The sequence below is a fragment of the Ruegeria arenilitoris genome (assembly GCF_013031355.1).
Taxonomy (GTDB): domain Bacteria; phylum Pseudomonadota; class Alphaproteobacteria; order Rhodobacterales; family Rhodobacteraceae; genus Ruegeria; species Ruegeria arenilitoris_C.
In genome coordinates, this window is the sequence record NZ_WPZO01000001.1 from 112,121 (window position 1) to 168,153 (window position 56,033).

The following is a 56,033-nucleotide window of genomic DNA, read 5'->3' on the forward strand; positions in this document are numbered from 1 at the left end:
CGGTGGATTGATCCGGCTGTGGTGTCGGCTCGACCGGTGGAGTTACCGCGCTTTGGCCTTGAGAGCTTGAACCAACGGGCCAGAATTGCTGAGCCAGAGAATTCGAGAACGCGATGTAGCTGTCAGCGGGGATCTGCCCCTCGGCCCGGTAAACGCGCAGAACCTGCTCAGCATCGTTGCGCAAATATGGCCCGATAACAATGGCATACCAGCCAGAGTTCAGGCGGTACCCGTTCACGTCGGGCAGAACGTTCGCATAGGCCTGCGCGCGTTCCTGCGCCTGGCGCAGCGTCGGGCGGGCTTCGACCTGCACCCAAACGCCTGCCTCCTGCTGTGCAAAAACGGCGCGCGCGCCGAAGAGAAATAGAAACAAAATTGCAGTGATTACTCGTGTCATAGTCTGCCCGTGTCCGCGGTGTTTTAGCTTTGCCGCAGATTACGCGAATAGCAGCAGGGAAAGCCATGCCCGGAATACGGGGAATTTCCAGTGTGGCGGTGCAGTGACAGCAGCGTGGGCATTGGCCCGTTGACGCCCCTTGGCCCCTTGCATAGGAAGGACAAAACCGACCGGAACCGGGCGCGGATGTGCCCAAAGGGAATGTCATGACCGAACCGTCCAGCGCACCACGTTCATTTCAGGAAATTATCCTGCGCCTTCAGACCTATTGGGCCTCGAAGGGCTGCGCCATCCTGCAGCCTTACGACATGGAAGTTGGGGCAGGGACGTTCCACCCGGCGACCACTTTGCGCGCTTTGGGGTCAAAGGCATGGGCTGCGGCCTATGTTCAGCCGTCGCGTCGTCCGACCGATGGGCGGTATGGTGAGAACCCGAACCGGTTGCAGCACTATTATCAGTATCAGGTGCTGATCAAACCCAGCCCGCCGGACCTGCAGGACCTGTATCTGGGTAGCCTCGAGGCTATCGGTATCGACATGAACCTGCATGACATCCGGTTTGTCGAGGATGACTGGGAAAGCCCAACGCTGGGCGCCTGGGGCCTGGGCTGGGAGGTCTGGTGTGACGGTATGGAAGTCAGCCAGTTCACCTATTTCCAGCAGGTCGGCGGCCATGACTGCGCGCCGGTTTCGGGCGAGTTGACCTATGGCCTGGAACGGTTGGCCATGTATGTGCTGGGCATCGACCACGTGATGGATATGCCGTTCAACGATCCTCAGTCACCCAGCCCGCTTACCTATGGCGAAATCTTCAAGCAGACCGAAGAGGAATACGCCCGCTGGAACTTTGACGTGGCCAACACCGAAGTTCTGCTGCGCCACTTCGAAGAGGCCGAAGCCGAATGTGCCGCCATTCTGGCGCAGGAACATGACGACCCCAAAACGGCTAAACGCATCGTCATGGCGCACCCCGCCTATGATCAGTGCATCAAGGCCAGCCACGTATTCAACCTGTTGGACGCGCGAGGCGTGATCTCGGTTACCGAGCGTCAGGCTTATATCGGACGGGTTCGGGCGCTGGCCAAACAATGCGCGGATGCGTTCCTGCTGACCGAGGCTGCTGGGTTTGAGGCCTGATGAGGCGTTCAGGCCAATCCGGGCAACAGCACTTTCAGGCCATCTGCGATCATGCCGATTGCGATGGCCGACAGGATCATGCCCATGAAGCGGCTCATGATCACGCGGGCATTGGCCGACAATCGCTTGGCCAAGGCAGACGCATTCCAGAACGTGATGAACAGCAGAAACAGAACGGCCAGAAAGACGCCTGCGTAGATAATGGTGTCCATCGGCTTGGAAATGTGGTGCGCGTAAAGGATCAGAGTCGTGATCGTGCCGGGCCCAACCAGAATAGGGAAGGCCAGCGGGTAGAAGGCAACCGTGGCGGGTTCGGGGTAGGCTTGCTTTTCCCCTTCGGTCCCGTGATGCGTGGTGCTTTCCTTGCCGCTCAGCATGTTCAAGCCGATCATCAGAACGACCAGACCGCCAGCTACACGCAGATCGTCCACGCTGATCCCGAACAGGCCCAGCGTCTGGTTGCCTATCGCCGCGAATGCACCGCCAAGGATCAGGCAGTACGTCGCCGTCTTCGCCGCCACCTTGCGCTGGTCGGCAGGGGTCAGGCCGTCGGTGACGCTCAGGAAAACGGGCAGATTGGTGATCGGGTTCATGATCGCAAACAGCGCGCCGAAGAACCCAACGGCAAGTGTCATGTCCATTCCAATAACCTCGTTCCGGCCTGTATCAGTTTGGAAACTGGCCTATTTTCCAAAAAGTTGAAAGAGGCCGCGTGATCAGGATGCCTAAAAGATGACCGGAAAACTGCTTGCAATCATCCTCGTCGTATCTGCGGTGCTGGCCGGTGTCGGCATGTATTACTTGCAGGTTTACGGGTTCTATTACGACGTCGCCTCACGGCCGGGTGAGGATGTGTCCTTGCTGGCTGAAGGCGTTGATGACCCTGAACCGATCTCCTACACGGCGTTTCGGGCGATTGATGCCGACAGCTCTCCGATCCGCTACCGGGCGTGTTTCGAAACCGATCTTTCGGCTGAGGATCTGGCGAAGTTCCGGCGGGTTGAAAACCCTGAACCGCTGACCGCGCCGGGTTGGTTTGACTGCTACGATGCGGTGGCCATCGCAGAGGCGCTGAAATCCGGACAGGCGCAGGCTTTCATGGGGGCCAAGAACATCCATTATGGCGTCGACCGCATCGTCGCGGTCACCACTGACGGCAAAGGTTATGTCTGGCACGCGCTGAACAATTGCGGTGAAAAAGCCTATGACGGGACGGTGGTGGGCGAGGAATGTCCGCCCCGACCGGAGAACTGAGGGCAATATGACCGACGCAGCGATCCACATTCCCAATTTTCTGACTGCCACGCTTGGCATCGCGGTTTATCTGATTGGGGCCGAGATCAACGCCCGCGTCGCTCTGCTGCGGCAGTTTAATATCCCAGAGCCGGTCACAGGTGGTCTTCTGGCGTCTCTTGTATTGCTGTTTCTGTATCTCGTGGCCGGAGTTGAGTTGACGTTCGACCTTGCCTCGCGGGACTTCCTTCTGATCGTGTTCTTTGCCGGGATTGGTTTGAATGCGCGGCTGGCCGATTTGATTTCCGGTGGCAAGCCTCTGTTTTTGCTTCTTGTTCTGACGTTGGTGACAATCGTTGCCCAAAACTTCGTTGGCGCTGCTGGTGCCGTTGCGTTTGGTTTTCCGGCGCAGGCCGGAGTTCTGTTCGGATCAGCCTCTTTGATCGGCGGTCATGGCACCGCCATCGCCTGGGCGCCCGATGTCGGCGCGGTGACCGGATTGACCGGGGCAACCGAACTGGGCGTGGCTGTGGCGACTCTGGGCCTTGTACTCGCGGCTTTGGTTGGCGGGCCCATCGCGCGCTATCTGGTCGAGGGCAAAAACCTGACCCCTGACCGCCCTGACGAAGAGCATACGGTCGGCCTGCCAGACGACGCGACCGAGGCTGAGGCGAAGATCGATCACCTCACCATCATGCGCGTCCTGCTTCATCTGAACTTGGCGATCATCTCCGGCTACGTCCTGCATCAAGCAATCGACGCCGCCGGATTGATGCTGCCGATTTTCGTGCCCTGTCTGATCATGGGGATCGTCATTGCCAACATTCGCTCGGCGGTCGCGCCCAAAGCTCCGCCTGTGTCCCGAACCCCCTCGCTGGCCCTGATATCAGAGTTTTCGCTGGGCGCGTTCTTAGCGATGTCGCTGATGAGCCTGCAGCTTTGGACCATTGCCGAACTGGGGCTGGCCATTGTCGTCATCATGGCCGCGCAAACCCTGTTCACCGTGGTGTTCGTGATCTGGGTGCTGTTCCCGGTGATGGGGGGCAACTACCGCGCCGCCGTTCTGTCCGCCGGGTTCGGTGGCTTTGCTCTGGGTGCAACGCCGACCGCTATCGCCAATATGACCGCAGTTACCAAGCGATATGGCCCGTCGCCTATTGCCTTTATCGTGCTGCCCCTTGTATCCGCCTTTTTTGTGGACATCGCCAATGCCATCGTCATCCAGACGATCGTCAATTTCTAAGGACCGAAAATGCCCGACCTGCTGATCGAACTGTTTTCCGAGGAAATCCCCGCCCGTATGCAAACTCGCGCGGGTGAGGACCTGAAAAAGCGGATCACCGATGGTCTGGTCGAGGCTGGTCTGACCTATGCCGGGGCCGCTGCCCTGACCACGCCGCGTCGCCTGACGCTGGCCGTCGAAGGGTTGCTGGCCGAAAGCCCCACAATCCGCGAGGAACGCAAGGGCCCCAAGGTCGGAGCGCCGGACAAGGCCATCGAAGGCTTCCTGCGTGGCGCAGGCCTGACCCGCGATCAATTGGAGGAACGCGACACACCCAAAGGCGCGGTTTATTTCGCCACTATCGAAAAAGCCGGGCGCCCGGCTGCCGAGATCGTGGCCGAAGTGCTTGAGGCCACCATCCGCAACTTCCCCTGGCCCAAGTCGATGCGCTGGGGTAGTGGCCCGCTACGCTGGGTGCGGCCGCTGCATTCAATCCTGTGCATCCTGTCCGACGAAGCAGGCGCGCAGGTGGTACCGCTTGAGGTCGATGGCATCACATCCGGCGACACCACCGTAGGCCACCGCTTCATGGCACCGAACCGGTTCGCGGTTATGTCCTTCGACGATTACGCCGCCAAGCTGAAGCGGGCCTTTGTGGTGTTGAACCCCGCCGACCGCGCCGAGCATATCTGGAACGACGCGCAGAACATGGCCTTTGCCGCCGGTCTGGAAGTTGTCGACGACAAGGGTCTGCTGGCCGAGGTTGCTGGCCTGGTCGAATGGCCCGTGGTGTTGATGGGGCAGATCGACGAGGAGTTTCTGGAGTTGCCGCCCGAGGTGCTGCAAACCTCGATGAAAGAGCACCAGAAGTTCTTTTCCGTGAAGAACCCCAAGACGGGCCGGATCGAGCGGTTCATCACCGTCGCCAATCGCGAAACCGCCGACAATGGCGCGACCATTCTGGCAGGTAACCAAAAGGTGCTGTCCGCGCGTCTGGCCGATGCGAAGTTCTTCTGGGAGAATGATCTGCGCGTCGCCAAATCGGACATCGCCCAATGGACTCGCGCGCTGGAGAATGTGACCTTCCACAACAAACTGGGCACGCAGGCCGAACGCATCGACCGCATCGCCGCGCTGGCCCGTGAATTGGCCCCGGTGACCGGAGCAGATGCCGATCAGGCCGAAAAAGCCGCGCGTCTGGCCAAGGCCGATCTGAACTCGGAAATGGTCTATGAATTCCCTGAACTTCAAGGGCTTATGGGGCGGTATTACATCGAAGCCGCGGGCGAAGACGCCGCCGTGGCCGCCGTGGCGCAAGCACATTACTCGCCGCTTGGGCCGTCTGATGACGTGCCGACCGCGCCGCTCTCGGTGACCGTGGCACTGGCCGACAAGCTGGACACGCTGACCGGCTTCTGGGCGATTGATGAAAAGCCGACCGGCTCGAAAGACCCGTTTGCCCTGCGTCGCGCGGCGCTGGGGGTTATTCGGTTGGTCTTGGAAAACAATCTAAGACTGCCGCTCTCCAGATTGCTTAGAGAGCATCTGTTTTCTCTTCTCCGAGACCCAAAGGGTTTTGTGGACTACGAGACCGAATTTTGTGAGGAAACTGGGGGGGGTAGTTCGCACAGTGCAAGTTATTTGGAGCAGCATTTTGACGGTCGACCGCGTGCTATCTTCTTCAAACATCATAATCCAGAATTGAACGACAAAGCTGTTGCTGAAATCTGGTCGAGCGTTTCGGAATTGAACGAGAAGGGGCAAGTTTCTGAGAAGGCCGCCTTGGCGAGAACTCAGTTTACACACCGATCTGCAAACTTGACCAGTTTGATGATGTTCTTTGAGGACGTACGTGTGCATGGTTTTGATGCTGTTGTAGCCGGAAAAACCCCTCATCCGAATGGGAATGAAAAAGAAGTATGGAATGAACTGGAGGGCTTTTCTTCAAGTTTGATCTCGAACATTCTCTCTTTCTTCCACGACCGCCTCAAAGTCTTCCTCCGGGACGAGGGCATCCGCCACGACATCATTGACGCCTGCATCGCGATGGAGGGTAATGACGACCTCAATCTGCTGGTCAAACGCGCCCGCGCCCTGAATGGGGTGATCGCGACTGAGGATGGGGAAAACCTCGTGCAGGGCTTTAAGCGCGCCAACAACATCCTGACGCAGGCCGAGGAGAAGGACGGAGTCGAATACTCCTATGGTGCGGATGTGAAATTCGCCGAGACGGACAGTGAAAAAGCGCTTTTTGCCGCTCTGGATGGGGCGCAGGATGAGATCAACGTGGCCCTGAAGGCCGAGGATTTCCCGTCGGCCATGTCCGCGATGGCCGCGCTGCGTGGTCCGGTGGACGCGTTTTTCGAGGATGTTCAGGTCAATACTGACAACGACATCCTGCGCCGTAACCGCCTGAACCTGCTCAGCCAGATCCGTCAGGTGTGCTCCAGCGTCGCCGACCTCAGCAAGATCGAAGGCTAAGCCATAACGCCCTTGCGCCATTGGTGCAGGGGCTTATGCTGCGTGCAAACCAAAAGGTGCCGCAGTGCAGAATAATCCGCATACCACTCTGATCACGACCGAAGCGCCCGTAGCCGCCAATACACATGGCGGGCGGGCGAAATGTTTGCAACGTCTGGTCCGTCTGGAATTGCCGGTGCCGCGGACGGTGGCGCTGTCCTTCGATGCGGTCCACCGGATTGCCGAAGGTCATGTGCCCGACATCGCGGCGATTGTCGAACAGTTCGATCAGGCGGCGCTGTTATGCGTGCGGCCCAGTTCCGAAGACCCCGATTGGGGTGGTCCCGGCGCAATCCTGAATATCGGCATGAACGATGCGCGTTACGTTGACCTGTCGGATTCGATGGGGGCCGAGGCCGCTGCCGCGCTGTATCTGCGTTTCGTGCAAAGCTTCGCCATCCACGTGGCCCGGCTGGACGCGGATGTGTTCGACGATATCGACGCGGATGGCAGCGAAGGGCTGCGCATGTCCTTGCGGGCCTATGAGGATGAAACCGACGAAGCGTTCCCCCAGGACCGGGGTGAGCAGCTGATTGCCGTTCTGCGGTCGATGGCGCGAGCGTGGGATGGGACCTCGGCCCGGTTGCTGCGTCAGGCCAAGGGTGCGCCTGCGGATGCGGGGCTGGGGCTGGTCATTCAAGAGATGATCCCAGGTGTAGGGCAGGGTGAATGCGGATCGGGCGTTCTGCAACTGATCGACTCGACCACCGGTTTGCCGCAGATCACGGGCCGCTACCTGAGCCAGAGCCAGGGGCGGGATGCGCTGGGTGAAGGTGTGGCCGCGCTCTATCTGGAAAAGGACCCGCGCGGGAAGTCGCTGGAAGAGGTGGCGCCCGAGGCTTTTGCCAACCTCAAGTCCCATGCCGCGTTGATGCGCACCAAGCTGCGCGAGGAAATGCAAGTCGAGTTCGTGATCGAAAACGGCCATGTTCACATTCTGGACGGCGTGCGGGTGCAGCGCAGTGCGCGGGCCGCGTTGCGGATTGCGGTGCGGCTGGCCGAAGATGGCATCATTCCACCGCAAGAGGCGGTGATGCGGGTTGATCCGCATTCTCTGAACGAAATGCTGCACCGGCAGGTCCACCCCGAAGCGCGCCGGGATGTTCTGACCACCGGTATCGCCGCCAGCCCGGGGGCTGCAACGGGTAAGATCGTGTTCACCGCTGCCGAGGCGCAGGCCAGTGCGGCGCGTGGAGAGCCTTGTATTCTAGTACGTCGCGAGACCTCGCCCGAGGATGTGCGCGGGATGCACGCGGCCGTGGCGGTGTTGACCGAAAAGGGCGGCATGACCAGCCACGCCGCCGTGATTGGCCGCGGATTGGGTCTGCCCTGTATCGTCGGCGCGTCCGAGATGCGGTTCCAGACTAAGAAAAGGCTGCTGACCGCGCCGAATGGCCGAGTGTTCAAAACCGGCGACACGCTGACGATCGACGGAAGCTCGGGGCAGGTGCTGGCGGGGCAGCCTGCCATGCTCGAAGCTGCGCTGGATGACTGTTTCCAGACGCTGATGGGCTGGGCCGATGACGAACGTGATATCGCCATCCGCGCAAACGCGGACACACCGGCCGATGCGCAGACGGCGCGAAATTTTCTGGCGCAGGGGATCGGCTTGTGCCGGACCGAGCATATGTTCTTTGACCCCGGCCGTTTGATCGTGATGCGCGAGATGATCTTTGCGCAAACGTCCTCGGGCCGCGCGGCGGTGCTGGAACGTCTGTTGCCGATGCAGCGCGAGGATTTCGTGCAACTGTTCCGGATCATGGAAGGGCAGCCGGTCTGCATCCGTCTGTTCGACCCGCCTCTGCACGAATTCCTACCGACAACACGCAGCGGGCAGCGCGAACTGGCCGAAGCGCTTGACCTGCCGGTCTCAGATGTCGAGCGGCGCGTTGCGGCGATGACCGAATACAACCCGATGCTGGGTCTGCGCGGTGTGCGTCTGGGTGTGACCGTGCCCGAAATCTACGACATGCAGGCCCGCGCTATCTTTGAGGCAACGCTTGAGGCCAGCAAGGAGGGCGCCCCCGTGGTGCCCGAAGTGATGATCCCACTGGTTTCGGCCAAGCGCGAGGTGGAACTGGTCAAATCCCGCATCGACTCGGTCGCGGCAGCAGTGGCAAGCGAACGCGGGCAGGAGTTTGAATACAGGCTGGGCGTTATGGTTGAAACGCCTCGGGCCTGTCTGCGGGCGGATGAGATCGCGCCGCAAACGTCGTTCCTGAGTTTCGGTACCAACGACCTGACCCAGATGACCTATGGCCTGTCGCGTGACGATGCAGGCCGGTTCATGTCGGCCTATGTTCGACAGGGTGTCTTTGTAGAAGACCCGTTCCACGTCCTCGATCCCGATGGGGTGGGCGAATTGCTGAAGCTCGGGGCCGAGCGCGGACGTCAGGCGCAGCCGGACGTTACCCTTTCGGTATGCGGCGAACATGGGGGTAACCCCGAATCAATCGCCATTTGCCGCGATCTGGGGTTTGACTATGTGTCATGCTCTCCGTTTCGGGTGCCGGTTGCTCGGCTGGCTTCCGCTCAACTGGCGATTTCGTCCAGACTTGGGGGTTGACACAGGGCAGTTGCCCTAGGATTAGTGGTATTTAAGCAACCTTGTGGTGGATTTAATTTTCCTCACGGGCGATTTTCCACTTGCTTTTTCTTCTGATCTAGACGTCTTAGCCGGACTGCGCTAAATGCCTCGTCGCGCCCGCCGGGGGAGGGTACGGCGCGATTTGTGCCTGTGCGAGGTTATCTGATGCTACGATACATACTGGCTGCTGCCACATTGGCGGCAACCATGCTGCCAAGTGTGTCTTTCGCTGAAAGGGAAGCCACCGATACTGCCGAACGCGAACTTGTCACCCGGACCGATCTGCCCGGGCAAAACTTTCGCGACTATCTGACTCTGTTCAAGCCCCGCAAAAAGCTTGAGCCCATAAAGGTCTCTTATTCCAAGAGCTGGCTGGACCAACAGCCGGCGGCCACTGGGGACGAAAACTTCAAATGTCTGGCCGAAGCGCTGTACTTTGAAGCGCGCGGCGAAAGCGTGCGCGGCCAGTTCGCCGTGGCCGAGGTTATTTTGAACCGCGTCGAAAGCAGCCGGTTTCCGGACTCGCTGTGCGGCGTGATCAAGCAGGGAACCGGCAAGAAATACCAGTGCCAGTTCACCTATACCTGCGATGGCCACAAGGAAGTGATCCGCGAGAAAAAGGCCTATGAGCGTGTGTCCAAAGTCGCGCGTGCCGCAATTGACGGCGTCGCCAAGGAACTGACCGAAGGGGCCACGCATTATCACACCACCGCAGTAAACCCGTCGTGGTCGCGCGTTTACAAGGAAACAGCGCGCATTGGTGTGCATATCTTCTACCGGCACAACTACCGGACTGCGAGCAACTAAACGGCAAACCCGCGCCGTCAGAAAAGAGGCGCGGGGTGTCGAACTTGGCCGGTCGTGGGTACGACTGGCGAACCTGCTGAGTTTCGCAGAACCCGATCAAACCCGCGGAGTGTCAGATGCAGGGGGCGGGCGTATAGACGCCAGTGCCTTCGCTCCGTTTTCCCCGACGCCGCATTCGGTGTCTGGAATGGCGTTTGAGGCGGTGTTATACGCCCGCGCATCCTATAGTGTTGGCAGATCAGCCCACCAAGCCCGAAAAGGTCCGTTGCATGAGCTCTGAAATCCGTCTTGCCTTTGCGCATCCGTCCGAGCGGTCCGAAGCGACCGCCACGCGCGGTCCGCTGGATCGCATCTCGCTCAGGGACCATATTGTTGAGGTTGAGATCGGCGCCTTTCAGGCCGAGCGCGGCACAACACAGCGTATCTGCTTTAACATCGTGGTAGAGGTGCGCCCGCTGACCGATCCGATCGACGATGACGTGGATCGAATCCTGTCCTACGACCGCGTGACCGAGGCGATTGCCCACGAGCTGGCGGCCGAGCGCCTGAACCTGCTTGAGACATTGGCAGATCGCGTCGCAGAACGTATTCTGCTTGAGCCTCAGGCCGTAAGGGCTTTTGTCCGCATTGAAAAACTGGATCGGGGGCCGGGTGCCTTGGGCGTAGAGATCGTGCGCGGCAAAGACACGATCCAGCACGATGTGGTCGAGGAAGAACGACCTCATCCACGGTTGGTGTTCCTGTCGAACGAGGCCATTGCCTCGTCCAATCTGACCGGATGGATCGACCAGATGGAAAACCGTCAGCGCCCGCTGATCCTGTGTGTTGGCGCGGCGGATATGGCGGTGCCTCAGACCGGCCACGCAATGACACAGCGCCGGATCGACCTGCTGGCGATTGAACAGAACGCCTGGGTTTTGGCTGCAAAGGATCATCGTTGTGTGGTGGTGTCGACGCGCACCGAATTGGACTGGGCAATGAAGAACGGCCAGATTTGCGTATGGGCGCCGTCTAAGATCGTGCTGGATGCGGTTGACGGCCCCTCGGCTGCACCTTCGGACGCCGTTGCCCTTGCTGCGTGGTTCGCGGCCACCTTCGAGGCTAGCGAAATGATGGTGATTGGCGGTGCTTTGCCGACCGCACCAAAGACACCTCTGCGCGCCGTTCCCGTGGATCAGGCGCAACTGTGACCGAATACTACCGACCGCTGGTGCTACATGGCCCGGCCCGGCCAGCGGGCGCGGTGCCTCTTGCCGGCCAGACTTTGTGGTTCACCCATGCCGAACGGCTGTCGCGAACGGAAGCCCCGACCGTAGTTTCGGCGCAGGACATTCCGGGCGATATGCTTGCGCGGCTGACTGGGGCGCGCGCCGAGATCACTGGACTGGCGATGGATCGCCCGCAGATCATGGGAATCCTCAACGCGACACCGGACAGCTTTTCCGACGGTGGCGTGCACAACTCGGTCGAGACGGCAGTAGCCTCGGCGGAACAGATGGTGGCGCATGGGGCCAGCATTCTGGATATCGGCGGCGAGTCGACGCGTCCGGGGGCCTCTTACGTGCCGGAAGACGAAGAAATTGCGCGCACCCAACCTGTTATCGAGGCTATCCGAGCAAAAACGCAGGCGCTGATTTCCATCGACACACGCAAGGCCAGCGTAGCACGGGCGGCGTGGAGCGCAGGGGCCGGGCTGATCAACGACGTCTCAGGCTTTACCTTTGATCCGCAGCTTGCTCAGTTTTGCGCCGAGGTTGATGCCCCGGTCTGCGTGATGCACATGCAGGGCGATCCGGCGACGATGCAGGACGACCCGCAATATGATGACGTACTGTTGGATGTCTACGATTTCCTTGACGGGATGGTGGCGCAGTTGGAGCTGCTGGGCCTGAACCGCGACCAGATCGTGATTGATCCGGGCATCGGGTTTGGCAAGACGCAAGCGCACAATCTGACCCTTCTGCAAAACCTTAGCCTGTTCCACGGGTTGGGCTGCCCGATCCTGCTGGGGGTGTCGCGCAAAGGGCTGATCGGGCAGATCGGCCAGGAACCGCGCAAGGACGCCCGCGCACCGGGATCAATTGCGGTTGCGCTGGCCGGATTGTCTCAGGGTGTGCAGATCCTGCGCGTTCATGACGTGCCCGAGACCGCTCAGGCCTTGCGTCTGTGGGCTGCCGTCCGGTAATCCGGTCGCAGACAAGAAATTACGGAGTGACACGATGCGCAAGCTGTTCGGAACCGACGGGGTGCGGGGCACCGCAAATACCCATCCGATAACGGCCGAGATGGCCCTGCGCATCGGGGCCGCTGTTGGGCGATATTTCCGGAAAGATCACTCTGAAGCGCACCGGGTGGTGATCGGGAAGGACACGCGCCTGTCCGGGTATATGCTGGAAAACGCGCTGACCGCCGGGCTGACCTCAACCGGTATGAACGTATTGCTGCTAGGCCCGGTGCCGACGCCCGCGGTGGGGCTGATGACCCGGTCGATGCGCGCGGATCTGGGTGTGATGATCTCGGCCAGTCACAATCCGGCTGAAGACAACGGCATCAAGTTTTTCGGCCCTGACGGGTACAAGCTGTCCGATCAGGCCGAGCTTGAGATCGAACGTCTGATCGAAGAGGGGGTTAACCCTGCGCAAGCGCAAAATATCGGCCGCGCGCGCCGGGTGGATGATGCGCGGTTCCGGTATGGCGAGAGGGTGAAATCCTCGCTGTCCCGCGACCTGCGTCTGGATGGGCTGAAGGTTGTGGTCGATTGCGCCAACGGCGCCGCGCACCGCACCGCGCCCGAAGTTCTGTGGGAGCTTGGTGCCGACGTGATCTCGGTGGGCGTTGCTCCCAATGGTAAGAATATCAACCTGAATTGTGGTTCAACCAAGCCTCAGTTGGCGGCCGAGACGGTTGTGGCCCATGGCGCGGATGTGGGGATTTGTCTAGACGGTGATGCCGATCGTGTCGTTATGGTCGACGAGCACGGTCAGGTGGCCGATGGCGACCAGCTTATGGCGCTGCTGGCGACCAGTTGGGCTCAGGCAGAACGCCTAAAGGGCGGCGCGCTGGTTGCAACGGTGATGTCCAACCTCGGGCTGGAACGGCACCTCGCCGCGCAGGGGCTGCGGTTGGAGCGGACCGCAGTTGGCGACCGCTATGTCGTTGAACGGATGCGCGAAGGCGGGTTCAATCTGGGCGGAGAACAGTCGGGCCATATTGTCATGAGCGATTACGCCACCACAGGCGACGGCCTGATGGCCGGTCTGCATTTCCTGTCCGAGATGGTGCATTCGGGCCGCAAGGCCTCTGAGTTGTCGGTGCAGTTCGAAACCGTTCCGCAACTCCTGAAGAACGTGCGGTATCAGGATGGGCAGACGCCGCTAGAGGCCAGCAGCGTCAAAGCCGCCATCGCCGATGCCGAGGCACGCCTGAACGGGCAGGGGCGTCTGCTGATCCGCAAATCGGGCACCGAACCTCTGATCCGCGTGATGGCGGAATGCGAGGATGACGCTCTGCTCTCGCAAGTTGTCGATGGTATCGTGGCCGAGGTTGAGGCGGTCGCGGGTTAACGCCCGATCAGCATCTTGCGCAGGCTGAACCACTGGCTGATCGCCAGCCCGGTCAGAATCATGATCAGCGCGATGTAGAATCGCAAGGGCAGCGCCTCGGACAGAATCCAGGCGCCAAAGATCATTGACCAGATCGGCACCTGATAATTGACTAGTGTCAGGAAAACGGACCCGGCGCTGCGAATGATCGAAACGCGCAGCAAGGTCGCAAAGGCGGTGGGCAAAAGGCCCAGAGCGATGATCGCCAGACCGGGGCGTGTACCCTCCCAACGGGGGAGTCCTTCGGTCAACAGCATGATCGGCAGCAAAAGCGCCGCGCCAACGACCAGCGACAAGGCGGCCAAAGCGACCGGATCAATCGGCGGACAGCGCCGGGTAAAGATCGACGCGCAGGAATAGCAAAAGGCCGCTCCGACACAGGCCAGTTGCGCCACAGGTTCTGCCCCTTGTCCGATCTGTGCCAACCCCGGGCCAATCAACACCAATGCACCGCAAAACCCCAAAGTGACTCCAAGGAGTCTGCGCAGATTCATCGGCTCATCAGAAAAGAAATGCGCCAGTGGCAGCACCATCAACGGAATCGCCGCCATCGACAGACCTGCAAAGGCCGAGGCCACATATTGCTGCCCCCAGCTGAGCAACAGGAACGGTAGCGCAGTCGACAGTAGGCCAATGATGGCGATGTAGCCCCATAGTTTCGGATTGCCCGACGGCAGCTTACGCCCGGTCAGTGCCATCATCCCCAGCAAGGTCAACGCCCCCAAGGTGGTGCGAGCGGTGGCAACGGTAACCGGCCCGTATCCCTCCAGCGCCATTGCGACGACCATGAACGTCCCGCCCCAGATAAGGCCCAGAGTGATAACGCCGCTCCAATCGCGGGATGTGGGTTGGTCAATCATGGTGCGCCTTGGATTAACGGGCTGTTGAGACAAAAAAGGGCGGCCGATTGGCCGCCCCTTCATAAAGAACCGTCAGGATTAGTTCTTTTCCTTGTCGACCATTTTACCTGCCGAGATCCAGGGCATCATGGCGCGCAGTTTCGCACCGGTTTCCTCGATCATGTGCTCGTCATTGGCACGGCGCGACGCTTTGATGGTCGGCTGACCAACAGCGTTCTCCAGCATGAAGTCACGAACGAATTTACCCTGCTGGATGTCGTTCAGAACCTCTTTCATACGTGCTTTGGTCTCGTCGTATTTCAGGATACGCGGGCCGGTGACGTACTGGCCGTACTCGGCAGTGTTCGAAATCGAGTAGTCCATGTTCGCGATGCCACCTTCGTAGATCAGGTCCACGATCAGCTTCACTTCGTGCAGACACTCGAAATAGGCCATTTCGGGCGCGTAACCCGCTTCGACCAGCGTTTCAAAGCCGCAGCGGATCAGCTCAACTAGGCCACCGCACAGAACGGCTTGTTCACCGAACAGGTCAGTTTCGCATTCTTCGCGGAAGTTGGTTTCGATGATGCCCGAACGGCCGCCACCGATGGCCGAGCAGTAGGACAGACCGATTTCCAGCGCTTTGCCGGTTGCGTCGTTGTGAACGGCGACCAGGCAGGGCACGCCGCCGCCTTTGACATATTCGCCGCGTACGGTGTGGCCGGGGCCTTTGGGGGCCATCATGATGACGTCGACGCCTTCTTTCGGCTCGATCAGGCCAAAGTGGACGTTCAGGCCGTGGGCGAAGGCAATGGCCGAACCCGGCTTGATGTTGTCATGCACGTATTTCTTGTAGGTTTCGGCCTGCAGTTCGTCGGGCATGGTGAACATGATGACGTCGCACCAGGCTGCCGCTTCGGCGATACCCATGACTTCCAGACCTTCGGCCTCGGCTTTCTTGGCCGATGCGGAACCTTCGCGCAGAGCGACGACCAGGTTCTTGGCACCCGAGTCGCGCAGGTTAAGCGCGTGGGCGTGTCCTTGCGAACCATAGCCAAGGATAGCCACTTTTTTGTCTTTGATCAGGTTGATGTCGCAATCGCGATCGTAATAGACGCGCATGATTCCGGTCCTTTCTGTTACGGTTGCTGAGCTTTTAGTTGGGTGTGGCATGGTTGGCGAGTGTTGAAGCATTGAGTATTTGCTGAAAAGGTGAAAAATTATTCGCAAAAATATGAGCAGGTGAATAAATCATGCTTGATGACATGGATCGGCGCATTCTGCGCCACCTACAGGCCGAACCGACCCTTTCTATGGCCGAGCTGGCCGAGCGGTGTGGCATCAGCCAAGGCGTGTGTTGGCGCCGGGTCGAGAAGATGCAGGCGTCAGGAGTCATTCAGGGTCAAGAAGCGGTCATAGACTGGGCGGCGCTGGGATATGCTGTTGAGGTTTCGCTGCGCGTGACGCTGGACAAAACCCAGCCCCGCGCCTTTGATGAGTTCACGGCCGCCGCGCGCGAAGTCTCCGAAGTGATCGAGATTCAAACCTTTCTGGGGCGGGTGGATGTGCGTTTGTCGGTGCTGGCGCGCGACATGTCTCACTATCAGCAAATCTACCGTGACCGCATTCTGACCCTGCCGCATATCGCCGATATCGAGGCATTGATGCATATAGCACGTCTGAAACGGAATGAGGTCCTGCCGGTATGATTGAGTTGGATGAAACTGATCGCCAAATCCTGCGTGCGCTGGTGCAGGATGCGACTCAAAGCGCTGTAGCTTTGGGGCGTAAGCTGGGATTGTCCCAGCCTGCGACTTGGCGTCGTATCAGGCGGCTGGAAACGGCAGGGGTCATCCGGGGCCGTCGTCTGCGTCTGAATGCCGAGGCGTTGGGGTTCGGCGTGACTGTCTTTCTGGGCGTCAAGCTGGCCCGCAAGGGGCAGGTCAGCCTGGAAGATTTCGAACGCGCCGTCAGTGCCATTCCCGAGGTTCAGACGGTCGAGCACGTCCTGGGCCTGTACGACTACCGCCTGCGGGTTGTCGCCCGCGATCTGTCCGACTTTGAGCGGGTTCTGCGGCGGCGGATCATGACCTTACCCGGCGCCGGGGACGTCGAAGCCAACGTCCTGCTCAGCGAAGAGCGGTTACCCGGTCCGATCGGATAACAGGGATCAGTAGCTGGTGCGGATGCAATACCCGGGATGGTGGGTCATGCGCGCGAATGTCATCGGTTCACCATCTTTCCAGGTCGTGCGCTCAAGCTGAATCATCGAGGTGCCTGCAGTCGTGCCCATGAATTCGGCCAGGCGCCCGTCGGCAGAAATCGCGCAAAAGGCAATTTCTGCCTCTGTGAAGGGGGCGACATTCAGAAGCCATTCATGTGGACCCTGCGCCTTGAGGTCGGCATGCTCCACTTCGGGTACGGTGTCGATGTTGATCCAGCGTTCTTCCAATTGGAAGGGACGGTTGTCGGCGTAATGCATACAGATCACATGTAGAACACGCGCGTCCGGTGAAACGCTGAGTTGCGACGCCAGCCATCCGGGGCTGGAAACGACGTTCCGTTCGACCAACGCGTAGCGATAGGTAGAATTCTGGTTTTCAACGGTCTGGCGCGCCACCGAAAGTTCCAGTTTCGCGTGTTTGCTGGGTTCTTTCTTAACCCGCGTTCCGCTTTTGCGCTTACGCTCCACGAACCCCTGATCGGCAAGTTCACGCAGGGCGCGGTTTACGGTCGCACGCGCGCAATTGAATTCTTCGGCAAGCTGCGTTTCCGTTGGCAGCAATGATCCCTGAGGCCAGATTCGGCTTTCAATACGGCGTTTAACTTCGTCCCGTACAACTTGAAAACTGATCCGCTTTTGAGCAGTCACGAGAAGCAAAACCTTTCTTCTACAAAGTGTATGTATCTGTTCAGAAACACCTCTGGGTGTAAAGGGGTGGTGACACTATTTGGCGTCACTTAGGGGGCTATATCGTGCAGTTTTGGACGCGATTTTCACGGGGAAATAAAGTTCCGTTGCGTCAATTGTCGGCGCAAGAAAACTGCTTTACCAATCTCGGCAGAAGACTCACGTTGCCCGAGTACTGTTTGAAAGGACAAATCATGCCGGCGCTTTTGGATAGCATTGACCCCAATGGGCTCGAGGAATTCTCGGTTGTTTTTACCGACCGATCCTTGAACCACATGTCAGCCCGGTTTCAGACCGTCATGCGCGACATCTCGACGATGTTGAAAGATGTCTATAACGCGGAAGGCGTTGCCGTAATTCCGGGCGGCGGAACCTATGGGATGGAGGCCGTGGCCCGACAGTTCGCACGCAATGCCAACGTTCTGGTGGTGCGTAACGGATGGTTCTCGTACCGTTGGAGCCAGATCATCGAGTCCGCAGATTTGACGGCGTCGGCAACGGTGCTCAAGGCGCGGCAAACTGGCAATTCCAGCCCATCCCCTTTTGCGCCGGCGCCGATCGAAGAGGTTGTATCAACTATTCGTGAAAAGCGCCCGGATGTGGTGTTTGCGCCGCATGTCGAAACCTCGGCGGGCTTGATTCTGCCGGATGACTACGTGACGGCCATGGCTGCCGCCGCGCATGAGGTTGGCGCGTTGATGGTGCTGGATTGCATCGCCTCGGGCTGTGCCTGGGTCGACATGAAGGCAACGGGCGTGGACGTCCTGATTTCGGCCCCGCAGAAAGGGTGGAGCGCATCGCCTTGCGCCGGTCTGGTCATGCTGTCCGAACGGGCCGAGGCGCGGTTGGAGGAGACCACGTCCGACAGTTTTGCCGTGGACCTGAAGAAATGGCGTCAGATCATGCAGGCCTATGAGAATGGTGGACATGCCTATCACGCCACCATGCCGACCGACGCGCTGCAGGCGTTCCGGGACACGATGGTCGAGACCCGCGACTATGGTTTTGAAAAGCTGCGTGAGGCGCAATGGGCCTTGGGTAACGGTGTGCGGGCGATGCTGAAGGATAAGGGCATCATTTCTGTGGCCGCCGATGGGTTTGGTGCGCCGGGGGTTGTGGTCAGCTACACTTCGGACCCTGAGATTCAGAACGGTAAGAAATTCGCCGTGCTGGGGATGCAGATCGCCGCTGGTGTCCCACTGCAATGTGATGAGCCCGAAAGCTTCAGCACCTTCCGTCTGGGCCTGTTCGGGCTGGACAAGCTGTACGATGTAGATGGCACAATCGCGCGGCTCAAGCGCGTGCTGGAACAGGTATTGTGATCGTCTGAGTGATCTGGGGGCCTTAGCGCACGCCGAGGCCCATCTGCATCAAGGTCTTGCGCACGGGCGGCAGGGAGTAGAGCGCGTTCAGCCCCATCGCCCGCGCATCGCGCAGCGGCCGTGCCTCGATCATCGAGGCGCGGTTCAGCAAGTCGATACCTTTAACCCGCATTTCGATCTCGGTGTGACGGGCCTTGTGATAGGCGTCCAGCATCTGCGCATCACCCAGACCTTCGGGGCGGGCTTGCGCCAAGTCCAGCAGGCTGCGCAAATCACCCAGCGACATGTTCAGCCCTTGCGCGCCGATCGGGGGCACCACGTGGGCGGCCTCGGCCATCAGGGCGATGCGTTCACCCGATAGCCGTTCTGCTGATTGACTGATGATCGGCCAGATGGTCCGGCGCGACGCCAGTTTCAGCGGCCCGAACAGCCCGCAGGAACGCTCGGTCATCAGTGCCTCGAACGTCTCGGGCTCAGTGTTCAGCAACTCGACCGCACGAGGGCCCCGTTCCATCCAGACAATCGCGGAAGAGGGCTGACCCTGCCAATCGGGCAGGGGGACCAGAGTGAACGGCCCGCCCGAGCGGTGAATCTCGGTCGAGACATTGTCATGAGGGATCGGATGGGTAACGGCGAAGGCCAACGCCTTTTGACCATACCGCGTGGTGTGCACGTTGATCCCCGCGGCCTCGCGCATCGGGGAATTCCGTCCATCCGCAGCGACCACCAGTTTGCAGCGAATGCGGCTGCCGTCGCTCAGGCCAACACGTGCCTCAGCAGTTCGGGTGAACAGGCTGACGGTGCCGGTACCGGGGCGAAAATCGACATTGGGCAACTCGGCCAGACGGGCCACCATCTCGCGCCGCAAAAGCCAGTTTGGCAGGTTCCAGCCAAACGGCTGGTCCGAGATATCGGCGGCGTTGAAATCGCGCACCACGCGGGGTTCTGGGACGTCTCCGCCCGCGTCGACGATGCGCATGATCTGCAGGGGGGCGGCGTGTTCATCCAGCCGTTGCCACAGCCCGCATTGTTCCAAAAGCCCATGCGCCGGTTGCAGAAACGCCGTGGTCCGCAGGTCGGACCCGTCCACGTCACGCTCGGTGATGGGCGAGGTGGGGTCGACGCAGACAACGTCGAACCCGGCAGTTCCAAAAGCCGCCGCAGCGGTCAGTCCGGCGATTCCACCGCCGGAAATCAGGATGTCACAGCTATCAGTCATGGCCTTGGTCTCCGAGTCTTGGGCGGAAACTAGTTCGGTTCCATGGTGGGTGCCAAGTGACATCCTGTCCCGTTTGTCAGCCGCGCGAAATCAGGATGAGGATGATGAACATCATCGGCACCATCATGACGGCCGGGATATATAGCCCCGGTAGGCCAAACAGCAGGGCTGAGCATCCCCACATGCTGACGATCGCGGCAGCCATGTAGTACCAGTCTTCGGCCTCACCATTGGCGGCATCTTTTGCCAGCCAGCCGAAAACGGGAATTGCAAACAACAGGCGCTGCCAAATGGGCAGGCGCCGAGGCATCTCGATCGCGCTCATGGGAATCTCCAGTTCTGTTCGTCGCTGAGGCGCATATAGGGGCGATGCTGCACCCGCAAAATGTGCAGATCGTCGCAGTGTGACAGCCTATCGCAGACGGGCCAAAAACGCGGTCAGATCGTCGGTATGATGGTGGATATGGTCAGCCTCGTGCGGCTCGGGTGCGACGTGAACCGTGCGCATTCCCATCGCGTGCGGAGCGGCCAGATTGCGCGGATCATCCTCGAACATCGCGGCCTTGGCCGCGTCGATTCCATCCTGAGCAAAGATGGCTTCGAACGCGGCTTTTTCGGGCTTTGGTCGATAGCCCGCATGTTCCACCCCATAGATCGCATCGAACAGACCGCCAAGGCCGCGCGCATCCAGAACACGTTCGGCATAGGGGGCGCTGCCATTGGTATAGACGATGCGACGCCCGGGCAGGGACCGGATGTGATCTGCCAGTTCTACGTCGGGGTCCATGTGGCTCATGTCCACTTGATGAACCGCATGCAGATAGGGGTCTGGATCCAGATCATGCTCGGCCATCAACCCGGCCAGCGTGGTGCCGTATTGCCGCCAATAGTGCGAGCGCAGCCGGTCCGCCTCGGCGCGGTCCACGCCGATGGCTTGCACCACGTAATCCGTCATCAGCACCTCGATCTGATCGAACAGGCGCATATGTGGCGGATAGAGCGTGTTGTCGAGGTCGAACACCCATTGGGTGACGTGAGAAAAGGCAGGTTTGACCATGGGTTTGGTTTAGGACGCGTGGCATCGGTTTTCAATGCTACTCTTGATCCGGGGGGCAAGTGACGGATAGACATGTTCGAACGAGGAGACAAACCACCCAATGCCCCCATCCAAACAGTCCAACACAGACGCCTATAGCCTAATTCTCGAAGCGATTGACGTCGGCGTTTATAAGCCCGGCGACCGACTGGTCGAAAGCGAGCTGGCCGAGCGGTTCGGGGTGTCACGCACGCCGATCCGTGAGGCTTTGCAGCGGCTCGAGACACAATCCCTGCTGGAACGCGACGGTCGGTCGTTGATTGTCGCCTCGCTGGATCACAACCAGATGGCTGAGCTGTATATGGTTCGGCGCGAACTGGAGGGGCTGGCCGCGAAGCTGGCCGCCAAGCACGCCACCGAAGAAGAGATCAAGGTATTGCAGGAAATGGTCGCCTCTGATGACGCATTGGTCGATGACCCGGCGGCCTTGTCACGGGCGAACCGTAGGTTTCACGAACAAATTCATCTGGCCTCCCATAACCGCTATCTGGTGCAGCAGCTGGACCTCGTGCATCGCACCATGGCTCTGATGGCCACGACGTCCTTGGCCGCGCAGGGCCGGGGTGAGATCGCGCAGAGCGAACACAAGGGGATTGTCGAGGCAATCGCAGCCCGCGACGAAGAGGCAGCAGGGCGTGCTCTCAAGGATCATATCTCGGTCGCTTTCATGACTCGTTTGAAACAGGATGCCATCCGGCGCGAGAGCTGACGGTCAGTGCGGCAGGCCTTCTTCACTGGCCTGACCGTGTTGCGTTTTGTCCCAGAAGAACGGGTCGAGCAGCAGCTCCCACAGGGCCTTGTACGCAGCCAGTACGCCCAGCGGAAAATACAGTGGCATCGTCGGAACCCAAGGCAGCAGAAAACGCCGCTCGCGTGCGGATACCGCAATTACACCGACCAGAGTGTTGATGGCCTCTGCAAACAGGAACAGACCGAACAATGCGATCAGCCCGGCACCGGAAAGGATCGGATCAAGCGGGGTAGGCAGGCCAAATGTGGTCAGCCAGAACAGCCACAGGACCGGAGCCAGCAGGAATTGCCCAACGGTTCCAAGAAAGAACGCCTGCACGCCCAAAAACCGCATGGGGCCGAGATCCTTCAACAAGCGCAGCGGCGACCGCATGTGCACAAGGTAGGTGACCATGAACCCCTTGAGCCAGCGAGAGCGCTGCCGCACCCAAGGCCAGGCGCGGAAGTTCGCCTCTTCGAATGTGGTGGTATCAACCATTTCCGTCCGATAGCCTGCCCGGCTGAGCCGTACCCCCAAATCGGCATCTTCGGTGACGTTATGGGCATCCCAGCCGCCCAGTTCCAACAGCTTGTCGCGGCGGAAAAAGAAGGTGGTCCCACCCAGCGGAACGACAAGCCCAAGCCGCGCGATGCCCTGTAGGATTACCCGGAACCAGCTGTTGTATTCGATGGTAAAGCAGCGTGAGCGCCAATTGGTGCGGGGGTTGTAATAGTCCAGAGCGCCCTGAAGGCAGACGACCTCCTCGTCCGCCTGTGCAAAGTGCCGAACGACCCGTTCGATCTGATCTGGCTGCGGCGCGTCTTCGGCATCCCAGACTCCCAGAATGTCGCCCCGGCAGAAATCCAGCGCATAATTCATCGCACGGGGTTTGGTGGTCAGGCCACTCAGGGCGGGGACCTCGATGGTTCTGATCCAGCTGGGCAGATTAACCTGCGCAAGTGTGGATCGCGTCACCTCGTCGGTTTCTTCCAGCACCAGTATGATATCCAGCAGAGCCTTGGGATAGGTCAGCCGCTGTAATCGACGGATCAGGGCGTCGGCAATTTCCCTCTCCTTGTATAGCGGCACCATAATGGAAACGCAGGGCAAAGTCGGCGGCGGGCTGAGGGCCGCTGCTTTAGAGGGGCGGGTCCAGTGATGCCAGATGAAATTCAATAGGCCAGCTAGACGCAGAGCCAGAAACAGGATCAGGCTGAACACGGCGGCTGCCACCAGAACTGAAAATCCGGCCAGAGGAAAGACTGCAAACAGCACCACAACGCCCGCGAGCATGGCCGCTGGTCCGGCACGGGATCGCGGGGTCCAGGATCTGCAACTCTGGTCAAGATCCACTCGGGCCTCGGCCGCCTCGGCAAGGGGGATAGAGAACACGCGCGCGATTGCGCCGTCGATTTGATCCGTGGGGGCCAGTACAGGAAGAACCGTGTATCCGATATCCTCCAGATCGAGGCTGACATCCGGAAACAAATCGGGCCGCGCCGTGGCGATCAGCAGAATGGGCCCCATGCGACGCCAGGGGACAACGTTGTGAGCCAGCCAGAAGTCAACGGGCTTTATCCGGCACAGGTCGGCAAGTGGGGGCGAGCTATCCAGATCAGCGATTTGCAGGCCGGTTTGCTCGGACAGGGCGCTGAGCACGTCCTGACGGCTGACCCAGCTCTCGGCAACCAGAATTTCGCCCAGCGGCGCCTGTTGCCAGGATTGCAGGAACAGCGCTTCGTCCAACTGCGCCTTTGTGATCAGGCCACGGTCGACAAGGCAAGCCCCCAAAGGCTTGCGATCCTGCGCGGGTATCGGCGCGGCGTGCGCGAAATGCTGCAGGTTCAGTTCGACCATAAAGAAACAACCCTGACGCGGTTAGCAGGCGTCAGGGTTGCTCAATTAGGGTTAACAGCGGGTTAACTCTGATCTAATCGCTGCTTATGCCGTGGCTTTCTTATCTGCCATCGCGGTGGCAAAGCGTTCGAACAGGTAGAAACTGTCCTGCGGGCCGGGTGAGGCTTCGGGGTGGTATTGCACCGAATAGACCGGACGGTCTGTCATGCGGATGCCGCAGTTCGACCCGTCAAACAGAGAGCGATGAGTTTCCACCACGCCCTCGGGCAAGGACTGCGCGTCCACTGCAAAGCCGTGGTTCATCGAGGTGATCTCGACCTTGCCGGTCTCGATGTCCTTGACTGGGTGGTTGGCACCGTGGTGGCCGTGATTCATCTTGACGGTCTGACCACCCAAAGCCAGCGCCAGCATCTGATGACCGAGGCAGATGCCAAAGACGGGCAGATCGGTGGTGTCCAGCACCTCTTTGATCATCGGCACGGCGTATTCACCAGTGGCTGCCGGATCGCCGGGGCCGTTGGACAGGAATACGCCATCAGGGTTGTGCGCCAGCACTTCCGCTGCGGTCGCGGTGGCCGGCAGAACGGTTACGTCGCAACCAGCCGAGGCGAGGCAGCGCAGGATATTGCGCTTGGCACCGAAATCCACGGCGACAACCTTGTGGGCCGGGGCTTCCTGGCGGGTATAGCCATCGGGCCATGCCCAACGCATCTCATCCCAGCGATAGCTTTGGGCGCAGGTGACCTCTTTAGCCAGATCCATGCCTTCCAGTCCGGCAAAGCCCCGCGCGGCAGCGACCAGAGCCTCAATGTCGAAGTTGCCTTCGGGATCATGAGCCAGTGCCACATGAGGAGCGCCTTGCTGACGAATGGCGCGGGTCAGGCGGCGAGTGTCGATACCGCCGATAGCGATGCGCCCACGACGAGTCAGCCATGACTTCAGCTCTTCAGCTGCACGCCAGTTCGACGGCTCGGTCGGGTCCCATTTGACGACCATACCAGCGGCTACCGGATCACCGGTCTCGTCATCTTCGGGGTTCACGCCGACATTGCCGATATGGGGGAAGGTGAAGGTCACGATCTGCCCGGCATAGGAAGGATCGGTCATGATCTCCTGATAGCCGGTCATGGCGGTGTTAAAGCACAGCTCGGCCACGGTCTGACCGGTGGCGCCGAAGCCCATCCCGTAGAACAGTGTACCGTCGGCCAATGCCAGACATGCGGTGGGCTTGGACGGGGCGTTCTGGGCCATCGGGCGACTCTCCTGCTGGGTAAATCGGCGCATAACTAAGGGGGTTGTGGCGCTGGGTCAAGTCTGTTCAAATTTTGCGCTATTGAGGAAAATCAATGGGTTAGCAATATTCACTTCCGGTTGTGTCGCGCTTTTTGTTTCGATATGGTCGGGGTTCCTTTTCCATGGGGATGGACAGATCATATGGATATGCGATCACGGGTGAACTCAGCCCTGAAGCAAGCAATGAAAGACAAGAATGCCGAGCGTCTGTCGACGCTGCGGCTGATCAACGCTGCAATCAAAGACCGCGATATCGCTTCGCGGGCCTCTGACAACGAAGAGGCCAAAGGCTGCGGCGACGCCGAGGTTCTTGAAATCCTTGGGAAAATGACCAAGCAGCGCAAGGAAAGCGCCCGCGCCTATGAAGAGGGTGGACGACTGGATCTGGCCGAACGCGAACTGCGCGAGGTCGAAGTTATCGAGGAATTTCTGCCCAAGCAGCTGGATGATGACGAGGTCTCCAAAGCCATCCAGTCAGCGATCACCGCGACCGGAGCGGGTTCGATCCGCGACATGGGCAAAGTGATGGGCGAGCTCAAGACCCGCTATACCGGCCAGATGGATTTCGGCAAGGTTGGCCCGATGGTCAAAGACCACCTGTGCGCCGCATCGAACGGCGGCTGCTGACACCCTTCAAATTCTGAGACTGCTGTTACTGCGCGACCGGTTCGCGCAGTTTTTGCGTCAGGTCGTCGTAAAGAGCGATACGCTCGTCCTCGGACAGGAACGCTCCGATTTCCACTTCGCGCCCGTCTCCGGTCAGCGTGACGTAGTTTGGAACCGGCCCGCCGTGTTTGTGCATCTCAGGCCGGGCCCAATAGCGGTTGCAGGTCCACTCTTGCGGGCCTTTGCGCGGGTCATGGTGGACCAGATGCGCCTTTGTGCCGGTCAGGGTCAGTATCTCGAACACACTGCGGGCGCGGTAGTTGGTCTGGATCGCCAGCCACAGACCCACAACGGTCAGCAGCAGGAAAGGGAGCAGACCCCACAGGATGACCGACCCCAGCACTGCCAGAAGTGGAATCAGCCCAAACAGAAATACCGAGAGGATCACGATCATAGCCCCGCGCCGTGGCAGCGAGTTATGTGGCCAAAGGCGCAGTTCCTGTTCGGTTTCAGAAGTTCGATTCCATCGATAAGGCATGGCTGAAAGTTAGTTCAACTTGGGTATGAGACGAAAGGAAATGATCAGGTCACATGGCCGACACGCGCCCATGATAGCGCGTCGTCCAGCCGGTCATCTCCCCAAAAGACCTCGCCGCGGACGACAAGGCTGGGGGCTCCGAAAACCCCGAGTTTGGTGGCTTGATCCGTTTCGGCCTCAAGCGCCGCGACGGTATCGGGGCTGCGGGCGCGGGCCAGCACCAGTCGCGGGTCCTGCTGACACCTGTGCAGGGCTTCAGTGATCGCGGATTCACTGCCAGCCTCGTTATTTTCCTCGAACCAGATGCGATACAGCACCTGAGTGAAGTTCTTGCCCCAACCGTCGCCCATACCAAGCAAAGCGACCTGATTGGCCAGCGGCAGGTCTGAGATCGGGTAGGGCGCGGGCAATCGGGCGTGAATGTGGTACTTTGCGGCGCGGCGCTCGATATCCCGCCACATATATGCGGATTTTACCGGCTTGCCTGCAAACGGAATGTTGTTCTGATCAGACATCACGGTGCGTACGTTGAACGGTCGCCATCTCACTGTGGCACCATGTTCCGCGCACCAATCGTCCAGACGCATGACGGTCAGGAAACTGTATGTACTGCCGATGGAATACCAAAAATCGATGTCGGGCATGTGATACCCCCCGGGTTGCCGGATGTCTAAACACTGACAGGATAGCCGATTTTGGCGGTTCTGGCGACATTTTGGCTGCAAACGTAGGTGGTAACGAAAAAACCCCGCCGAATTGGCGGGGTTTTCTTTGGGTTTGGACCGGATCAGTGCGCGTGGCCTTTGTCCCAGTCTTCCTGCTTCGGCAGCTGCTCGAACGTGTGCTCGGGCGGCGGTGAGGGCAGGGTCCATTCCAGCGTATCCGCGTATTCGTTCCACGGGTTCGGACGGGTCTCTTTCGCGCCGCGCAGCAGCGCGTAGATCACGATGCCGAAGAACAGCAGGAACGAGGCGAACGAGATGAACGCACCAATCGACGACACGAAGTTCCACTGAGCGAACGCCTCGGGGTAGTCGATGTAGCGGCGCGGCATACCCTGGCGGCCCAGGAAGTGCTGCGGGAAGAAGGTCAGGTTGGCGCCGATGAAGAACAGCCAGAAGTGAACCTTGCCCCAGAACTCCGAGTACTGACGACCCGTCATCTTCGAGAAGTAGAAATACACACCGGCAAAGATGGCAAAGACGGCACCCAGCGACATCACGTAGTGGAAGTGTGCAACCACGTAGTAGGTGTCGTGGTAGGCGCGGTCGATACCGGCCTGCGACAGCACAACGCCGGTCACACCACCAACGGTGAACAGGAACAGGAAGCCGAAGGCGAACAGCATCGGCGTCTTGAACTCGATCGAGCCGCCCCACATGGTCGCAATCCACGAAAAGACCTTAACGCCCGTCGGAACCGCGATGACCATCGTGGCCAGCATGAAGTAGGCCTGCTGACGCAGCGACATACCAACGGTGTACATGTGGTGCGCCCAAACGACGAAGCCCAGAACACCAATCGCGATGATCGCCCAGACCATCGGCAGGTAACCAAAGATCGGCTTGCGTGCGAAGGTCGCGATTACGTGGCTGATGATGCCGAAGCCGGGCAGGATCACGATGTACACTTCCGGGTGGCCGAAGAACCACAGGATGTGCTGATACAGGATCGGGTCACCGCCACCGGCCGGATCAAAGAAGGTGAAGCCAAAATTGCGGTCCATCAGCAGCATGGTGATCGCGCCCGCCAGAACCGGCAGAGACAGCAGAATCAGCCACGACGTGACGAAGATCGACCAGCTGAACAGCGGCACCTTGAACAGGGTCATGCCTGGGGCACGCATATTCAGGAAGGTGGTGATCATGTTGATCGCGCCGAGGATCGAGGAGGCGCCCGATACGTGCACGGCAAAGATCGCAAGGTCCATGGACATACCGCCCTCGGTCGTGGACAGCGGCGGGTACAGAACCCAGCCCACGCCTGAACCGGCCTGGTCATTACCGCCCGGCGCCAGCAGCGAGGCCACACCCAGAGAGGTGCCGGCGACGTACAGCCAGAAGGACAGGTTGTTCATCCGCGGGAACGCCATATCCGGCGCACCGATCTGCAACGGCATGAAATAGTTGCCAAATCCGCCGAACAGGGCCGGGATGACAACGAAGAACATCATCAGAACACCGTGATAGGTGATCATCACGTTCCAAAGATGGCCGTTCGGGGTACATGGGTCGGCCATGAAGCCTTCCAGGCACATGTACTGAACACCGGGGTGCATCAGCTCGAGCCGCATGTAGACGGTCATCAAAACCGAGATCAGACCGGCCAGTGCCGACACGACCAGGTAGAGAATCCCGATGTCCTTGTGGTTGGTCGACATGAACCAGCGCTGGAAAAAGCTGCGCTCGTCTTCATGGCCGTGACCATGAATGGCTGCGTCTGCCATTATAGGTGCCTCCTGTTGCAACTGACCGCGCTGCCGGACCTCTCCGGCGCGCGGTATTATTGCTGGTTTTAGAATGCGAAAGAGGCGCCTTCAATGGCCGAGTTTGATCTGGATCAAGATTAATTGTCGCGGGTCGGAGGAAAACCCGCGAAATCTCGGCCATGAACAGGGCATATCTGGCGATTGGTTCTGGTATTTCAAGGGGCCGCAAACTCCCATTCGCGAAGCGTGGCAGAGTTCCGCCTTGACCCTTGGGGGTGGGGGCCGCAGAACTACGCTCAATTCCCGAAACCGGAGACTTGATATGGCCGCTTACGATCCCGACAACATCTTCGCCAAGATCCTGCGCGGAGAAATCCCCTCGACCCGCGTGTACGAGGATGACGATACGCTGGCCTTCATGGATATCATGCCGCGATCTGATGGGCATCTGCTGGTGATCCCCAAAACGCCCTGCCGAAACCTGCTGGACGCGACGCCCGAACAACTGGCCGTCGTGATGTCGACCACTCAGAAACTGGCCAAAGCCGTGGTCAAGGCGTTCAACGCCGACGGTGTCACCGTCCAGCAATTTAACGAGGCCGCAGGCGGGCAGGAGGTTTTCCACCTGCATTTCCATGTTTTGCCGCGCTTCGAAGGTGTGTCGCTGCGCGCCCCGGGTCAGATGGGTGACTTCGATCTGATCGCGCAGCACGCGGAGAAGATCAAAGCGTCGCTGGCCTGATCAGTCTTTGCTATCATGCGGCCCCAGACACGCGCTGTGGTCGCCAAACGCGTGGAGCACGGCGCAAACATGGTCGTGCCCACCATCGCAAGCAGCCGCAATGCGGGACAGTTCAGCCTCGAGTCTTCGCAGCTGCGTGATCCGGGCCCGCAGGTCAATCAGTTGCCGTTCGGCAATCTCGTGCACCCGGTCCAGGTCCGGCCCGCGTGCCCCTTCCAAAGACAGCAGTGCTTCGACGTCGGCCAGGGGAAGGCCGAGATCGCGTCCGTGGCGAATGAACCTTAGGCGGTTCAGGGCCGCATCGTCGTACCGACGCTGGTTTCCGGCCGTTCGGTGCGGCTTTGGCAGCAGGCCCTTGTCTTCATAGAACCGAATTGTCGGCACCTTGACCCCCGTGCGACGGGACAGCTCTCCGATCGAGTACATTTTTCCTATTTCGCCCCTTGAACCTCTAGTGGCTAGAGGAATTACATGGGGTGGGCAACCGAAACAAGGAACACCGGTAAGATGCCACACGATCACCACGGGCACACTCACATTGACCCCACGACAGGCGACAAGCGCGTTGCCGGCGCTATAGCGGTCAACATGCTGTTGACCTTTGCGCAGGTCATTGGCGGAATACTCTCGGGGTCTCTGGCGCTGATTGCCGATGCGCTGCACAATTTCTCGGACGCGATCGCGCTGATCATCGCGTTCTTTGCCCGCAAGATCGCTCGCCGACCCGCCGATCCACGCATGAGCTTTGGATATGGGCGCGCCGAGGTGGTTGCGGCACTGATCAACTATACGACCCTGATCGTACTGTCGGTTTATCTGATGTACGAAGGCATCATGCGGTTTTTCCAGCCCGAGCCCGTGAATGGATGGATGGTGGTCTGGATCGCGGCCCTTGCTTTGATTGTCGACCTGATAACCGCCGCGCTGACATACACGATGGCGAAGGACAGCATGAACATTCGCGCAGCTTTCATTCACAATGTGGCCGACGCGTTGGGTTCGGTTGCCGTCATCATTGCGGGCGCCGCCGTGATCCTGTTCGGCTGGACTTGGGTCGACCCGGCGGTCACGATCCTGATTGCTGTCTACATTCTGTGGCACGTCAAATCCGAGATCGGAGAAACCATCCGGGTTCTGATGCTGGGTGCGCCATCCGATCTGATCCCCGAAGATGTTGCCACCGCCATCGAGGCGACAGAGGGCGTTGCCGGTGTTCACCACATCCACCTTTGGAGTATGCAGGAGCGCGAACCTGCCTTGACCGCGCATCTCGAGATCGCTGCCCTGCACTGGTCGGATGCGGACTCCATACGGTTGGCTGTGAAGGAAACGCTGAAATCCGGGTTTGGGATTGGCCACGTGACCCTAGAACTGGAACGGACCGATCAGGCCTGCACGGCACCACCACGATTTGGGCATCACAGTTTGCATCAGGCCTAAAAAGGAATTGCCGTTCCGATTTGGGGTCGGAACGGCAGACTCGTAACCAAACACTTTTCCGAATACCCGGTTTACCCAGGATCACCGGTTTAACACACCACTCACTCTAGAACGGTAAGACTAGAGTACCCGCAAACGCGCGATTTGTATTCTTCGGAGTGTGCTTTCTGCCAATAAAGCCCAAAACTTTTGGGCAAAATGGTGGATTGTGTTTAGGTTCGGAAACAAAGGCGTCGGCAACCGGAGATTGTTAATCCCCATTTTGGAAGACAGCGATTCGGTTCCGGTTCAGGCGTCGACTGGTTGGAAGCAATCCGCAAAGGTTTTCTGCAGGGCGACGTCGACATCGGCCATCGTCACGGGCAAGCCCAGATCGACCAGCGAGGTGACCCCATGCTCGGTAATGCCGCAAGGGACGATGCCCGAGAAATGCTCGAGATCCGGTTCGACATTGATTGAGATTCCGTGAAAGCTGACCCATTTGCGCAGGCGCAGCCCGATGGCGGCAATCTTGTCTTCGGCTGGTTGGCCGGTGGCGGTCAGGGGCTTGTCGTCCCGGCGCACCCAGACGCCGACGCGCCCGTCGCGGATTTCACCCTGCACGTTGAATTCCGCCAACGCGGCGATCACCCAGTTTTCCAGCTTTTTGACAAAGCCCCGCACGTCCTTGCCACGCTTGTTCAGGTCAAGCATGACATAGGCCACGCGCTGGCCGGGGCCGTGATAGGTGTATTCCCCGCCGCGTTTGGCTTCATAAACGGGAAACCGGTCAGGGTCGGTCAGGTCTTCGATCCGGGCCGAGGTGCCCGCCGTATAAAGCGGCGGATGTTCCAGCAGCCAGACGCATTCTTCTGCCTCTCCGGCCGCAATCGCGGCCACTCGTGCCTCCATAAAGGCGACGGCCTCGTTGTAATCGGTCAGCCCGTCTGTGATCTTCCATTCCATGGCGGTTCCTTATCGCGCGGATGCGGCAAGCGAAAGGGGTCAGGCGGCTTCGGTCAGGCAGCGTTGCAGAACCTGAGCATAGGTGTCCGTACCCTGCGCCCCGGTCAACAGGTACTTTCCACCAAACACCATCGACGGAACGCCAGAGATACCCCGGCTGGTCCAGAACTCCTGCTTTTCGCGAACAGGGGCGACATGCGCGCCGGATTCGAGCGCGGATCGCGCGGCGTCGGCATCCAGCCCGGCCGCCGTAACCGCATCAAGCAGGACATCAGTTTGCGAGACGTCTTTTTGGTCGGTGAAATACGCTTGGAACAATGCCAGCTTCAGCGGATGTTGCCGACCCTGAGACTCCGCCCAATCTAGCAGTTGATGCGCTGCAAAGGTGTTCACCATTCTGCTGTCATCGTCGAAGTTGAACGCAAACCCCAGTTCCGTGCCTAGCTGCGTCAGCCGATCCCGGGCTTGCTGGCTCTGCTCGGCGGTTGTTCCATATTTCTCCATGATATGCTCGCGCAGGTTCTGGCCTTCGGGCGCCATGGTGGGGTTCAGTTCGAACGGATGCCACCTGAGGCGCGCCAGCACGTTTTCCTGCTGAAGGGCCAGATCAAGCTGCCGAAACCCGACAATGCACCAGGGGCAGACGACGTCTGAAACAATGTCGATCTGAACGACGGGGCGGGGATCGGTCGAAGTCATGTCCAAGCTCCTGACTGGGCGATGGGGATACTGTGCAGCTATAGATATGGGTACGGAAAGGGAATTCAAACCGGCGTGTTTTTTGCCTCTTCACATCCCGATCATCAGCGTCTATACGCCCCTCTACCAAGTCATTGGCAGTGCGGTCGTGGCGGAATTGGTAGACGCGCAGCGTTGAGGTCGCTGTGGGGTAACTCCCGTGGAAGTTCGAGTCTTCTCGACCGCACCATTCTCATCAGGCAATCTGGCGATTGGCCCGTTCGGGGCGGGTAGAGTTGCACCAGTTTGCCGTGGATTATCTTTGTCGTGATTTCCTGTCTCGCCCACGCCCTCGGGGTTGTGTATGACGAACGTCAATACAAGTCGGGAAGTTTTGATGTCGCAGGCCATAACCGTATTCACCACGATGAAGAACGAAGGCCCCTACATGCTGGAATGGGTCGCGTTTCATAAAACGTTGGGTGTCGATCACTTTGTGATTTTCACCAACGACTGCGATGACGGCACCGACGATATCGCTCGCAGATTGCAGGAACTGGGGCTGGCCACCCACGTCTCGAACGAGGTGAAAGAGGGTGGTAACCCACAGCATCAGATGTTGCGGCGGGCGCGGCGTCAGCCCAAGGTGAAAGAAGCCGACTGGCTGCTGTGTCTGGACGTGGATGAGTTCTGGAATATCCGGCACGGCGACAACAGCTTTGACGCATTGATCACCGAGGTCGAAAGCCGCGCAGGTCAGCCGGTGGATGCAATTTCCTTCGCGTGGAAGCTGTTTGGAAGCTCTGGCAACATTAGCTTTGAAGACCGGCCCGTAACCGAAGCCTTTGCGATGGGGGATCAGGAGTTTCCCTATCACTCGGGGCGCGCCTACGGTCTGAAAACCCTGTTTCGAAACAACGGCAAGTTCACCCGGTTTGGGCCGCATCGTCCAAAGGGTGTGGAAGAGGGCAAAGAGGCTGAGGTTGCCTGGTCCGACGCCGGGGGCAATCTGCACCCGGCCGATAATGTGGGGTGGCGGGCCTGGTCGGGGTTTGACCACTCGCTTGGGCGTCTGCACCACTATTCGGTCCGGTCGCTGGATGGGTTTCTGATCAAGCGCGACCGGGGGCGAACCAACCATATCAAGGTGGATCAGGGGCAGTCCTACTGGCAGGATATGAATGCCAACAAGGAAACCGACCCATCCATTCAGCCCATCGCGCGGCGTGCGGCACCGCTGCTGGCGGAATTTAAGGCAGACCCGATACTGGGAGATTTGCACGCCCGGGCCTGCGACTGGCACCGCGCAAAGATCGCCGAGATCAAAATGCGTCCGGACTGGGTGGATTTCCGGATGTGGCTGACGGACAATCTCATCTGAGGATCATGGCAGACGACCTTTCGAAAGAGCAGTTGAAACCCGACCACCCCGACCGCAAGACGGGGTACGAGCGTATTCTGACCGATCCCGCGCCGCCGTGGTTTGTTGAACTGTATCCGGGGGGCGACGGGGCCGGGTTTCTGCAAAAGCTGGAACGCCATTCGGTGCTGTTTCATCAGCGCTCCGCGTCGCATCTGGTTGTCAGTTTCGACAATATCGCCAACGCCAACGATCTGTCCTTTGCGCGCGAACCCTGGGGATGGAAATTCTTCCGGGATGAGGGCTGGTCCCACATGGGCGTCTTTGCCCGCACCAAGGCGTGGTATCGCGACCCCGAGATCATCTCGTATTTCCAGAACCGCGCGGCCGAGGGTTTTTTTGACCATTTCGATCGCGTCGTCTTTGCCGGTGCTTCGATGGGCGGGTTCGGGGCGTTGACCTTTTCCGGGCTGGTCCCCGGTGCGCAAGTCATCGCGTTCAACCCGCAGACCACGTTGGATGAACGTCTCGTGCCGTGGGAGACCCGGTATCGCTTTGGTCAGGTTCAGGATTGGGATCTGCCTTTGGGGGACGCGGCGCAGACGGTGAATACGGCGGGCAAGGCGTATGTGTTCTATGATCCGTTCTTTGACCTCGACAGGCAGCAGGTCACGCGGTTGCAGGGTGAAAACGTCGTATTGCTCAAGACATGGTTTTCGAACCACTTCGCAGCGCCGATGCTGCGCAAGCTGGATATTCTCAAGCCGGTCATGCTGAGGGCGATGGACGGGTCTCTGACTTCGGACGAGTTTTACCGGATGATGCGCGCGCGCCGCCGTCTGCCGATGGTCATGCGCGCCATCGAGGCGCAGGCGGGCGAGCGTCACCCGCATCTGGTCCGGCAAGCCCGCCAGAGGTTCCGGGCGCTGCGACGCGCTGCTTTGGCCGAAAGCTCTGAATAATGCCCGCAAAAGGAGTGTTCATCGGACAGCGCAAGGACCGCATGGGTGCGCGCCTTTTGATGATGCTGACCTGCATCCGTCTGGCCGAGGATTTTGACACTTCGTACAAAGTGAACTGGTTTCCGCAAGGGGCGGATGCTCCTGAGCTGGATCAGCCGCAGGAGTTGTTCGCACGGGACTGGATGGATGCGCGCTTTCTCAGCGGCAAGGAATTCGATCGGCTCGCCAAGAAGGCTCTGCCGATCTGGGCCTTTCAGGGGGACAAAACTCCGGATCGTCTGATTGCGCATCTCAACGCGGGCCGCTCGGTTCTGGTCGAGGAAGGGTTTGAAGTGCTGGCCTTCCCCTGGGAGGATATCGAAGCGATCCGCCCACGATATCGCGATTTCATCCATCAGATCGGCTTTACGGATGAGATTCGCACCATCATGACGCGCGCGGATGAGAAACTGTCGGGGCAGGGGGTGTCGGCCTATCATATCCGGCGCGGAGACATTCTGAACGGATTGCCCTGGAAGCACACAACCTGGCCCGCCAAGATCGAACCGGAGGAGTTGTACGAGGCGCATCTGGAGAAAATCGCCGGGCAAACGGCCATCATGTTCTCGGATCAGCCCGAATTGATCACCCGGTTCCAGAAACGTTTCCCTAAATTGTTGCGGATGTCGGACATTGCGGATGTCTCCGATATGACACGGGCACAGCGCGATTTTCTGGAACTTTATACGATGTCGCGGGCCGAGCAGGTGGTGGCGCCTTACATATCGGCGTTTTCAATGGCTGCTGCCCGGATATCGGGGCGGCAACGTCTGGTGTTCAAGGATGTCCTGACCGAAGATGACATCTCTGTGGCCAATCATCGCGTGGTTGATCGGATTGCCGAAGGCCCAGCGGCCTTTCTGAACCCGTCTGAGGCGGCCCATATCTATGCCAAGGCCGCGCAGTATCTGAGCGCGCGCGATGAAATTGAAACTGCCTACGATCTGGCGGGGCCCATTCTGGACGCAGAGGCCGACAACGCCTTCATGCCGCTTTTGCAGGCGATAAACTGTTTCTACCTGTCCAAGTGGAAGGAATGCGAAAAGCTTGCTGCAGCCGGGTTAGACAACAATAATCTGTGGTCCGAGGACTATGCCGTTTTGCTGGCGTTGCGCGCGGCCACGTTGGGGGCGCAAAAGAAACGGTGGTCGGCCAGCCGGTATTTGGCGCGGGCATTCTGGGGCAAGCCTTTACGTCCCGATGTTGCGGTGCTGGCGTCCCGAATGCTGTACCGCGATCAGATTTCCGCCCGGCTGTTTCCCCCAACGGATTGGCGGGTGCAGAGGCAGCTTCGGCGGCGGCGATTTCCACCGTTCAACAATCTGTATCTGGTGCAGCACAAGGTGCTGGTCAGGCAGCCCTGCAATTTCGATTTCGTTTTGATGGATTGGTCGGAATTGGCCCTGGATCAAAAAGCCCGCAGGTTTTTCGATGATCGATCCCGATTGGAGCGGCTGGCCGAAGGGTTCGACGCCCTTGAGGGCTTAAGCGTTGATGACCCCGGCATCGTGTCGGGCAGGGCCCTACTGCATTGGCATTTGGGCGCAATCAACTTGCGGCAAGCCATCGATCAAACGCGGAAAATCTCGTCCAGCTGGCCGGAAAACTCGCTTTACTATAAACGGCTGTCAGCACTTTATGAGGCGGACGGCGATGTGGCGCGCGCTCGGATGACACTGGCCGAAGCCCTGGCCTGTGATCCCGGAAATCCGTTTCTGGTGTTTGCGATGGGAAAGTTTCTGGAACGGAATGAGGCCGCCGAGCAAGGGCAAAATCAGATCATTCAGGCAGCTGACCTCGAGGACAATTCTGCAGTCATTCAGGGTGAAGCCGGGCAGATTCTCCTGCGGCGCGGCAACAAGGGCAAGGCGCGGCCTTACCTGCAAAAAGCGAATGACCTGTTTCCGCCGTTCAAGCGCTTTGCAAACCAGTTGGCCCGTACCCGATGAGAATGGCGCAGGTTTCCAAAACGATGCCGGATACCTCTTGGCTGTTGCGCCCAGTAAGCCTAGGCTGTGGCCCGAGCAAAAACCGCAGAACTTCGAGCGCAGGTGCGATAAGCGGTAAAACACGAGGCGAGTAAGTGTCTGATCACGATCCCCGATATATCAGCGTGACCCCGATGAAGAACGAGGGCCCCTTTGTGCTGGAGTGGGTGGCCCATTGCCGAGCGATCGGTATCGACCAGATTGTCGTGATGACCAATGACTGCATCGATGGCACGGATGCGCTGCTAAAGCGGCTGGATGAAAGGGGCATCCTGATCCATGTCGACAACAATGCTCGCCGCCAGAGCAACCCGCAAAAACGGGCCTACAGGAAATTCCTGAAGATGGAGATCGCGCGGCCTCAGGATTGGGTGCTCGTGATCGACGCTGACGAACACATCAACGTCAAAACCGGTGATAACACGCTGCGGGCGCTGACAGATGCCGTGCCGGACGCGAAAATGATCTCGATGACGTGGCGGTTGTTCGGGAATGCGGGTGTCGTTCGATATGAGGACCGGTTCCTGTCGGATCAGTTTCGACGCGCGGCGCAGCAGCAAAAGCACCGACCGCCGCAGGCCTGGGGTTTCAAGACAATGTTCCGGCGCGAGCTTTGGGGCACCCTGGGCGTTCACAGGCCAAAGCGGCCCACGGTCGAAACCATGGAAGAGTGCCATTGGTACAACGGGTCAGGACGGTTGATGCCGGACCGGTACTTTACCGGCAGCTGGCGGTCTGCGCGGGATTCCATTGGTTATGATCTGGTGCAGATCAACCACTATGCGCTGAAGTCCTGCGAAAGCTATCTGGTCAAGAAACTGCGCGGCCGGGCCCACCATACGGGGGAAAGCCTTGGCATGGAGTATTGGGACATGATGAACCATAACGCCGAGGAAGACGGCTCAATCGATGCCATCCTCGACCGCAAGCGCGAGCAGTATTACGACCTGCTGTCAGACCCCGAGACGGCCCGTTTGCACCACATGTCCTGCGATCTGCACAGACAGAAGATTGCGCAATTGCGTGAACAGCCCGAGATGCAGGATCTGATGCAACGGATGACGGCGGATTTTGCGGCCAGTCAAAGCGAATGAGCAGGATCACATCTGAAACAGGAGGCATCTGATGCTCTGGCTGCATTTGGGTATGCCCAAGACCGGCACGACAGCACTTCAGGGATATGTGCAGCAAAACAAGGCCCAGCTTGCCAATGTGGGGCTGCGCTATATGGAAACCGGACGGCGCCGCGATGAAGGCCAGGGCCGTCTTGCGATCAGCCACAACATCATTGCCTTTCACATGAACCAGACCAATCAGCCGATGGACACGTTCCGCGAGGCTATGGCCATCGAATACGAGGCGCACAGGGATCAGACCTGTCTGGTGTCGTCCGAAATGTTCTACAACTGCGACCTGAGCAGGCTGGCGCAGGTCTTTGCGGAAATCCCCTCGCGCGAGTTGCGGATCACCTACTATTGCCGCAGGTATTCCGATTTCCTCGAAGCGGACTACAAGCAACGCGCTAAGAACGGCCGACTGGGGGGCGGTGCAACTGACTATGTTGGGAAGTTGCTGAGCAGGATCAAGGCCGACCCGGGGATCTACAGTTTTGCGGCAAAACTGGATCGAATCCGCCAGGCCTTTCCCGGGGTCGCCATCGTGCCGATTCTTTATGATCGATCTCAGATGGTGCAGGGGAATGTAGTCGATGATTTCATGTCGCGTATCGGAGTGTCCTTGCCCAATGGCGGTGTGGCGGAACGGCCCTCAAACTTGTCGCAGTCGCGTGCCGCCAGCGAGGCCTTTGGCATCGTGTCCCGAGCGCTGGGCCGTCAGGCAAGTCGGCGTCTGCGTCGACGTGTCGTTGAAGATCCGGTCATGATCCGAAGATACGATGTATTGGAGCCGCAGGAACGGGCCTGGCTGGACGAATTTGTCGCCAGCCATGATATCGCGTTCCAGCAGGAGTTTTTCCCCGAGCGGCCTCAGTTGTTCGACCCCGTTGAGCTGAGCGAAGAGGATCAGGAATTTCGTCGCGACACAGCCCAGGAATACGAAGCCCTGCGCCGTGCGTCCGAGATTGTGTTCCGCATGGCGTTGGAGGTTTGAGCGTTAGGGCTCGATGGTGATTTCCTGACGCTGGCGGCCGGTTGTCTTGTCAAAGATCAGGATGCGGTTGTCATCGGTCACCACCGCATACCAGTTGTTGCCGATGGTCACGGCCTGCGCCTTTGCGCCGTCGGGCAGCTCGACCTGATCGGGCAGTGTGGGGGTTCTGTCCGATAGCCGGATGACAATCAGTGCGAATGTCACTAGAACCCCGCCAATCATCACCGCGGTCAGCAGCATGACCATTCTCCGCAGCAGGCGAAGCTGTGGCGTTTCCTGCGGTTCTTGGGGTTCGGAAGGGACAGTCATGGGCACCCGTCAGATTGAGTTTCAGATCGCGGCCGATCCGCCGCCACGCCTTGATAAGGCGCTTTCGCGGGATGTGCCAGCCGAGGAAAACCTGTCGCGCACACGTCTGGCCAAGCTGATCGACGAGGGGGCTGTTCTGGTCAATGGTGCTGAAGTGCGCGACCCAAAGGCCAAAGTTGTCGAAGGGGTCTCGGTGTCGATCACAGTGGCTGAGGCTGAAGACAGCCATATCGGCCCCGAAGACATCCCGCTGGAGGTCGTTTTTGAGGACGCTAACCTGATCGTCATCAACAAACCGGCGGGCATGGTCGTGCATCCTGCACCGGGTTCACCGAACGGGACACTGGTGAATGCGTTGCTGCATCATTGCGGCGATGACCTGTCCGGGGTGGGCGGGGTGAAACGCCCCGGTATCGTGCACCGTATCGACAAGGAAACCAGTGGCCTTCTGGTCGTTGCCAAATCGGACGCGGCACATCACGGGCTTGCGGCCCAGTTCGAGGCGCACACGGTCGAGCGATACTACCGCGCGATCTGCTACGGCGTGCCAGATGCGAATGACCCGCGTCTGCGTGGGGTGAAAGGCGTCAGCTTTGAGCCCGGCAATATCATGCGTCTGACCACTCAGTTGGCGCGCCACAAGACCGACCGGCAAAGACAGGCGGTGTTGTTCCACGGTGGGCGTCACGCTGTCACGCGCGCGCGATTGGTTGAGACATTCGGAAATCCCGCAGGGCTGGCACTGATCGAATGCTGGCTGGAAACCGGTCGAACGCACCAGATTCGCGTTCACATGGCCCATGCCGGGCATGGGCTGGTGGGCGATCCGGTTTATGGCGGCAAGCGTAAACTGGCGGCCAAGGCGTTCAGCGCCGCAACCTCGGACGCCGTTCGCGCCTTTCCACGGCAGGCGCTGCACGCTGCTGTTTTGGGCTTTGAGCACCCGGTGACGGGGGAAAACCTGCGCTTTGAGGCCGAACTACCGGAAGACATGCAGAAACTGATTGATCAGCTTCGCACGCCGCTGACATAATGCGCAAAGTTACGTGAATAACATTTTCTTAGGTTTCCTTTATCGTTCGTTAATTCCAAACTGTTAACGGTACCTCTTGAACGGGTTGGGGTGGCATCCCATATCCATGTTAACGACTTAAACATTTGTCGGAGGGACATGAAACATGGCAAATTACGCAAATCTCCCCGCGCCGACGCCGGAAGGCGGTCTGAACCGCTATATGCAGGAAATTCGCAAGTTCCCGCTGCTGGAACCGGAAGAAGAGTACATGCTTGCCAAGCGTTGGGTGGAAGAGCAAGACACTGAATCAGCTCATAAAATGGTCACATCGCACCTTCGGTTGGCGGCCAAGATCGCTATGGGTTATCGAGGTTACGGCCTGCCGCAGGCTGAGGTGATCTCCGAGGCGAATGTGGGCCTGATGCAGGCAGTCAAGCGGTTCGACCCGGAAAAGGGTTTCCGTCTGGCGACCTATGCGATGTGGTGGATCCGTGCCTCGATTCAGGAATACATCCTGCGGTCGTGGTCATTGGTGAAACTGGGCACGACCTCGGCGCAGAAGAAGCTGTTCTTCAACCTGCGCAAGGCCAAGGCCCGCATCGGTGCGCTGGAAGAGGGCGACCTGCGTCCTGAGAACGTCGCGCAGATCGCCAATGACCTTGGTGTGACCGAAGAGGAAGTCATCAGCATGAACCGCCGGATGTCCGGTGGCGATGCCTCGCTGAACGCGACCGTCGGGTCCGAGGGCGAAGGCACGATGCAGTGGCAGGATTGGCTTGAGGATGAAGATGCCGATCAGGCCGGCGACTATGAGGCGCGCGATGAACTAGATGCGCGGCGCGAGTTGCTGGCGGCCGCATTGGATGTGCTGAATGACCGGGAAAAAGACATCCTGACTCAGCGCCGTCTGATGGATCAGCCCGTAACGCTGGAAGAGCTGAGCACGCAGTACAATGTCAGCCGCGAACGCATTCGCCAGATTGAGGTCCGCGCCTTTGAGAAACTGCAGAAGAAGATGCGCGAACTGGCGCGTGAAAAAGGAATGCTGGGCACGGTTTGAGACCTGCCCAAGCAAGGAAAGCCCGCCTTTCAAGGCGGGCTTTTTTCGTTAGGCGAAGATGAAATCGCTTTCGGATAACTGTCCGGCCCGAACGCCAATCAGATCGATGCTGTCGCCATCCGCCAACTCGATGGTTGTGCTGTAATATCCGCCCGAGATGTGGTCTTCGATGTCCTCAAAGCTGTGAATGCCGTCATAGGCGCTGAGGTCGATCTTGTCCTTACCGACCTTGAAGTCGAGGATAAGGTCCTCTCCGTCGCCATCGTCGAAGAAGAATGTGTCGTGTCCGCGTCCGCCGATCAGAAAGTCATCACCGGCTCCGCCATCGATCAGATCCTTGCCGCGACCGCCAAAGATGGAGTCGTCACCTTCGTCACCGCGCAGGATGTCCTTGCCGCGGCCACCAAACATGATGTCATGTCCAGTGCCACCCAAGGCAACATCATTGCCGCGCCCGGCGATGATGAAATCATTACCGCCGCCACCATGCACGAAGTCTTGGCCTCGCCCGGTAAAGTGAAACTCGTCCGAGTCGTCGCCTATGATGAAGTCCGTATTCTTCTGCCCCAGAATTCCGGTGACCGAGACCGGAAGCAGCACTCCGTCAAGCACATGGATGATCCCGTTTGAGGCCTCGACGTCGAAGGCAATCAGACCCGGGTCGGCAATGCCGGGGTCTGCGTCTTCAAGGCTTGGAGGAGAACTCAACAGGTTCAGCTCCAGATTTGTTCCCAGCAAGGTTTCGATCTGGGCACCGTCTCCAAGGCTGACGACAGCTTCTTTGGTAAATGACCCGTCGACGACGTGCTATTTGAGGATGTTGGTCAGCAAGGGCAGGGGATCACCGCCGCCCAGCAGGGTTAGCGCCTTCACGATGTGCCCAAGAGCCCCGGCCTCATCCGAGCCGCCGTATCCCAAGGCCTGAGCCAGGGCCACGAAGGCGGCATCGGTCGGCGCAAACACGGTCAGATCGACCGCGTCGCTGTCCAGTGTTCCGGCAAGTCCCGCCGCGATAACGGCTTCGCGGAGGATGTCAAAGTCCCCGCCGTCGTTGTCGAATGTTCCCGGGTCTCCGCTAATTTGAATAACGCGTTCTGTGATCGTTGGTCCGTCTGTCATGTCTGGCATTTCGGTTCATCTCCCACCCTGGTTGCCACCTTTGACCGGGAAAGAGCCTGCAAGAGCACCTGTTCCCATCGGCGATACAATTGGTACGGAGAGAGCCGAAAAACGGATCACGAAATTCGGATGTCGAGATTTGAAACGGTGGGCAACCCCACCGGTTCGGGCATGAATACCAACCGTGAAGTCATGCAGTTACGGCGAAAGTTTAATCTAGTTCAATTGTTGCCTGAAAACGCGAACCATGTTCTCGCCCATCACCTTACGAACCTGCGTTTCGGTGAGACCCTGCGCCAGCAAGGCCGATGTCAAAGCAGCCAGCTCCGAGGTGTCAAACGCCGTTTCGACCGAACCGTCATAATCCGACCCCAGTGATACGTGATCCTCGCCCACGGTCTTGATCGCGGCTTTGATCATCTTGGCAATACCCGTCGGAGTGATATCGCCGCAGGTCACATCCGCCCAATAGCCCATGCCGATCACACCGCCCGTTGCGGCGATATCCTGCATCAGATCATCCGGAAAGTTTCGTTTAACCGGGCAGAATCCGTGAAGACCGCCATGGCTGACAATCAGCGGGACGTCGGTCATAGCGATCACCTCTTGCGCAACCTGCGGGCTGGAATGGGCAAGGTCGATGACAACGGGGCGCTGCGCCAGTTCGGTTACTACCTGACGGCCGAACTCGCTCAGGCCGGCGTCGCCAAAGCCATGCAGCGATCCGCCCAGTTCATTGTCGAAAAAGTGGTGCAGGCCAAAGACGCGGTGCCCGGCATCGAACAGGGTGTCCAGATTGTTCAGGTCACCCTCCAACGCATGAGCGCCTTCAATACCCAGAATGCCTCCGACAACCGGTTGGCCTGCGGCTCGCGCGGACAGCACAGTGTCCAGATCGGCCCGGGTTTTTATGACCTTCAATTGCCCGTCCGAGGCGGCCTCGAACTGGTGCAGCTTTTCGGCCTGATAGATGGCGCGTTCCTTCAAACTATCCCAGGTGCGAAGGGGCCAAAGCTGTCCGATTGCAAGAAGAGTGATGTTGTCGAACGCCTCGGCCGAGTTTGCCTCGTAATTCTGTCCAGCGGGGGATTTGGTCACCGCGGTAAAGACTTGCAAGGCGACGTTGCCTTCGATCAGGCGGGGGATATCGACCTGACCCCGTGTGCCGCGCTCGGTCAGATCACGGCTCCACAACAAAGGGTCTGCGTGCAGGTCGCCAACAATCAGGGTTTCGTGCAGGGCTTCGGCGTCACCTGATACGTCAAAAGGGGCGTGGTCGATCACAGCGTTGCGTTTTGCTTCGATGTAAGACGGCAAAAACCCGAAAAACACCACGGCACCGATGATCACTGCAAGCACAAGCAGACCACCTATCCATTTGAAGACCCTCTTCATTCTCACTCCCTCCCGACTGTTGGGGGCAGATTAGGGCGGTTCGGTACAGATAAAAGCCTGACTTAACGTCCGCGGGTTGTTAGAAGGGCGAGAAAAGAGTTGTTAGCGGTAACTTTCAGATTCGAGCGAAATCACGACTGTCGGAGGAACATATGCAAAAACCAGTTCAATGGGGTGTTCTGGGCGCTGCCAAGTTTGCGCGCCAATTCATGGCACCGGCGATTCACGCAGCGGGCGGCGCGCGTCTGGCAGGGCTGGCCACGTCAAGCGCGGCCAAGGCTGAACCGTTCCAGGCCTATTGCCCCGATCTGACGGTCTATGACAGCTATGAGGCTCTACTCGCCGATCCTCAGATCGAAGCGGTTTACATTCCTTTGCCCAATCACCTGCACGTGGAATGGTCCCTCAAGGCGATGGACGCAGGTAAGCATGTGCTGTGCGAAAAGCCCATGGCCATGACGGCGGCCGAGTTCGCGTCACTGATCCAAAAGCGGGATGAGACCGGGCTACTGGCGGCCGAGGCCTACATGATTGTGCATCACCCGCAGTGGCAGCTGGTGCGAAAGCTGATTGCGGATGGGGCGATCGGTAAGCTGGTGCATGTGACCGGTGCGTTCAGTTTTGACAACCGCGCGGACACTGGGAACATCCGCAACCGTGCGGAAACCGGTGGTGGCGGGCTGCGCGACATTGGTGTCTATGTGATCGGCAGCGCGCGCTATGCGACGGGGCAGGAGCCGGTACAGGTCGACTCCGCGATCCGATGGGAGGACGGGATCGACACGTTCACCGAAATCCGTGCGCAATTCCCGGACTTTACCTATTCCAGCTATGTCTCGATCCGGATGCACCCGCATCAGGAAATGGTCTTTCACGGCGAAGGCGGTGTGATCCGTCTGACCGCGCCGTTCAATGCGCGGGTCTTCGGCGAGGCGCGGGTGGAATTGCACCGCCCGGGTCTTGAGGTTCAGGTCACGCGCTTTCCAGGCGACGACCATTACAAACTGCAAGTTGAGTCGTTCTGCCGTTCGATACGCGAAGGGGCAGAGTACCCGTGCTCGCTGGAATTCTCGCGCGGGACGCAGGAAATGATTGATCGGGTTCTGGAAGGGGCCGTGTCCCTCTGACTTGCCACGTCCCGCGCCGTCGCGCTAATCTGTCGGGCACCTGATCAGGAGAGAGGCCCATGGCAGGCGGTTGGGCGCGCGATGGCGCGGTGAGTGAACAGATTGAAGCGTCCATTTCGGACGAACTAGCCCGGATGCAGGCGCAAAAGCGTCCCGTGGGGGACAGCCTGACCCATTGCGCCGAATGCGAGGAGCCAATCCCCGAGAAACGCCGCTTGGCCTTGCCGGGCGTCAAGCTGTGCCTGGACTGCCAGCAAGAGCGCGACGGGTCCTTTAAGGCGCGCGCGGGCATCAACCGGCGCGGGTCCAAAGACAGTCAGCTGAAATAAGCGGGCAGAGGGATGCCCAAAACCAACCTTCTGCAAAACGGTCTGGTTCTTGGGTTTCTCGCCGCATTCCTGTGGGGCACGCACAGCGTCATTGTCCGTTATCTGACCAGCGATCTCGGTGGGCTGCAAATCGCTGTTACGCGCCTGTTTATCGCGGCTCTGGCGATATATTGCATGTTACGGGTGATGCGGGTCTCCGTCGCGATCCGGCTGGGGGACTGGAACTTTCGACTGGCCGTTTTGTCCACCGTGGTCAACTACATCCTCTTCCATATCGGGCTCGAGCATACCGGTGCCGCCAACGCCATGGTGCTAGAGAACACAGCACCGTTTTTTGTTCTGTTATTCCTGTATTTCTTTGCCGACACGCCGGTCGCACGCACCGACGTTCTGGCCACCGGTTTGGCCATTCTGGGTGTTTTTCTGACCGTTTTCCAAGATTTTCAGGGGGGCGGTGAACCCTTGTTCGGCGATCTTCTGGAAATCGGGGCGGGGCTCAGCTGGGCGGTGTTTCTGATCTCTAGCAGCCGGGCGATGCGCACCTCGGAATCGACGGGGGAACGGTTGAATTTCCTGTTCGGCATCTTCACGTGCTCGGGCGTGTTGTTGCTGCCTCTGGCCATGTTTTCAGTACAGGTGCCAACGTTTAATGACGTGGTGTTCCTGCTTTTGCTGGGGGTGCTGCCAACCGCGCTGGCCTACTATCTTTGGTATGAGGCCGCCGCGCGGGTGTCGACGCTGACAGCGACATTGATGTTTGCCGCGTCTGTGGTGTTCACCTTCATCAACTCGGCCATATTTTTGGGGGCCGCAATCACGCCGATTGCAGCCATCGGAGCCATGTTGATTGTGGCCGCCGTATTCCTGACAACCAAAAGCCAAAAGTGATCAGTCTTCCATTGTTTACAGTTCGTCGATGGAACCCGAGATCATCGGCAGGCCCATGTCCCAGAATTTGGACTCACTTGCGTTCAGCCCGAACTGTGCCGGCAGATTCTTGTGTTGCTTCGATACCAGCAGAGAAGGCCGTAGCACGCGGCTGGGCGCGCGATGGCGCGGTGTGCGAACAGATTGAGGCGTCCATATCGGACGAACGGGCCCGGATGCAGGCGTAAAAGCGCCCTGTGGAGGGAAGTCTGACTCATTGTGCCGAATGCGAAGAGCCGATTCGCAAAAAACACCGAATCGCGAATCCGGGTGAAAATTGTGTCTGGACTGTCAGCAGGAATGTGATGGCGCTGCACAAATCCGGGGCGAAAAAAAACCGACGAGGGTCAAAGGATAGTCAATTGAAATGACTGTTAATTGCATTCATATTTTGCTCATTGTTTAGGCGTTTATATTCCCAGTTCTGAATTTGCCTCTATATTACAATTGGTTAAAAATTGATCCATATCAAACTGATATTTGTTTGTTTCCGTTAGCTGAGTCTTAGTTCTCAGCCGGAAGCAGCCATGTTTGACTTTAGCCATGACAATCAACAGCCCAGCCCATTGTTGGAGCAATTGTCGCCCAAAGTGCGCAAGTGCCTGTTGTCCCGTGCGCAAAAAAAGTCATTTACCCGTGGTCAGACGATCTGTTTGCAAGACGAACCGAGCCGAAAGCTGAAGATCGTTCTGGAGGGGTGGGTCAAACTTTACCGGGTTTCGCCATCAGGCCACGAGGCAATGTTGGCGATGCTTACAAACGGGCAGAGTTTTGATGAAGTTTCGGCGCTGCGTGGTGCGCCGAGCGCCGCCAATGTCGAGGCCGTTTCGGATTGCGAAATTCTGTATCTTGATATCTCGGCCGTGTGCGCCTGCCACAATGCCGCGCATGAGATCGCTGTGGCCGTGCTGTCTGCGGCGTCATCCCATTTGCATGAGATGATGCACGAAGTGGAGGAACTGAAGGTTCTGACCGGCTATGAGCGTTTGTGCAATTTTCTGGTTCGGCTGTCCGACAAACAGGGCGGTCAAAGCAGGCTTGAGTTGCCATTCGACAAAGTCGTCCTGGCGTCGATGCTTGGGATGAAGCCCGAGAGCCTCTCACGTGCTTTTGGTAAATTGCGCAATATCGGCGTCGAGAGTGAATACAAATCCGTCGTCATTCGCGATCTGGAGCGGCTCAGAAACGTTGTCGCATAACAAAACGCGCCCGGAGATTATCCGAGCGCGTCTGATAAGTTTGTGAGCAAGGCTTTACGCTTCCATCGCTTCCAACTCGTCGATGAAGCCCGAAATCATCGACAAGCCCTTGTCCCAGAATTTCGGATCACTTGCGTCCAGCCCGAACGGTGCCAGCAGTTCCTTGTGGTGTTTCGATCCGCCTGCGCGCAGCATCTCGAAGTACTTATCCTCGAACCCTTCCGATCCGCTTTCGTAAACCGAGTACAGCGCATTCACCAAACCGTCACCGAAGGCGTAGGCATAGACGTAAAAGGGCGAGTGGACGAAGTGCGGGATATAGGCCCAGAAGGTCTCATACCCCTCCATGAATTCGAATGCGGGCCCAAGGCTTTCTGCCTGAACGCTCATCCACAGGGCGTTGATGTCGTCTGGGGTCAGCTCACCTTCGCGGCGGGCGGCGTGCAGTTTGCATTCGAAGTCGTAGAACGCGATCTGGCGGACGACTGTGTTGATCATGTCCTCGACCTTACCAGCCAGCAGCACCTTGCGCTGTTCCGGTGTTTCGGCCTGATCCAGCATCTTGCGGAAGGTCAGCATTTCACCGAACACGGATGCGGTTTCGGCCAGCGTCAGCGGGGTCGAGGACAGCATCTCTCCCTGATCGGCGGCCAGCACCTGATGGACGCCGTGGCCCAGTTCATGTGCCAGGGTCATCACGTCGCGTGGTTTGCCCAGGTAGTTGAGCATCACATAGGGGTGCACGTCGGTCACGGTTGGATGCGCAAAGGCGCCCGGAGCCTTGCCCGGCTTCACGGCGGCATCAATCCAACCTTTTGAAAAGAAAGGTGAGGCGATTTCGCCCATGCGTGGATCGAAGGCGTTATAGGCGTCCATCACCGTCTTTTCGGCCTCATCCCAGCCGACGATGCGGGTATCTTCCATCGGCAGCGGCGCATTGCGGTCCCAGACCTGCATCACGTCCAGCCCCAGCCATTTGCGTTTCAGCTCATAATAACGGTGGCTCAGCTTGGGGTAGGCGGCCACGACGGCTTCGCGCAGGGCTTCGACCACCTCGGGTTCGACGTCGTTTGACAGGTGACGACCGGTCTGAGCGGTCGGCATGTTACGCCAGCGATCAACGATTTCCTTTTCCTTGGCCTGCGTGTTGTGGACACGGGCAAAGGTCTTGATGTTGTCCTGAAACACAGCTGCCAGCTCGCGCGAGGCAGCCTCGCGTTTCGAGCGGTCCTGTTCTGTCAGCAGATTCAGAGTACCTTCGATGTTCAACTCTTCGCCGTCGACCTCAAAGGTAAGACCGGCGATGGTTTCGTCGAACAGACGTTCCCAAGCATCACCGACAACACCCAGATCGTGCAGGAATTTCTCCAACTCGTCGGATAGTTGATAGGGTTTCATCGCGCGGATACGGCGGAACACCGGCTCATACCGGGCCAGATCAGCGTTGGCGTCAAAATGCGCTTTCAGCGCGTCATCGTCGATGCGGTTGATTTCCAGTGTGAAGAACACCAGTGGCGTGGTGAAAACGGTGATCTTTTCCTGCATATCCGACAGGAACTTGGCGCGCTCGGCATCGGTGGTCAGCTGGTAATAGCGCAGACCCGCGAAAGACATGATGCGGCCTGCAATGGAGTTGATTTTCTCGTTGCGTTTCACGCAGGTCAGTAGGCCCTCGGCATCCAGATCGGCCAGCTTGCCTTCGTAGTCCGCAGCAAAGGATGCGCATTCGCCCTCTAGCCAGTCCAGATCCCGCGACAGTTCCGGCGCGTCTTCCGAGCTATACAGATCGGTCAGATCCCATTCCGGCAGGTTGCCAAGATCGCCGGTTCCTCCGGCTGCGTTTGCGTCACGGACGGGAAAGGGAAGGTCGCGCATGGATTACCTCGGAATATCTGCTTTCGCAAACATCTAGGCGCGGGCGGCCCGGATCACAAGCCGCCTTTGCATGAGGTTTTCTTCAGCTCGACAGGGCAGGTGCGGGTGCAGAGTCCGATTGTGCGGCCAGAAAATGCGCTGCCAACTGGTCATAGACCGGGCCACGCACCTCGGGCGCCTCCATCAGCACTTCGTGTTCGCCGTCGGGGATTTCAACCAGTGTACCGCTGGGCCAGTTCGTCATTCGCGCGCGGATTGCTTTGCGGTCAACGATTTGCTCATGGCTGCCGAGGAAGGTCAGACCGGGTGTTGCGGGCGCGGTTTGCTCCATCAACCAGGCGCATTCGTCCAGCGCCTCGCGCAGCCAAATCGTCGAAGGCGCGCCAAGGGCCAGTTCGGGATGCGCCGTCAATTGATCTTTCATCATCTGATACATCGCCGGATCACGCGTCAGCACATTGCCGTCAAAGGGCTGCGAGGCAACGTAGCTTTCCAACGAAGTGGTCGGAGGGGTTTTTTCCCCAAGCCCGATCCGCGGCCCCCAATATGCGGTCAACCGGCTGAGCGGTTTCATGATCGGAGTAAAGAAGATGCCCCACATTGGCCCGGTAAAGGCGCTGGCGGCAAAGCAGTCGCGCTCCAGAACCGCGCGCAGGCCGATTGCGCCGCCCATCGAGTGGCCTATCACGAACCATGGTTTCGGCAGGTCCAGCTTTTCGGCAAGGTCAAGCGTTGCCTTCACATCGTGTTGGTAGTCGGTGAACTCTTCGACATGCCCGACGCGTGGGTCATCCAGCAGGCGATCCGCCAGCCCCTGACCGCGCCAGTCGACGGCGAGAAACGCAAACCCACGACCAACGAATTCGGTCGCGGCATCGCCATATTTCTCGATATATTCGGTGCGGCCGGGGAACATCATCACCGTGCCGCTTGCTTCGCCTTCAGGGCGCCAGTGGCCCACGCGGATACGGATATCGTCCGGGGTTGTCACCCAATGGGCGGCACCACCGGCGGGTCCGCCGGCCACGTCTTCATAGAAAGGGGCCGGCGAGATCTGCATCAGGCCAGCACCGAGGCGAGTTTCATGGCAATACCCATGTCGCCGTCAACACTCAGCTTGCCGGACATGAACGCACCGGTTGGATTCAGATCGCCACTGAGGATCTGTTCAAACGTGTCTGCATCGGCGCTCAGGGTTACGTCGGCCTCTTCGTCGCTGACGCGTGCGCCGTCTGCATCCAGAACGATTGCGCCCAGATCGGCGATGGCAAACTTGGCCGAAGCGTCAAATGCGCCGCCGGACAGTTTTTCGTTCAGCGCGGCCGCGGCTTTTTCAAGAGTGTCGCTCATGGTGTTCCTCATATTGTTTGTGCGCCGTGAATGGACATCCCCGGTCGCAACGCTACACTGAATATTGTTATGGGCATTGCAACAAACAATCTCAAAGGTACCGTTGCGGCATTTTTTGTCACGGTCATGTTTTCCACCAGTTCCGTCGCGCAACAGGCGGACCTGCAGGATGAGGCTGCCTTGCTGCAGCAACTGGCGGAGGCCACGCCCGAACAGGCGATCGGATTGGACCGTCAGCTCAAGGCGCTGTGGGCGCAGTCGGGCTCGGCCTCGGCGGATTTGTTGTTGGAGCGAGGCCGCGAGGCGTTGGAAGACGGTGATACACTGGCTGCCATTGAACATCTGACGGCATTGACCGATCACGCGCCCGGCTTTGCCGAAGGGTGGCACATGCGGGCCTCGGCGTTTTTCGGAATGGATCGCTTTGGCATGGCCGCAGCCGATCTGGAACACGCTCTGACGCTGAACCCGAATAATTATGAGGCGATCTTTGGGCTGGGCCTGATCTTCGAGATCATCGAACAGCCCGACAAGGCACTGGACGCCTATGAGCGCGCGCTGGCTATACATCCGCATCATGAAGAAGTAACCAATGCCGTGAATCGACTGAAGCCTCAGGTCGAGGGCTCGGCCCTCTAAAGAACCGGGGCAGGGGGCAAAGGTGAGCGGGTCATCCCGAATCGTGGCCGTACTCGGCCCGACCAACACAGGTAAAACTCATTACGCGATCGAGCGGATGCTCGGGTATCGGACCGGTGTGATCGGCCTGCCGCTGCGTCTGCTTGCGCGTGAGGTCTATGACAAGATCGTAGCCATTCGCGGCCCGTCCGTTGTGGCTCTGGTCACGGGCGAAGAGCGGATCGTGCCGCCGCGCACCCAGTACTGGGTCTGCACGGTCGAGGCGATGCCCGAAGGGATGGGCGCGGATTTCGTGGCAATCGACGAAATCCAGCTCTGCGCCGATCCCGAACGCGGTCATGTCTTCACTGACCGGCTGTTGCGGTCACGCGGCACAAGTGAAACGCTGTTTCTTGGCGCGGACACGATGCGTGGCCCCATCGCCGCGCTGGTGCCTGAGGCCCAGTTCGTCCGGCGCGATCGCATGTCTCAGCTGGTTTATGCGGGGTCGAAAAAGATCAGCCGCATGCCGCCCCGCAGCGCCATCGTCGGGTTCTCGGTCGACAGTGTCTATGCCATTGCCGAGCTGCTGCGCCGTCAGAAGGGTGGGGCAGCCGTGGTGATGGGCGCGCTCAGCCCGCGCACGCGGAATGCACAGGTCGAACTGTATCAAAACGGTGAGGTTGATTACCTCGTCGCGACTGACGCGATCGGTATGGGGCTGAACCTGGATGTGAACCACGTGGCGTTCTCATCCCTCAGCAAGTTCGACGGCCGCCGGATGCGCCCGCTTGCGCCCAACGAACTGGCCCAGATCGCCGGTCGGGCGGGACGCGGCATGTCTGACGGCACCTTTGGCGTGACCGGAGAGGCGCCACCACTGGATGAAGGCGTGGCGCAGGCCATCATGGACAGCCGGTTCACGCCGATGAAAAAGCTGAACTGGCGGAATGCCGCCCTGCGGTTCGGATCGATTGAGGTGCTGATCGACTCGCTTGAGGTCAGTCCGAATGACGAACATCTGATCAAAGCGCGGCCTGCGGACGATCTGAACGTGCTGAAATCGCTGTCGCAAGTCACCGAAGTGGTGGCCCGCGCCAGTGACCCGCAATCCATCCGTTTGCTGTGGGATGTGTGCCGAATCCCCGATTTTCGCGGCATCAGCCATGCCGAACACGCCAGCCTGCTCGAAGTGATCTACGGTCACCTGCATGAACGCAGTTCGATCCCGGATGACTTCATGGCGCGGCAAATCCGTCGAATCGATCGGACGGATGGGGATATTGATGCATTGTCCAAAAGGTTGGCATATATTCGCACTTGGACATATGTTGCGCAGCGAAACGGTTGGGTACGTGACGAATCACATTGGCGCGACGAAACGCGCACTGTAGAAGACAGGCTGTCGGACGCATTGCATGACCGACTGACGCAAAGATTTGTGGACCGGCGCACATCAGTGTTGCTGCGCCGGCTCAAACAGAAGGAGGCCCTTTTGGCCGAAGTAAATGACAAGGGTGAAGTGACCGTCGAAGGCGAATTCGTCGGTCGTCTGGAAGGGTTCCGGTTTATTCCGGACAAAGCCGCGCAAGGAACCGAGGCGAAAGCTTTGAAATCGGCCTCCCTGCAAGCTCTCGCGCCGCAATTCCATCTGCGTGCCGATCGCTTCTACAATGCGCCCGATACCGAAATTGATTTCACGGATCAGGGTGGCCTGATGTGGGGCGAATACGCCGTCGGCAAACTGGTTGCCGGGGCAGAGCCTCTCAAGCCGATGGTCGAGGTTTTCGTGGACGAGGCCGCAGGGCCGGATGTCGAACAGAAAGTGCAGCGCCGTCTGCAGCATTTCATCGACCGCAAGGTTGCCGCGCTGTTCGAGCCGCTGCTGAACCTGTCGCGCGACGAAGAGCTGACCGGCCTGGCCAAGGGCTTTGCCTTCCGCATGGTCGAAGCGTTGGGCGTGCTGCCCCGCGGCGGTGTCGCGCAAGAGGTCAAGGATTTGGATCAGGACGCCCGTGGCGCGCTGCGCAAGCACGGCATCCGGTTCGGCCAGTTCACCATCTTCATGCCGCTGCTGCTGAAACCCGCGCCGACGCGTCTGCGTCTGGTTCTGTGGGCGCTGGCCAACGGCCTGCAGGAATTCCCCGACGCGCCGCCTCCGGGTCTGGTCACCGTACCGGTCGCCAAGGACGCGCCCGAGGGCTACGATACCATGTGCGGCTACCGCGATGCGGGCGACCGTTCGATCCGGATCGACATGCTGGAACGTCTGGCCGACATGCTGCGCGCCGAAGACAGCCGCGGCGGGTTCGAAGCCAAGCCCGATATGCTGTCGATCACCGGCATGACGCTGGAACAGTTCGCCGATCTGATGAAGGGGCTGGGCTACAACGCCGAGCGCGGCGAGCGTGAAAAGGTCAAGGCGGCACCGGTCGAGGCACCTGCAGCCGAAGCGACCGAGCAACCGTCAGCTGAAGAAACGCCGGTGACTGAGGTGGCAACCGAAGAGGTGGCTGCACCCGCCGAGGCGCCAGCCGAGGCCACCGAAAGCACCGAGGCGGCAGCCGAGGCTCCGGCAGCGGAAGAACCCGAAGTTGAGGTCTTCTACACCTTTACCTGGGGGCGCCAGCGCCAAGCCAACCGTGGTCCGCGCCGTGAACAGCGGCAGGGGCAGGGCAAGGGCAAGCCGCGCGGCAAGCCTCAAGATGGGCGCGGCAAACCGCAGGGTAAGAAGGGGGGCAAGCCACAAGGCGCCAAGTCCTTCTCCTCCCGTCCGCCTAAGAAGGAAAAGGCGATCGATCCCGATAACCCGTTCGCAGCTGCGCTGATGGGTTTGAAGGACGGTAACTAAACGCCGATGGCCGAGGCCAAGCTGCGGATCGACAAATGGCTGTGGCAGGCGCGGTTCTTCAAGACCCGCAGCCTGGCCGCCAAACAGGTCAGCGGCGGCCACGTCCGCTTGAACGGACACCGGGTTCTGAAACCGGCGCAAGCCGTGGGGCCCGGTGATGTTCTGACTTTCCCGCAGGGCCGCATTGTGCGGGTGGTCCGCGTCGAAAAACTGGGTGAACGCCGTGGTCCGGCCCCCGAGGCACAGACGCTTTACCTTGACATGACGGAAAAGAAGGACGCGCCTCCCAAGAACCCCGGATTCGAGGGAAAAGGTCGTCCGACTAAGAAAGATCGACGCGCACTTGATCTTTCTCGTACTAAAGAGGGCTGATCCGCCCTTGAAGACGGTATAATACTGGATTAGCTAGACGCCCAAACCGCTAATGGGAATCCGACTATGACCTATGTTGTCACTGAAAACTGCATCGCCTGCAAATACACCGACTGTGTCGAGGTGTGCCCGGTGGACTGTTTCTATGAAGGTGAGAACACGCTGGTCATTCACCCCGACGAATGCATTGACTGCGGCGTGTGCGAACCCGAGTGCCCCGCCGATGCTATCCGCCCAGACACTGAGCCAGGGATGGACCAGTGGGTCGAATTCAACCGGAAGTATTCGGAACAATGGCCGGTAATCGTGACCAAGAAAGACCCGCTGCCCGAAGCCGAGGAACGCGACGGTGAAGAGGGCAAGATGGAGAAGTATTTCTCCGAAGCGCCCGGCGAAGGCGGCTAAGCGATTCGCTCTCTGAACTTGTTCGTTCAGGTATAGAAACAGGTTGCATAGCCTTGAAAAACAAAGGGTTTCACGGCCGAATAAGGGCGTAACCTTTCAGGCGTCGTAATTTTGTGATATAATCGAAAGCTGAATGTTGAATGAGATGGGGATGTACTCCGTAAGTATGACTGCTTTGGAGTTCTGATTTAGTGACAAACCAGCCGCCTGGCGGAGCCGAACAAAGGCTCCGGCGTGGGTGTTTTGTTGTTCCGTATCTCTCGCTCTGTAACCAAGGATGAACCTGTATGTCTAAGTCGAAAAAGCTTGAGTTCCGCCCGAACGACTATGTTGTTTACCCTGCGCATGGCGTAGGTCAGATCATCTCGATCGAAGAGCAGGAAGTCGCGGGATATTCTCTTGAGCTGTTCGTCATCTCCTTTGAAAAAGACAAGATGACCCTGCGGGTGCCGACCAACAAGGTCACCGAATCCGGTCTGCGGTCGCTCAGCTCGCCTGATGTCATCAGCCAGGCGATGAAAACCCTGAAGGGCAAGGCCAAGGTCAAGCGCGCCATGTGGTCCCGCCGGGCGCAGGAGTATGAGCAAAAGATCAACTCGGGCGATCTGATTTCGATCGCTGAGGTGGTTCGCGACCTGCACCGCACCGACGACCAGCGCGAGCAGAGCTATTCTGAGCGTCAGCTGTACGAAGCCGCGCTCGAACGTCTGACCCGCGAAGTGGCAGCCGTATCCGGCGCAGGCGAGGTTTCGGCCGCCAAACAGGTGGATGAGGTTCTGACCTCGCGCGCCGCCGCCTGATCGCTGCCAACACTAATTTTGGGGCCGCTCCTGCAAGGGGCGGCCTTTTTCGTCTCTGGTCTTGGTGAAATTCGCGTTTGCCGCTAATTTTTCAGTAACCAGAGGCGGATACATGACCGGGATAAAGCAAACCGTAAAGTTTCTGTACGTCGCGCATGAACCGGTTTCGGTCTGGTTCCGCTATGGTCTGATCCTGTTCGACGCGGCGTCCATCGTGTTTTTTGTGGCCACGGCAAACATCCCGCATGGTCCGGGGATCACCATTGCCAGCCTGTGCGTCGGGTTTCTGATCCTGCTGGATTTTCTGGCCCGGATGTGGATTGCAAAGGACCGGTGGAAGCTGCTGTGCAAGGTCTACACGCTGGCCGATATCGTGGTGATCGCCTCGTTGCTGCTCGAGCCGTTCTTGCCCGGAAACCTGGCCTTCGTGCGGATTCTACGTGCGTTGCGTCTGATCCACTCCTATCACCTGTTGCGCGACCTGCGGCGCGACAGTCAGTTTTTCCGAACGCACGAGGATGCCGTCATAGCGGCGATCAATCTGATGGTGTTCGTGTTTGCGACCTCCACCGCAGTTCTGGTGTTTTTCATCCCCGACAACAGCCAGACCGCCTATATCGATGCCCTCTATTTCACAATGGCAACGCTGACCACGACCGGGTTCGGTGATATCACC

The 56,033-nt window shown here is 59.1% G+C and carries 55 protein-coding genes, 1 tRNA gene and 2 pseudogenes (2 of these 58 running past the window's edge); 35 read left to right on the top strand and 23 right to left on the bottom strand.

Going from position 1 to position 56,033, the window contains the following annotated elements; all coding sequences use genetic code 11:
* A protein-coding gene (locus tag GOX63_RS00560) for a serine protease (protein ID WP_170324536.1) crosses the window boundary here: on the bottom strand, positions 1-397 show its 5' portion. Its footprint begins 1,343 nt before the window's first position; 397 of the gene's 1,740 nt are visible here — the first part of the coding sequence; it begins with the start codon at positions 395-397; its stop codon lies beyond the left edge, outside the window.
* Positions 398-603: 206 nt separating this feature from the next.
* On the opposite strand from GOX63_RS00560, the gene GOX63_RS00565 reads away from it, so the two are divergent.
* Complete coding sequence (locus GOX63_RS00565) at positions 604-1,533, top strand: glycine--tRNA ligase subunit alpha (RefSeq protein WP_170324537.1); 930 nt, start codon at positions 604-606, stop codon at positions 1,531-1,533.
* A gap of 8 nt (positions 1,534-1,541) precedes the next feature.
* On the opposite strand, the gene GOX63_RS00570 is transcribed toward GOX63_RS00565, so the two are convergent.
* Positions 1,542-2,174 (bottom strand): MarC family protein, encoded by a 633-nt coding sequence (locus tag GOX63_RS00570; RefSeq protein WP_170324538.1) that lies wholly within the window; start codon positions 2,172-2,174, stop codon positions 1,542-1,544.
* 91 nt (positions 2,175-2,265) lie between these two features.
* On the opposite strand from GOX63_RS00570, the gene GOX63_RS00575 reads away from it, so the two are divergent.
* From GOX63_RS00575 to glmM, 8 genes are all read left to right on the top strand, one after another.
* Positions 2,266-2,787: a DUF6446 family protein gene (locus GOX63_RS00575; RefSeq protein WP_170324539.1), complete on the top strand. Its 522-nt coding sequence runs from the start codon at positions 2,266-2,268 to the stop codon at positions 2,785-2,787.
* 7 nt (positions 2,788-2,794) lie between these two features.
* On the top strand, positions 2,795-4,009 hold the full coding sequence (gltS, locus tag GOX63_RS00580; protein WP_170324540.1) for a sodium/glutamate symporter: 1,215 nt from the start codon (positions 2,795-2,797) through the stop codon (positions 4,007-4,009).
* A 9-nt stretch (positions 4,010-4,018) separates the two neighbouring features.
* Entirely contained in the window at positions 4,019-6,469 is a 2,451-nt protein-coding gene (gene glyS, locus GOX63_RS00585) for a glycine--tRNA ligase subunit beta (protein ID WP_170544483.1), read from the top strand.
* 64 nt (positions 6,470-6,533) lie between these two features.
* Positions 6,534-9,074 (top strand): putative PEP-binding protein, encoded by a 2,541-nt coding sequence (locus GOX63_RS00590; RefSeq protein WP_170324542.1) that lies wholly within the window; start codon positions 6,534-6,536, stop codon positions 9,072-9,074.
* 186 nt (positions 9,075-9,260) lie between these two features.
* The gene (locus tag GOX63_RS00595; protein WP_254435838.1) at positions 9,261-9,902 is read left to right on the top strand and encodes a cell wall hydrolase; all 642 of its coding nucleotides are present in this window, start codon (positions 9,261-9,263) and stop codon (positions 9,900-9,902) included.
* A gap of 269 nt (positions 9,903-10,171) precedes the next feature.
* Positions 10,172-11,092, top strand: a complete 921-nt coding sequence (locus tag GOX63_RS00600; protein WP_170544487.1) for a dihydroneopterin aldolase — start codon at positions 10,172-10,174, stop codon at positions 11,090-11,092.
* Positions 11,089-12,087 carry a dihydropteroate synthase gene (folP, locus tag GOX63_RS00605; RefSeq protein WP_170324544.1) on the top strand — a complete coding sequence of 333 codons (999 nt, stop codon included), beginning with the start codon at positions 11,089-11,091 and terminating at the stop codon, positions 12,085-12,087. Before GOX63_RS00600 ends, folP begins: the two co-directional genes overlap by 4 nt.
* A gap of 34 nt (positions 12,088-12,121) precedes the next feature.
* Complete coding sequence (gene glmM, locus GOX63_RS00610) at positions 12,122-13,465, top strand: phosphoglucosamine mutase (protein ID WP_170324545.1); 1,344 nt, start codon at positions 12,122-12,124, stop codon at positions 13,463-13,465.
* On the opposite strand, the gene GOX63_RS00615 is transcribed toward glmM, so the two are convergent.
* Together GOX63_RS00615 and ilvC are read right to left on the bottom strand one after the other, a co-directional pair.
* On the bottom strand, positions 13,462-14,364 hold the full coding sequence (locus GOX63_RS00615) for a DMT family transporter (RefSeq protein WP_170324546.1): 903 nt from the start codon (positions 14,362-14,364) through the stop codon (positions 13,462-13,464). The genes glmM and GOX63_RS00615 overlap by 4 nt on opposite strands.
* Before the next feature lie 78 nt (positions 14,365-14,442).
* Positions 14,443-15,465, bottom strand: a complete 1,023-nt coding sequence (ilvC, locus tag GOX63_RS00620) for a ketol-acid reductoisomerase (protein ID WP_170324547.1) — start codon at positions 15,463-15,465, stop codon at positions 14,443-14,445.
* A 131-nt stretch (positions 15,466-15,596) separates the two neighbouring features.
* Between ilvC and GOX63_RS00625 the strand changes: the two genes are divergently transcribed.
* Entirely contained in the window at positions 15,597-16,052 is a 456-nt protein-coding gene (locus tag GOX63_RS00625) for an Lrp/AsnC family transcriptional regulator (protein ID WP_170324548.1), read from the top strand.
* A complete protein-coding gene (locus GOX63_RS00630) occupies positions 16,049-16,507 on the top strand; it encodes an Lrp/AsnC family transcriptional regulator (protein ID WP_170324549.1) in 459 nt (152 codons plus the stop codon). Before GOX63_RS00625 ends, GOX63_RS00630 begins: the two co-directional genes overlap by 4 nt.
* 6 nt (positions 16,508-16,513) lie before the next feature.
* Here GOX63_RS00630 and GOX63_RS00635 read toward each other — a convergent pair whose 3' ends face one another.
* Complete coding sequence (locus GOX63_RS00635; RefSeq protein WP_170324550.1) at positions 16,514-17,215, bottom strand: GntR family transcriptional regulator; 702 nt, start codon at positions 17,213-17,215, stop codon at positions 16,514-16,516.
* 233 nt (positions 17,216-17,448) lie between these two features.
* On the opposite strand from GOX63_RS00635, the gene GOX63_RS00640 reads away from it, so the two are divergent.
* Positions 17,449-18,576, top strand: coding sequence for an aminotransferase class V-fold PLP-dependent enzyme (locus GOX63_RS00640; protein WP_170324551.1), 1,128 nt, complete (start codon positions 17,449-17,451; stop codon positions 18,574-18,576).
* Between the two features lie 22 nt (positions 18,577-18,598).
* On the opposite strand, the gene GOX63_RS00645 is transcribed toward GOX63_RS00640, so the two are convergent.
* From GOX63_RS00645 to GOX63_RS00655, 3 genes are all read right to left on the bottom strand, one after another.
* Entirely contained in the window at positions 18,599-19,795 is a 1,197-nt protein-coding gene (locus tag GOX63_RS00645) for a UbiH/UbiF family hydroxylase (protein ID WP_170324552.1), read from the bottom strand.
* Between the two features lie 76 nt (positions 19,796-19,871).
* Positions 19,872-20,120, bottom strand: a complete 249-nt coding sequence (locus GOX63_RS00650) for a hypothetical protein (RefSeq protein WP_170324553.1) — start codon at positions 20,118-20,120, stop codon at positions 19,872-19,874.
* Positions 20,121-20,207: 87 nt separating this feature from the next.
* Complete coding sequence (locus GOX63_RS00655; protein WP_170324554.1) at positions 20,208-20,852, bottom strand: pyrimidine 5'-nucleotidase; 645 nt, start codon at positions 20,850-20,852, stop codon at positions 20,208-20,210.
* 100 nt (positions 20,853-20,952) lie between these two features.
* Here GOX63_RS00655 and GOX63_RS00660 point away from each other — a divergent pair, with 100 nt between their 5' ends.
* Positions 20,953-21,600: a GntR family transcriptional regulator gene (locus GOX63_RS00660; protein ID WP_170324555.1), complete on the top strand. Its 648-nt coding sequence runs from the start codon at positions 20,953-20,955 to the stop codon at positions 21,598-21,600.
* A gap of 3 nt (positions 21,601-21,603) precedes the next feature.
* Here GOX63_RS00660 and GOX63_RS00665 read toward each other — a convergent pair whose 3' ends face one another.
* Together GOX63_RS00665 and carA are read right to left on the bottom strand one after the other, a co-directional pair.
* On the bottom strand, positions 21,604-23,478 hold the full coding sequence (locus tag GOX63_RS00665; protein WP_170544490.1) for a glycosyltransferase: 1,875 nt from the start codon (positions 23,476-23,478) through the stop codon (positions 21,604-21,606).
* A gap of 84 nt (positions 23,479-23,562) precedes the next feature.
* Positions 23,563-24,729 (bottom strand): glutamine-hydrolyzing carbamoyl-phosphate synthase small subunit, encoded by a 1,167-nt coding sequence (gene carA, locus GOX63_RS00670; protein WP_170324557.1) that lies wholly within the window; start codon positions 24,727-24,729, stop codon positions 23,563-23,565.
* Between the two features lie 183 nt (positions 24,730-24,912).
* Between carA and GOX63_RS00675 the strand changes: the two genes are divergently transcribed.
* On the top strand, positions 24,913-25,398 hold the full coding sequence (locus tag GOX63_RS00675; protein WP_170324558.1) for a GatB/YqeY domain-containing protein: 486 nt from the start codon (positions 24,913-24,915) through the stop codon (positions 25,396-25,398).
* 25 nt (positions 25,399-25,423) lie between these two features.
* Here the strand turns inward: GOX63_RS00675 and GOX63_RS00680 are convergent, their stop codons facing one another.
* The 3 genes from GOX63_RS00680 to ctaD form a co-directional block, all read right to left on the bottom strand.
* Positions 25,424-25,915, bottom strand: a complete 492-nt coding sequence (locus GOX63_RS00680; RefSeq protein WP_170324559.1) for a DUF2244 domain-containing protein — start codon at positions 25,913-25,915, stop codon at positions 25,424-25,426.
* A gap of 44 nt (positions 25,916-25,959) precedes the next feature.
* On the bottom strand, positions 25,960-26,559 hold the full coding sequence (locus GOX63_RS00685) for a 2-hydroxychromene-2-carboxylate isomerase (protein WP_170324560.1): 600 nt from the start codon (positions 26,557-26,559) through the stop codon (positions 25,960-25,962).
* Between the two features lie 143 nt (positions 26,560-26,702).
* Positions 26,703-28,361 carry a cytochrome c oxidase subunit I gene (gene ctaD, locus GOX63_RS00690; RefSeq protein WP_170324561.1) on the bottom strand — a complete coding sequence of 553 codons (1,659 nt, stop codon included), beginning with the start codon at positions 28,359-28,361 and terminating at the stop codon, positions 26,703-26,705.
* A gap of 304 nt (positions 28,362-28,665) precedes the next feature.
* On the opposite strand from ctaD, the gene GOX63_RS00695 reads away from it, so the two are divergent.
* Positions 28,666-29,085: an HIT family protein gene (locus tag GOX63_RS00695; RefSeq protein ID WP_170324562.1), complete on the top strand. Its 420-nt coding sequence runs from the start codon at positions 28,666-28,668 to the stop codon at positions 29,083-29,085.
* On the opposite strand, the gene GOX63_RS00700 is transcribed toward GOX63_RS00695, so the two are convergent.
* Positions 29,086-29,511: a MerR family transcriptional regulator gene (locus tag GOX63_RS00700; protein ID WP_170324563.1), complete on the bottom strand. Its 426-nt coding sequence runs from the start codon at positions 29,509-29,511 to the stop codon at positions 29,086-29,088. It abuts the gene before it with no gap.
* Between the two features lie 81 nt (positions 29,512-29,592).
* On the opposite strand from GOX63_RS00700, the gene GOX63_RS00705 reads away from it, so the two are divergent.
* A complete protein-coding gene (locus GOX63_RS00705; protein ID WP_170544493.1) occupies positions 29,593-30,525 on the top strand; it encodes a cation diffusion facilitator family transporter in 933 nt (310 codons plus the stop codon).
* Positions 30,526-30,813: 288 nt separating this feature from the next.
* On the opposite strand, the gene lipB is transcribed toward GOX63_RS00705, so the two are convergent.
* Together lipB and GOX63_RS00715 are read right to left on the bottom strand one after the other, a co-directional pair.
* The gene (gene lipB, locus GOX63_RS00710) at positions 30,814-31,470 is read right to left on the bottom strand and encodes a lipoyl(octanoyl) transferase LipB (RefSeq protein WP_170324565.1); all 657 of its coding nucleotides are present in this window, start codon (positions 31,468-31,470) and stop codon (positions 30,814-30,816) included.
* A 39-nt stretch (positions 31,471-31,509) separates the two neighbouring features.
* Positions 31,510-32,169, bottom strand: coding sequence for a DsbA family oxidoreductase (locus tag GOX63_RS00715; protein ID WP_170324566.1), 660 nt, complete (start codon positions 32,167-32,169; stop codon positions 31,510-31,512).
* A gap of 142 nt (positions 32,170-32,311) precedes the next feature.
* On the opposite strand from GOX63_RS00715, the gene GOX63_RS00720 reads away from it, so the two are divergent.
* The 6 genes from GOX63_RS00720 (at position 32,312) to GOX63_RS00745 (ending at position 38,606) form a co-directional block, all read left to right on the top strand.
* Positions 32,312-32,398 (top strand) — tRNA-Leu (locus GOX63_RS00720).
* A gap of 147 nt (positions 32,399-32,545) precedes the next feature.
* Positions 32,546-33,529, top strand: coding sequence for a glycosyltransferase family 2 protein (locus GOX63_RS00725; protein ID WP_170324576.1), 984 nt, complete (start codon positions 32,546-32,548; stop codon positions 33,527-33,529).
* 5 nt (positions 33,530-33,534) lie between these two features.
* Positions 33,535-34,470: a hypothetical protein gene (locus GOX63_RS00730; RefSeq protein ID WP_170544496.1), complete on the top strand. Its 936-nt coding sequence runs from the start codon at positions 33,535-33,537 to the stop codon at positions 34,468-34,470.
* Complete coding sequence (locus GOX63_RS00735) at positions 34,470-36,458, top strand: hypothetical protein (protein WP_174826662.1); 1,989 nt, start codon at positions 34,470-34,472, stop codon at positions 36,456-36,458. The genes GOX63_RS00730 and GOX63_RS00735 overlap by 1 nt, the downstream gene beginning before the upstream one ends.
* A 134-nt stretch (positions 36,459-36,592) precedes the next feature.
* Positions 36,593-37,591 carry a glycosyltransferase family 2 protein gene (locus tag GOX63_RS00740; RefSeq protein ID WP_367647189.1) on the top strand — a complete coding sequence of 333 codons (999 nt, stop codon included), beginning with the start codon at positions 36,593-36,595 and terminating at the stop codon, positions 37,589-37,591.
* A gap of 31 nt (positions 37,592-37,622) precedes the next feature.
* Positions 37,623-38,606: a hypothetical protein gene (locus GOX63_RS00745; protein ID WP_170324578.1), complete on the top strand. Its 984-nt coding sequence runs from the start codon at positions 37,623-37,625 to the stop codon at positions 38,604-38,606.
* Between the two features lie 3 nt (positions 38,607-38,609).
* Here the strand turns inward: GOX63_RS00745 and GOX63_RS00750 are convergent, their stop codons facing one another.
* Positions 38,610-38,915: a DUF6476 family protein gene (locus GOX63_RS00750; RefSeq protein ID WP_170324579.1), complete on the bottom strand. Its 306-nt coding sequence runs from the start codon at positions 38,913-38,915 to the stop codon at positions 38,610-38,612.
* Between GOX63_RS00750 and GOX63_RS00755 the strand changes: the two genes are divergently transcribed.
* Together GOX63_RS00755 and rpoH are read left to right on the top strand one after the other, a co-directional pair.
* The gene (locus tag GOX63_RS00755) at positions 38,914-39,948 is read left to right on the top strand and encodes an RluA family pseudouridine synthase (RefSeq protein WP_170544499.1); all 1,035 of its coding nucleotides are present in this window, start codon (positions 38,914-38,916) and stop codon (positions 39,946-39,948) included. The two genes, GOX63_RS00750 and GOX63_RS00755, sit on opposite strands and share 2 nt — an antisense overlap.
* 145 nt (positions 39,949-40,093) lie before the next feature.
* On the top strand, positions 40,094-40,990 hold the full coding sequence (gene rpoH / locus GOX63_RS00760) for an RNA polymerase sigma factor RpoH (RefSeq protein WP_170324581.1): 897 nt from the start codon (positions 40,094-40,096) through the stop codon (positions 40,988-40,990).
* Positions 40,991-41,038: 48 nt separating this feature from the next.
* Here rpoH and GOX63_RS23915 read toward each other — a convergent pair whose 3' ends face one another.
* From GOX63_RS23915 to GOX63_RS00775, 3 genes and pseudogenes are all read right to left on the bottom strand, one after another.
* Entirely contained in the window at positions 41,039-41,602 is a 564-nt protein-coding gene (locus GOX63_RS23915; protein ID WP_367647194.1) for a calcium-binding protein, read from the bottom strand.
* A pseudogene (locus tag GOX63_RS23920) lies at positions 41,591-42,118 on the bottom strand (fasciclin domain-containing protein); the annotation flags it as partial. The gene GOX63_RS23915 and the pseudogene GOX63_RS23920, both read right to left, overlap by 12 nt.
* A gap of 207 nt (positions 42,119-42,325) precedes the next feature.
* Positions 42,326-43,504, bottom strand: coding sequence for a dipeptidase (locus tag GOX63_RS00775; protein ID WP_170544508.1), 1,179 nt, complete (start codon positions 43,502-43,504; stop codon positions 42,326-42,328).
* A gap of 152 nt (positions 43,505-43,656) precedes the next feature.
* Between GOX63_RS00775 and GOX63_RS00780 the strand changes: the two genes are divergently transcribed.
* The 5 genes and pseudogenes from GOX63_RS00780 (at position 43,657) to GOX63_RS00795 (ending at position 47,086) form a co-directional block, all read left to right on the top strand.
* Positions 43,657-44,631 (top strand): Gfo/Idh/MocA family protein, encoded by a 975-nt coding sequence (locus tag GOX63_RS00780; RefSeq protein ID WP_170544511.1) that lies wholly within the window; start codon positions 43,657-43,659, stop codon positions 44,629-44,631.
* Positions 44,632-44,690: 59 nt separating this feature from the next.
* A complete protein-coding gene (locus GOX63_RS00785; protein WP_170324585.1) occupies positions 44,691-44,960 on the top strand; it encodes a DksA/TraR family C4-type zinc finger protein in 270 nt (89 codons plus the stop codon).
* Positions 44,961-44,972: 12 nt separating this feature from the next.
* Positions 44,973-45,848 (top strand): DMT family transporter, encoded by an 876-nt coding sequence (locus GOX63_RS00790; protein WP_170544514.1) that lies wholly within the window; start codon positions 44,973-44,975, stop codon positions 45,846-45,848.
* 122 nt (positions 45,849-45,970) lie between these two features.
* Positions 45,971-46,258 (top strand): annotated as a pseudogene (locus GOX63_RS23730) (TraR/DksA family transcriptional regulator).
* Between the two features lie 156 nt (positions 46,259-46,414).
* On the top strand, positions 46,415-47,086 hold the full coding sequence (locus GOX63_RS00795) for a Crp/Fnr family transcriptional regulator (protein WP_170544516.1): 672 nt from the start codon (positions 46,415-46,417) through the stop codon (positions 47,084-47,086).
* Between the two features lie 54 nt (positions 47,087-47,140).
* Here GOX63_RS00795 and GOX63_RS00800 read toward each other — a convergent pair whose 3' ends face one another.
* The 3 genes from GOX63_RS00800 to GOX63_RS00810 form a co-directional block, all read right to left on the bottom strand.
* Entirely contained in the window at positions 47,141-48,961 is a 1,821-nt protein-coding gene (locus GOX63_RS00800) for a M3 family oligoendopeptidase (RefSeq protein WP_170544519.1), read from the bottom strand.
* 82 nt (positions 48,962-49,043) lie between these two features.
* A complete protein-coding gene (locus GOX63_RS00805; protein ID WP_170324589.1) occupies positions 49,044-50,021 on the bottom strand; it encodes an alpha/beta fold hydrolase in 978 nt (325 codons plus the stop codon).
* Positions 50,021-50,311 (bottom strand): SCP2 sterol-binding domain-containing protein, encoded by a 291-nt coding sequence (locus GOX63_RS00810; protein WP_170324590.1) that lies wholly within the window; start codon positions 50,309-50,311, stop codon positions 50,021-50,023. The genes GOX63_RS00805 and GOX63_RS00810 overlap by 1 nt, the downstream gene beginning before the upstream one ends.
* Positions 50,312-50,380: 69 nt before the next feature.
* Here GOX63_RS00810 and GOX63_RS00815 point away from each other — a divergent pair, with 69 nt between their 5' ends.
* The 6 genes from GOX63_RS00815 to GOX63_RS00840 form a co-directional block, all read left to right on the top strand.
* Complete coding sequence (locus tag GOX63_RS00815; RefSeq protein ID WP_254435839.1) at positions 50,381-50,950, top strand: tetratricopeptide repeat protein; 570 nt, start codon at positions 50,381-50,383, stop codon at positions 50,948-50,950.
* A 22-nt stretch (positions 50,951-50,972) separates the two neighbouring features.
* On the top strand, positions 50,973-53,780 hold the full coding sequence (locus GOX63_RS00820) for a helicase-related protein (RefSeq protein WP_170324592.1): 2,808 nt from the start codon (positions 50,973-50,975) through the stop codon (positions 53,778-53,780).
* Positions 53,781-53,786: 6 nt separating this feature from the next.
* A complete protein-coding gene (locus tag GOX63_RS00825) occupies positions 53,787-54,152 on the top strand; it encodes an RNA-binding S4 domain-containing protein (protein ID WP_170324593.1) in 366 nt (121 codons plus the stop codon).
* Between the two features lie 66 nt (positions 54,153-54,218).
* A complete protein-coding gene (gene fdxA / locus GOX63_RS00830; RefSeq protein ID WP_170324594.1) occupies positions 54,219-54,557 on the top strand; it encodes a ferredoxin FdxA in 339 nt (112 codons plus the stop codon).
* A gap of 287 nt (positions 54,558-54,844) precedes the next feature.
* Positions 54,845-55,357: a CarD family transcriptional regulator gene (locus GOX63_RS00835; protein ID WP_170324595.1), complete on the top strand. Its 513-nt coding sequence runs from the start codon at positions 54,845-54,847 to the stop codon at positions 55,355-55,357.
* Positions 55,358-55,469: 112 nt separating this feature from the next.
* Positions 55,470-56,033 carry the 5' portion of a potassium channel family protein gene (locus GOX63_RS00840; protein WP_170324596.1) on the top strand. Its footprint extends 207 nt past the window's final position, so 564 of the gene's 771 nt are visible here — the first part of the coding sequence; the start codon lies at positions 55,470-55,472; its stop codon lies off the right edge, out of view.

Excerpts from the sequence above, each read along its gene's own strand:
- GOX63_RS00565 (WP_170324537.1), top strand. The coding sequence starts at position 604 with ATGACCGAACCGTCCAGCGCACCACGTTCATTTCAGGAAATTATCCTG.
- GOX63_RS00570 (WP_170324538.1), bottom strand. The coding sequence starts at position 2,174 with ATGGACATGACACTTGCCGTTGGGTTCTTCGGCGCGCTGTTTGCGATC.
- GOX63_RS00575 (WP_170324539.1), top strand. The coding sequence starts at position 2,266 with ATGACCGGAAAACTGCTTGCAATCATCCTCGTCGTATCTGCGGTGCTG.
- gltS (WP_170324540.1), top strand. The coding sequence starts at position 2,795 with ATGACCGACGCAGCGATCCACATTCCCAATTTTCTGACTGCCACGCTT.
- glyS (WP_170544483.1), top strand. The coding sequence starts at position 4,019 with ATGCCCGACCTGCTGATCGAACTGTTTTCCGAGGAAATCCCCGCCCGT.
- GOX63_RS00595 (WP_254435838.1), top strand. The coding sequence starts at position 9,261 with ATGCTACGATACATACTGGCTGCTGCCACATTGGCGGCAACCATGCTG.
- GOX63_RS00600 (WP_170544487.1), top strand. The coding sequence starts at position 10,172 with ATGAGCTCTGAAATCCGTCTTGCCTTTGCGCATCCGTCCGAGCGGTCC.
- glmM (WP_170324545.1), top strand. The coding sequence starts at position 12,122 with ATGCGCAAGCTGTTCGGAACCGACGGGGTGCGGGGCACCGCAAATACC.
- GOX63_RS00615 (WP_170324546.1), bottom strand. The coding sequence starts at position 14,364 with ATGATTGACCAACCCACATCCCGCGATTGGAGCGGCGTTATCACTCTG.
- ilvC (WP_170324547.1), bottom strand. The coding sequence starts at position 15,465 with ATGCGCGTCTATTACGATCGCGATTGCGACATCAACCTGATCAAAGAC.
- GOX63_RS00625 (WP_170324548.1), top strand. The coding sequence starts at position 15,597 with ATGCTTGATGACATGGATCGGCGCATTCTGCGCCACCTACAGGCCGAA.
- GOX63_RS00630 (WP_170324549.1), top strand. The coding sequence starts at position 16,049 with ATGATTGAGTTGGATGAAACTGATCGCCAAATCCTGCGTGCGCTGGTG.
- GOX63_RS00640 (WP_170324551.1), top strand. The coding sequence starts at position 17,449 with ATGCCGGCGCTTTTGGATAGCATTGACCCCAATGGGCTCGAGGAATTC.
- GOX63_RS00645 (WP_170324552.1), bottom strand. The coding sequence starts at position 19,795 with ATGACTGATAGCTGTGACATCCTGATTTCCGGCGGTGGAATCGCCGGA.
- GOX63_RS00650 (WP_170324553.1), bottom strand. The coding sequence starts at position 20,120 with ATGAGCGCGATCGAGATGCCTCGGCGCCTGCCCATTTGGCAGCGCCTG.
- GOX63_RS00655 (WP_170324554.1), bottom strand. The coding sequence starts at position 20,852 with ATGGTCAAACCTGCCTTTTCTCACGTCACCCAATGGGTGTTCGACCTC.
- GOX63_RS00660 (WP_170324555.1), top strand. The coding sequence starts at position 20,953 with ATGCCCCCATCCAAACAGTCCAACACAGACGCCTATAGCCTAATTCTC.
- GOX63_RS00665 (WP_170544490.1), bottom strand. The coding sequence starts at position 23,478 with ATGGTCGAACTGAACCTGCAGCATTTCGCGCACGCCGCGCCGATACCC.
- carA (WP_170324557.1), bottom strand. The coding sequence starts at position 24,729 with ATGGCCCAGAACGCCCCGTCCAAGCCCACCGCATGTCTGGCATTGGCC.
- GOX63_RS00675 (WP_170324558.1), top strand. The coding sequence starts at position 24,913 with ATGGATATGCGATCACGGGTGAACTCAGCCCTGAAGCAAGCAATGAAA.
- GOX63_RS00680 (WP_170324559.1), bottom strand. The coding sequence starts at position 25,915 with ATGCCTTATCGATGGAATCGAACTTCTGAAACCGAACAGGAACTGCGC.
- GOX63_RS00685 (WP_170324560.1), bottom strand. The coding sequence starts at position 26,559 with ATGCCCGACATCGATTTTTGGTATTCCATCGGCAGTACATACAGTTTC.
- ctaD (WP_170324561.1), bottom strand. The coding sequence starts at position 28,361 with ATGGCAGACGCAGCCATTCATGGTCACGGCCATGAAGACGAGCGCAGC.
- GOX63_RS00695 (WP_170324562.1), top strand. The coding sequence starts at position 28,666 with ATGGCCGCTTACGATCCCGACAACATCTTCGCCAAGATCCTGCGCGGA.
- GOX63_RS00700 (WP_170324563.1), bottom strand. The coding sequence starts at position 29,511 with ATGTACTCGATCGGAGAGCTGTCCCGTCGCACGGGGGTCAAGGTGCCG.
- GOX63_RS00705 (WP_170544493.1), top strand. The coding sequence starts at position 29,593 with ATGCCACACGATCACCACGGGCACACTCACATTGACCCCACGACAGGC.
- lipB (WP_170324565.1), bottom strand. The coding sequence starts at position 31,470 with ATGGAATGGAAGATCACAGACGGGCTGACCGATTACAACGAGGCCGTC.
- GOX63_RS00715 (WP_170324566.1), bottom strand. The coding sequence starts at position 32,169 with ATGACTTCGACCGATCCCCGCCCCGTCGTTCAGATCGACATTGTTTCA.
- GOX63_RS00725 (WP_170324576.1), top strand. The coding sequence starts at position 32,546 with ATGTCGCAGGCCATAACCGTATTCACCACGATGAAGAACGAAGGCCCC.
- GOX63_RS00730 (WP_170544496.1), top strand. The coding sequence starts at position 33,535 with ATGGCAGACGACCTTTCGAAAGAGCAGTTGAAACCCGACCACCCCGAC.
- GOX63_RS00735 (WP_174826662.1), top strand. The coding sequence starts at position 34,470 with ATGCCCGCAAAAGGAGTGTTCATCGGACAGCGCAAGGACCGCATGGGT.
- GOX63_RS00745 (WP_170324578.1), top strand. The coding sequence starts at position 37,623 with ATGCTCTGGCTGCATTTGGGTATGCCCAAGACCGGCACGACAGCACTT.
- GOX63_RS00755 (WP_170544499.1), top strand. The coding sequence starts at position 38,914 with ATGGGCACCCGTCAGATTGAGTTTCAGATCGCGGCCGATCCGCCGCCA.
- GOX63_RS00750 (WP_170324579.1), bottom strand. The coding sequence starts at position 38,915 with ATGACTGTCCCTTCCGAACCCCAAGAACCGCAGGAAACGCCACAGCTT.
- rpoH (WP_170324581.1), top strand. The coding sequence starts at position 40,094 with ATGGCAAATTACGCAAATCTCCCCGCGCCGACGCCGGAAGGCGGTCTG.
- GOX63_RS00775 (WP_170544508.1), bottom strand. The coding sequence starts at position 43,504 with ATGAAGAGGGTCTTCAAATGGATAGGTGGTCTGCTTGTGCTTGCAGTG.
- GOX63_RS00780 (WP_170544511.1), top strand. The coding sequence starts at position 43,657 with ATGCAAAAACCAGTTCAATGGGGTGTTCTGGGCGCTGCCAAGTTTGCG.
- GOX63_RS00785 (WP_170324585.1), top strand. The coding sequence starts at position 44,691 with ATGGCAGGCGGTTGGGCGCGCGATGGCGCGGTGAGTGAACAGATTGAA.
- GOX63_RS00790 (WP_170544514.1), top strand. The coding sequence starts at position 44,973 with ATGCCCAAAACCAACCTTCTGCAAAACGGTCTGGTTCTTGGGTTTCTC.
- GOX63_RS00795 (WP_170544516.1), top strand. The coding sequence starts at position 46,415 with ATGTTTGACTTTAGCCATGACAATCAACAGCCCAGCCCATTGTTGGAG.
- GOX63_RS00800 (WP_170544519.1), bottom strand. The coding sequence starts at position 48,961 with ATGCGCGACCTTCCCTTTCCCGTCCGTGACGCAAACGCAGCCGGAGGA.
- GOX63_RS00805 (WP_170324589.1), bottom strand. The coding sequence starts at position 50,021 with ATGCAGATCTCGCCGGCCCCTTTCTATGAAGACGTGGCCGGCGGACCC.
- GOX63_RS00810 (WP_170324590.1), bottom strand. The coding sequence starts at position 50,311 with ATGAGCGACACTCTTGAAAAAGCCGCGGCCGCGCTGAACGAAAAACTG.
- GOX63_RS00815 (WP_254435839.1), top strand. The coding sequence starts at position 50,381 with ATGGGCATTGCAACAAACAATCTCAAAGGTACCGTTGCGGCATTTTTT.
- GOX63_RS00825 (WP_170324593.1), top strand. The coding sequence starts at position 53,787 with ATGGCCGAGGCCAAGCTGCGGATCGACAAATGGCTGTGGCAGGCGCGG.
- fdxA (WP_170324594.1), top strand. The coding sequence starts at position 54,219 with ATGACCTATGTTGTCACTGAAAACTGCATCGCCTGCAAATACACCGAC.
- GOX63_RS00835 (WP_170324595.1), top strand. The coding sequence starts at position 54,845 with ATGTCTAAGTCGAAAAAGCTTGAGTTCCGCCCGAACGACTATGTTGTT.